This is a genomic window from Aquabacter albus, from assembly GCF_040049275.1.
Taxonomy (GTDB): Bacteria; Pseudomonadota; Alphaproteobacteria; order Rhizobiales; family Xanthobacteraceae; genus Aquabacter.
In genome coordinates this window covers 111,737-167,852 of record NZ_JBDZDT010000011.1, presented here as the reverse complement: position 1 = coordinate 167,852, position 56,116 = coordinate 111,737, and the positions used below count along the sequence as shown (strand labels likewise).

52 protein-coding genes (2 of these 52 cut by a window edge) are annotated in these 56,116 nt (G+C 66.7%); 36 read left to right on the top strand and 16 right to left on the bottom strand.

Features of this window, described 5'->3' with window-relative positions; genetic code table 11:
* Positions 1-1,190: the 5' portion of a 4-hydroxyphenylacetate 3-hydroxylase family protein gene (locus tag ABLE91_RS25130; protein ID WP_348935290.1), read on the bottom strand. 316 nt of this gene lie to the left of the window's left edge; the window shows 1,190 of its 1,506 coding nt (coding positions 1-1,190); its start codon is at positions 1,188-1,190; its stop codon lies off the left edge, out of view.
* A gap of 495 nt (positions 1,191-1,685) precedes the next feature.
* Here ABLE91_RS25130 and ABLE91_RS25125 point away from each other — a divergent pair, with 495 nt between their 5' ends.
* The 5 genes from ABLE91_RS25125 to ABLE91_RS25105 all read left to right on the top strand — a co-directional run bounded on the left by ABLE91_RS25125 (position 1,686) and on the right by ABLE91_RS25105 (position 6,208).
* Complete coding sequence (locus tag ABLE91_RS25125) at positions 1,686-2,873, top strand: ABC transporter substrate-binding protein (protein WP_348935289.1); 1,188 nt, start codon at positions 1,686-1,688, stop codon at positions 2,871-2,873.
* 74 nt (positions 2,874-2,947) lie between these two features.
* Positions 2,948-3,838: a branched-chain amino acid ABC transporter permease gene (locus ABLE91_RS25120; RefSeq protein WP_348935288.1), complete on the top strand. Its 891-nt coding sequence runs from the start codon at positions 2,948-2,950 to the stop codon at positions 3,836-3,838.
* The gene (locus tag ABLE91_RS25115) at positions 3,838-4,674 is read left to right on the top strand and encodes a branched-chain amino acid ABC transporter permease (protein ID WP_348935287.1); all 837 of its coding nucleotides are present in this window, start codon (positions 3,838-3,840) and stop codon (positions 4,672-4,674) included. Before ABLE91_RS25120 ends, ABLE91_RS25115 begins: the two co-directional genes overlap by 1 nt.
* The gene (locus ABLE91_RS25110) at positions 4,671-5,429 is read left to right on the top strand and encodes an ABC transporter ATP-binding protein (protein WP_348935286.1); all 759 of its coding nucleotides are present in this window, start codon (positions 4,671-4,673) and stop codon (positions 5,427-5,429) included. The genes ABLE91_RS25115 and ABLE91_RS25110 overlap by 4 nt, the downstream gene beginning before the upstream one ends.
* Positions 5,426-6,208 (top strand): ABC transporter ATP-binding protein, encoded by a 783-nt coding sequence (locus tag ABLE91_RS25105; protein ID WP_348935285.1) that lies wholly within the window; start codon positions 5,426-5,428, stop codon positions 6,206-6,208. Before ABLE91_RS25110 ends, ABLE91_RS25105 begins: the two co-directional genes overlap by 4 nt.
* Here the strand turns inward: ABLE91_RS25105 and ABLE91_RS25100 are convergent.
* The 3 genes from ABLE91_RS25100 to ABLE91_RS25090 form a co-directional block, all read right to left on the bottom strand.
* Complete coding sequence (locus ABLE91_RS25100; protein WP_348935284.1) at positions 6,169-6,777, bottom strand: MarR family winged helix-turn-helix transcriptional regulator; 609 nt, start codon at positions 6,775-6,777, stop codon at positions 6,169-6,171. The two genes, ABLE91_RS25105 and ABLE91_RS25100, sit on opposite strands and share 40 nt — an antisense overlap.
* A 112-nt stretch (positions 6,778-6,889) precedes the next feature.
* A complete protein-coding gene (locus tag ABLE91_RS25095; protein WP_348935283.1) occupies positions 6,890-8,086 on the bottom strand; it encodes an amidohydrolase family protein in 1,197 nt (398 codons plus the stop codon).
* 10 nt (positions 8,087-8,096) lie between these two features.
* Positions 8,097-8,678, bottom strand: coding sequence for an amino acid synthesis family protein (locus ABLE91_RS25090; protein ID WP_348935282.1), 582 nt, complete (start codon positions 8,676-8,678; stop codon positions 8,097-8,099).
* Positions 8,679-9,106: 428 nt separating this feature from the next.
* Between ABLE91_RS25090 and ABLE91_RS25085 the strand changes: the two genes are divergently transcribed.
* The 5 genes from ABLE91_RS25085 to ABLE91_RS25065 all read left to right on the top strand — a co-directional run bounded on the left by ABLE91_RS25085 (position 9,107) and on the right by ABLE91_RS25065 (position 14,891).
* The gene (locus tag ABLE91_RS25085) at positions 9,107-9,511 is read left to right on the top strand and encodes a DUF5132 domain-containing protein (protein ID WP_348935281.1); all 405 of its coding nucleotides are present in this window, start codon (positions 9,107-9,109) and stop codon (positions 9,509-9,511) included.
* Between the two features lie 239 nt (positions 9,512-9,750).
* Positions 9,751-10,569 carry an HMA2 domain-containing protein gene (locus ABLE91_RS25080; protein ID WP_348935280.1) on the top strand — a complete coding sequence of 273 codons (819 nt, stop codon included), beginning with the start codon at positions 9,751-9,753 and terminating at the stop codon, positions 10,567-10,569.
* A 94-nt stretch (positions 10,570-10,663) separates the two neighbouring features.
* Entirely contained in the window at positions 10,664-12,757 is a 2,094-nt protein-coding gene (locus ABLE91_RS25075) for a heavy metal translocating P-type ATPase (protein ID WP_348935279.1), read from the top strand.
* A complete protein-coding gene (locus ABLE91_RS25070) occupies positions 12,757-13,617 on the top strand; it encodes an EcsC family protein (RefSeq protein WP_348935278.1) in 861 nt (286 codons plus the stop codon). Before ABLE91_RS25075 ends, ABLE91_RS25070 begins: the two co-directional genes overlap by 1 nt.
* Positions 13,614-14,891, top strand: a complete 1,278-nt coding sequence (locus ABLE91_RS25065; RefSeq protein ID WP_348935277.1) for a DUF445 domain-containing protein — start codon at positions 13,614-13,616, stop codon at positions 14,889-14,891. The genes ABLE91_RS25070 and ABLE91_RS25065 overlap by 4 nt, the downstream gene beginning before the upstream one ends.
* A 40-nt stretch (positions 14,892-14,931) precedes the next feature.
* On the opposite strand, the gene ABLE91_RS25060 is transcribed toward ABLE91_RS25065, so the two are convergent.
* The gene (locus tag ABLE91_RS25060; protein WP_510181995.1) at positions 14,932-15,426 is read right to left on the bottom strand and encodes an Lrp/AsnC family transcriptional regulator; all 495 of its coding nucleotides are present in this window, start codon (positions 15,424-15,426) and stop codon (positions 14,932-14,934) included.
* 200 nt (positions 15,427-15,626) lie between these two features.
* Between ABLE91_RS25060 and ABLE91_RS25055 the strand changes: the two genes are divergently transcribed.
* Entirely contained in the window at positions 15,627-16,145 is a 519-nt protein-coding gene (locus ABLE91_RS25055) for a cysteine dioxygenase (RefSeq protein ID WP_348935276.1), read from the top strand.
* A gap of 13 nt (positions 16,146-16,158) precedes the next feature.
* On the opposite strand, the gene ABLE91_RS25050 is transcribed toward ABLE91_RS25055, so the two are convergent.
* On the bottom strand, positions 16,159-16,899 hold the full coding sequence (locus ABLE91_RS25050; RefSeq protein ID WP_348935275.1) for an SDR family oxidoreductase: 741 nt from the start codon (positions 16,897-16,899) through the stop codon (positions 16,159-16,161).
* A gap of 178 nt (positions 16,900-17,077) precedes the next feature.
* Between ABLE91_RS25050 and ABLE91_RS25045 the strand changes: the two genes are divergently transcribed.
* The 10 genes from ABLE91_RS25045 (at position 17,078) to ABLE91_RS25000 (ending at position 28,152) form a co-directional block, all read left to right on the top strand.
* A complete protein-coding gene (locus ABLE91_RS25045) occupies positions 17,078-18,040 on the top strand; it encodes a LysR substrate-binding domain-containing protein (RefSeq protein WP_348935274.1) in 963 nt (320 codons plus the stop codon).
* Positions 18,041-18,147: 107 nt separating this feature from the next.
* Positions 18,148-19,041, top strand: a complete 894-nt coding sequence (locus tag ABLE91_RS25040) for an NAD(P)-dependent oxidoreductase (protein ID WP_348935273.1) — start codon at positions 18,148-18,150, stop codon at positions 19,039-19,041.
* 35 nt (positions 19,042-19,076) lie between these two features.
* On the top strand, positions 19,077-20,498 hold the full coding sequence (locus tag ABLE91_RS25035) for an MmgE/PrpD family protein (RefSeq protein WP_348935272.1): 1,422 nt from the start codon (positions 19,077-19,079) through the stop codon (positions 20,496-20,498).
* Positions 20,499-20,636: 138 nt separating this feature from the next.
* On the top strand, positions 20,637-21,593 hold the full coding sequence (locus ABLE91_RS25030; protein WP_348935271.1) for a branched-chain amino acid ABC transporter permease: 957 nt from the start codon (positions 20,637-20,639) through the stop codon (positions 21,591-21,593).
* The gene (locus ABLE91_RS25025) at positions 21,593-23,365 is read left to right on the top strand and encodes a branched-chain amino acid ABC transporter ATP-binding protein/permease (protein WP_348935270.1); all 1,773 of its coding nucleotides are present in this window, start codon (positions 21,593-21,595) and stop codon (positions 23,363-23,365) included. Before ABLE91_RS25030 ends, ABLE91_RS25025 begins: the two co-directional genes overlap by 1 nt.
* Positions 23,352-24,059 carry an ABC transporter ATP-binding protein gene (locus ABLE91_RS25020; RefSeq protein ID WP_348935269.1) on the top strand — a complete coding sequence of 236 codons (708 nt, stop codon included), beginning with the start codon at positions 23,352-23,354 and terminating at the stop codon, positions 24,057-24,059. Before ABLE91_RS25025 ends, ABLE91_RS25020 begins: the two co-directional genes overlap by 14 nt.
* 57 nt (positions 24,060-24,116) lie before the next feature.
* Positions 24,117-25,361, top strand: a complete 1,245-nt coding sequence (locus ABLE91_RS25015) for an ABC transporter substrate-binding protein (RefSeq protein ID WP_348935268.1) — start codon at positions 24,117-24,119, stop codon at positions 25,359-25,361.
* A gap of 37 nt (positions 25,362-25,398) precedes the next feature.
* On the top strand, positions 25,399-26,634 hold the full coding sequence (locus ABLE91_RS25010) for an ABC transporter substrate-binding protein (protein WP_348935267.1): 1,236 nt from the start codon (positions 25,399-25,401) through the stop codon (positions 26,632-26,634).
* 63 nt (positions 26,635-26,697) lie between these two features.
* Complete coding sequence (locus tag ABLE91_RS25005; RefSeq protein ID WP_348935266.1) at positions 26,698-27,087, top strand: carboxymuconolactone decarboxylase family protein; 390 nt, start codon at positions 26,698-26,700, stop codon at positions 27,085-27,087.
* Positions 27,088-27,156: 69 nt separating this feature from the next.
* Positions 27,157-28,152, top strand: coding sequence for an Ldh family oxidoreductase (locus ABLE91_RS25000; RefSeq protein WP_348935265.1), 996 nt, complete (start codon positions 27,157-27,159; stop codon positions 28,150-28,152).
* Positions 28,153-28,290: 138 nt separating this feature from the next.
* Here the strand turns inward: ABLE91_RS25000 and ABLE91_RS24995 are convergent, their stop codons facing one another.
* The 4 genes from ABLE91_RS24995 to ABLE91_RS24980 are packed head-to-tail and all read right to left on the bottom strand — an operon-like array spanning position 28,291 to position 32,191.
* Positions 28,291-29,634 (bottom strand): MmgE/PrpD family protein, encoded by a 1,344-nt coding sequence (locus ABLE91_RS24995; protein WP_348935264.1) that lies wholly within the window; start codon positions 29,632-29,634, stop codon positions 28,291-28,293.
* 12 nt (positions 29,635-29,646) lie between these two features.
* On the bottom strand, positions 29,647-30,549 hold the full coding sequence (locus ABLE91_RS24990) for an NAD(P)-dependent oxidoreductase (RefSeq protein WP_348935263.1): 903 nt from the start codon (positions 30,547-30,549) through the stop codon (positions 29,647-29,649).
* Between the two features lie 39 nt (positions 30,550-30,588).
* Positions 30,589-31,380 carry an SDR family NAD(P)-dependent oxidoreductase gene (locus ABLE91_RS24985; protein WP_348935262.1) on the bottom strand — a complete coding sequence of 264 codons (792 nt, stop codon included), beginning with the start codon at positions 31,378-31,380 and terminating at the stop codon, positions 30,589-30,591.
* 1 nt (position 31,381) lies between these two features.
* Complete coding sequence (locus ABLE91_RS24980; RefSeq protein ID WP_348935261.1) at positions 31,382-32,191, bottom strand: N-acyl homoserine lactonase family protein; 810 nt, start codon at positions 32,189-32,191, stop codon at positions 31,382-31,384.
* 217 nt (positions 32,192-32,408) lie between these two features.
* On the opposite strand from ABLE91_RS24980, the gene ABLE91_RS24975 reads away from it, so the two are divergent.
* The 6 genes from ABLE91_RS24975 to ABLE91_RS24950 all read left to right on the top strand — a co-directional run bounded on the left by ABLE91_RS24975 (position 32,409) and on the right by ABLE91_RS24950 (position 37,763).
* A complete protein-coding gene (locus tag ABLE91_RS24975) occupies positions 32,409-32,813 on the top strand; it encodes a carboxymuconolactone decarboxylase family protein (protein WP_348935260.1) in 405 nt (134 codons plus the stop codon).
* An 85-nt stretch (positions 32,814-32,898) separates the two neighbouring features.
* Complete coding sequence (locus ABLE91_RS24970) at positions 32,899-33,615, top strand: GntR family transcriptional regulator (protein WP_348935259.1); 717 nt, start codon at positions 32,899-32,901, stop codon at positions 33,613-33,615.
* Positions 33,616-33,856: 241 nt separating this feature from the next.
* Positions 33,857-34,858 (top strand): Bug family tripartite tricarboxylate transporter substrate binding protein, encoded by a 1,002-nt coding sequence (locus ABLE91_RS24965; RefSeq protein WP_348935258.1) that lies wholly within the window; start codon positions 33,857-33,859, stop codon positions 34,856-34,858.
* A gap of 50 nt (positions 34,859-34,908) precedes the next feature.
* On the top strand, positions 34,909-36,336 hold the full coding sequence (gene leuC, locus ABLE91_RS24960) for a 3-isopropylmalate dehydratase large subunit (protein WP_348935257.1): 1,428 nt from the start codon (positions 34,909-34,911) through the stop codon (positions 36,334-36,336).
* A 1-nt stretch (position 36,337) separates the two neighbouring features.
* On the top strand, positions 36,338-36,949 hold the full coding sequence (leuD, locus tag ABLE91_RS24955; protein WP_348935256.1) for a 3-isopropylmalate dehydratase small subunit: 612 nt from the start codon (positions 36,338-36,340) through the stop codon (positions 36,947-36,949).
* A gap of 28 nt (positions 36,950-36,977) precedes the next feature.
* Entirely contained in the window at positions 36,978-37,763 is a 786-nt protein-coding gene (locus ABLE91_RS24950) for an SDR family oxidoreductase (RefSeq protein ID WP_348935255.1), read from the top strand.
* 59 nt (positions 37,764-37,822) lie between these two features.
* Here the strand turns inward: ABLE91_RS24950 and ABLE91_RS24945 are convergent, their stop codons facing one another.
* The 3 genes from ABLE91_RS24945 to ABLE91_RS24935 form a co-directional block, all read right to left on the bottom strand.
* Positions 37,823-38,797, bottom strand: coding sequence for a Bug family tripartite tricarboxylate transporter substrate binding protein (locus tag ABLE91_RS24945; protein WP_348935254.1), 975 nt, complete (start codon positions 38,795-38,797; stop codon positions 37,823-37,825).
* Between the two features lie 420 nt (positions 38,798-39,217).
* On the bottom strand, positions 39,218-40,096 hold the full coding sequence (locus tag ABLE91_RS24940) for an amidohydrolase family protein (RefSeq protein WP_348935328.1): 879 nt from the start codon (positions 40,094-40,096) through the stop codon (positions 39,218-39,220).
* 5 nt (positions 40,097-40,101) lie between these two features.
* A complete protein-coding gene (locus ABLE91_RS24935; protein WP_348935253.1) occupies positions 40,102-41,814 on the bottom strand; it encodes an IlvD/Edd family dehydratase in 1,713 nt (570 codons plus the stop codon).
* 198 nt (positions 41,815-42,012) lie between these two features.
* On the opposite strand from ABLE91_RS24935, the gene ABLE91_RS24930 reads away from it, so the two are divergent.
* From ABLE91_RS24930 to ABLE91_RS24890, 9 genes are all read left to right on the top strand, one after another.
* Entirely contained in the window at positions 42,013-43,302 is a 1,290-nt protein-coding gene (locus tag ABLE91_RS24930) for an ABC transporter substrate-binding protein (RefSeq protein ID WP_348935252.1), read from the top strand.
* Between the two features lie 3 nt (positions 43,303-43,305).
* The gene (locus ABLE91_RS24925) at positions 43,306-44,262 is read left to right on the top strand and encodes a carbohydrate ABC transporter permease (RefSeq protein WP_348935251.1); all 957 of its coding nucleotides are present in this window, start codon (positions 43,306-43,308) and stop codon (positions 44,260-44,262) included.
* Between the two features lie 2 nt (positions 44,263-44,264).
* Positions 44,265-45,125 carry a carbohydrate ABC transporter permease gene (locus ABLE91_RS24920; RefSeq protein ID WP_348935250.1) on the top strand — a complete coding sequence of 287 codons (861 nt, stop codon included), beginning with the start codon at positions 44,265-44,267 and terminating at the stop codon, positions 45,123-45,125.
* Between the two features lie 7 nt (positions 45,126-45,132).
* The gene (locus ABLE91_RS24915; protein WP_348935249.1) at positions 45,133-46,290 is read left to right on the top strand and encodes an ABC transporter ATP-binding protein; all 1,158 of its coding nucleotides are present in this window, start codon (positions 45,133-45,135) and stop codon (positions 46,288-46,290) included.
* A complete protein-coding gene (locus tag ABLE91_RS24910) occupies positions 46,290-47,309 on the top strand; it encodes a Gfo/Idh/MocA family protein (protein ID WP_348935248.1) in 1,020 nt (339 codons plus the stop codon). Before ABLE91_RS24915 ends, ABLE91_RS24910 begins: the two co-directional genes overlap by 1 nt.
* Positions 47,306-48,001, top strand: a complete 696-nt coding sequence (locus ABLE91_RS24905; protein WP_348935247.1) for a GntR family transcriptional regulator — start codon at positions 47,306-47,308, stop codon at positions 47,999-48,001. The genes ABLE91_RS24910 and ABLE91_RS24905 overlap by 4 nt, the downstream gene beginning before the upstream one ends.
* 45 nt (positions 48,002-48,046) lie before the next feature.
* Positions 48,047-48,832, top strand: a complete 786-nt coding sequence (locus ABLE91_RS24900) for an SDR family oxidoreductase (RefSeq protein ID WP_348935246.1) — start codon at positions 48,047-48,049, stop codon at positions 48,830-48,832.
* 11 nt (positions 48,833-48,843) lie between these two features.
* On the top strand, positions 48,844-49,773 hold the full coding sequence (locus ABLE91_RS24895; RefSeq protein WP_348935245.1) for a dihydrodipicolinate synthase family protein: 930 nt from the start codon (positions 48,844-48,846) through the stop codon (positions 49,771-49,773).
* Between the two features lie 305 nt (positions 49,774-50,078).
* Positions 50,079-52,514: a DNA translocase FtsK gene (locus tag ABLE91_RS24890; RefSeq protein WP_348935244.1), complete on the top strand. Its 2,436-nt coding sequence runs from the start codon at positions 50,079-50,081 to the stop codon at positions 52,512-52,514.
* A 163-nt stretch (positions 52,515-52,677) separates the two neighbouring features.
* Here ABLE91_RS24890 and ABLE91_RS24885 read toward each other — a convergent pair whose 3' ends face one another.
* The 3 genes in view from ABLE91_RS24885 to ABLE91_RS24875 are tightly spaced (at most 26 nt apart) and all read right to left on the bottom strand, a layout consistent with a single transcriptional unit that may run on beyond the window.
* On the bottom strand, positions 52,678-53,622 hold the full coding sequence (locus ABLE91_RS24885) for a glycosyltransferase family 2 protein (protein WP_348935243.1): 945 nt from the start codon (positions 53,620-53,622) through the stop codon (positions 52,678-52,680).
* A 26-nt stretch (positions 53,623-53,648) separates the two neighbouring features.
* On the bottom strand, positions 53,649-54,695 hold the full coding sequence (locus ABLE91_RS24880; RefSeq protein ID WP_348935242.1) for a polysaccharide deacetylase family protein: 1,047 nt from the start codon (positions 54,693-54,695) through the stop codon (positions 53,649-53,651).
* A protein-coding gene (locus ABLE91_RS24875; protein ID WP_348935241.1) for a glycosyltransferase crosses the window boundary here: on the bottom strand, positions 54,692-56,116 show its 3' portion. 252 nt of this gene lie beyond the right edge of the window; only the last 1,425 of its 1,677 coding nucleotides appear in the window; the start codon falls outside the window, past its right edge — the gene reads right to left on this strand; it ends in the stop codon at positions 54,692-54,694. Before ABLE91_RS24875 ends, ABLE91_RS24880 begins: the two co-directional genes overlap by 4 nt.

Here is a 56,116-nt window from a genome sequence, read left to right as displayed (position 1 = left end):
GCAAGCTCCCGGATCGCAGCGACGATCTGGGGATACATCTCCTGCGATTGCACCTGCGCGGCATAGAGCATGTGCCGGTTCGGCAGGAAGTAGGCGCCCTGCTGCGTGCCGCTGGCCTCCATGCCGTAGACCATGCCCTCGATGAGCGATGCCTGCGAGGCCAGTTTGCCCAGCACGTCCCTGACCGGCGGAAAGTTGATGGTGCCGATGATCTCCGCGACGTTGCGGGCGAGGCCCACCAGGAAGCGCAGCTTCACCGAGAGGCGCATCTGGGCCTGGTAGTTCTGGTAGACATGCGCGGGCGTATCGTGGAGCTGCGCGCGGCACATGTCGGTGTCGCGATAGACGAAGACCCGGTCCCACGGCACCTTCACGTCGTCGAAGAACACCAGCGCATCGTTCTCGTCATAGCGATAGGCGAGGGGGCTGTCATACTCGGAGATGGCGTGCTCTTCGAACGACTTGCGCGAGAGCAGCTTCATCCCCTTCGCGTTCATGGGCAGGGCGCAGGCGAAGGCGAGGTGCTCCTCGCCGGGCTTCAGCGGCTGCCCCGACCCCACGAAGATCTCGTTGGCCATGATGGCGCTGGTGGCGAAGAGCTTGGCGCCGCGGATGGTAATGCCCGAAGAATCCTCATCGACGATGCGCGCGACCATGTCCTCCGCGCCGTCGCCCTGGTCGCCGAACGCCTTTGAACGGTCGCCCTGCACATTGTTGATGACATAGGTGAGGAACAGGTCGCTGCGGCGCGCATAGTCGAACCAGTCGCGGAAGGCGGCGGCGCGCTTGGGATCATGGCGCTCGAACACCTCGATGCCCATGATCTGGCCTGCCACGGACGACGCCACGTGGTCGGGCGAGCGCCCGATGAAGCCGCATGTCAGTTCCGCCCATTCGACGAGGGCCTTCCGGCGCTCCACGAGATCCCCATAGCTCGCCGGCAGCTGCCACGCACGGTTCACGCGCCGCCCATTGCCGATGTCGAAGGTCATCCGCTCGATGTTCTCCGGCGCGGACTGGTAGTCGTAGAGCATGCCGGAGGAGGCGATGGCGTTACGATAGGCCTTGTGCTGCGACACGTCCGGAACGCGCGCGCCATCGAGATAGACGGCGCGCCCGTCGCGCACGCTGGCGATGTGCTCGGCGCCGGTCTTCACCGATAGTGCGGAGGCAATGTCCAGGGCATTCATGGTCGCTCTTCCTGTTGATCGGCGCCCTGCGAGGTCGCCCCGAAATTGGTTCGCGTGAAGACGTTGGCTCGCACGTCCCCGTCTTCTTGCCTCTCTATCTCCTCCTCATGTTAGCTAATTTTGCAAGTGAAATTACATCTCGTATGTTTCCGCTGAATACGGCGGGGGAGGGGGCGGGGCGCCCCTGCACGTCGGCGATGCGGAATATGGGAGATGGCCCATTTTTTGATCGGATTTTCGCCCGGCCGCGCGCCGATCTGGCTAATTTCGCTTCTTGTCGAAGCTTTTCAACTTTGCTAATTTATTGGCTGTGCACGCGCCGAAGGCAGGGCGGTGGATGCTGGCAAAAGCTTTGCATCAACCAGTCTAGTCGTTGGCTCACACAATCGGTCTGTGAAAATTCAGCCCGCAATTCGATAAAGAGGGGATAAAGCATTGCCTACATTGGTGGAACGAGCTTCAAAATTCGCTCTTTGTGCGCCTCTCCTCTTCGGATTGGGGGTCGCGACAAGTACACTTTCCTTTGCCCAGGACCTTAAGGGGCGGGAAATCGCCATTGGCGCCATCGTGCCGAGCAGCGGCCACTTCGCGGAGTGGGGGCGCGCCAATACGGTGACGCTCAAGATGCTCGAGAAGCAGGTGAATGATGCCGGCGGCGTCAACGGCGCCAAGCTGCGCATCCTCATCTATGACGATGCGGCGCGCCCCGCGCAGGCCACCAACGCGCTGCGCAAGCTCGCGGGCGATGACAAGGTGCTCGCGGTCGCCGGCCCCCTTACGAGCAGCGCTTGCGAAGTGGTCTTCCCGGTCGCCAACCAATTGGGCGTGGTGAGCACCTCGCAGGCATCCTCGAAGCCCGGCGTTGCCAAGGCCAACCGCCCCTGGGCGTTCCGCAACACCATCGACGAGCAGATCCTCGCCCAGACCACGGTGCCGTATTTCAAGCAGACCTACGGCATCAAGACGGTGGCGGTGATCTATGACGCCAAGGACGCCACCGCCGCGACCGTGGGCACAAAGATCATGCCCGACACCATGGTCGCCAACGGGATCGAGGTTCTGAACGCCAAGGACCTCCTGTCCTTCAATACCGGCGATCTCGACGTCAGCGCCCAGGTGACCAAGCTGAAATCCTACAATCCCGACGGGGTCGTGGTGAGCGCGGACTACAGCCAGGCGGTCACCGTGATCCGGGAGATGAAGCGGCAGGGCATGACGAAGCCCATCGTGGGTGCCACCCAGCTCATCTCCTCCGCCATCCTGAAGGCGGCACCGGAGCTTCCCATCGTCGCCCCGACCACCTTCTATGTGGGCATGGACACGGACGCCGCGAAGAAATTCGTCGCGTCCCTGACGCCGCTGCTCAGAGCCGAGTCCAACCTGCCGGCCGAGATCGAGCCCAGCATGTACGATGCGAACATCTATGAGATCGTGAGCATGTACGTGGAGGCCGCCAAGCATGCCGGCGTCACGGCAAAGCCGGAAGACCTGGAGGCGGACCGTGTCAAGATCCGTGACTACATGGCCAAGCTGAAGGACTTCAAGGGCCTCGCCGGCCCCGTGACCTTCAACGCCGACGGCGACGCGGTGAAGCTGTTCTATATCGTCGAGGGAAAGAACGGCGCCTGGGCGGACAAGCTCCACAAGTGCAGCTCTCCCGATCAGGCCGCCTGCGGGCTCTGACGCTCAGTCTTCGTTGCCATTCCGGCCGGCGGTCCGCCGGCCGGCTGCCCCATCGATAAAGCAGCAGGCGAGCCATGAGCGGTGCCTTATTGCTCCAGCAGGTCGTCAACGGCCTGACCCTGGGAGCTGTCTACACACTGATCGCGCTGTCGTTCTCATTGGTCATGGGGATACTCGGCATCCTCAACCTCGCCATCGCCGAACTCTTCATGATCGGCGGCTATGTCGGCTTCACGCTGATCATGGCCGGCGCACCGCTCCCTGTGGCGATCATCGGGGGAATGGTGGTCGCCGCGGCGGTGTCCGTGGTCATCGAGAAGATCGGCTACGAGCCGCTGCGCGACGCCCCCGCCATCACGCCCATGCTGAGCACGCTCGGCTTCTCCATCATCCTGCAGAACATCGCGACGAACCTCTGGGGATCGGACCCCCTCCAATTGCCCGACGATCGCCTCGGCAGCCGCATCGCGCTGGGGGAGGTGAGCATCGGCACCATGCAGCTCCTGGTCATCGGCGCGTCCATTTTCCTGGTGGCGGCGCTCGCCTTCATCATCCAGCGCACGACGCTCGGCCGCGCCTTGAGGGCGGTGGCCGAAAACCGCGATGTGGCGCGCCTGCTTGGCGTGCGCGCGAACCACATCCTCCTCATCGCCTTCATCCTGTCCGGCGTCATGGCGGGCGCGGCGGGTGTCCTCATCAGCCTGCATTATGCGGCCATCACGCCCTATATCGGTGTCGAGACCGGGCTGAAGGCCATCGCCGTCATGGTGGTCGGCGGCGTCACGCGCACCTGGGGCGCGCTGCTCGCCGGGCCGCTGATCGGCCTCGCCGAGGTCGCGACCATCTCCTATGGCGGCTCGCAGATCCGCGACTTCGTCGTCTACGGGCTGATGATCCTCATCCTCCTCGTGCGTCCGCAGGGCCTGCTTGGCGGCGCACGCTCAGACCATGGGCCGCGCGTGTGATGTCGACCTATTATGCCGGCCTCCTGGCCGATACCGGGATCCTCATGCTGGGCGCGTTGAGCGTCTACATCATCCTCGCCACGGGGCAGCTCTCGCTCGGCAATGCGGGCTTCATGGGCATCGGCGCCTATGTGGCCTCGTGGCTGACGGTCGAGGTGGGCCTGCCGCTCACCGCCGCGCTGCTGATCGCGGCGGTCTTCGCCGGGATCGTCGGCGTGGTCATCGGCTTTCCCGCCCTGAGGCTGAAGGGCATCTATCTCGCCATGGCCACCCTCGGCTTCGGCGAGATGGTGCGGAGCTTCTTCCTCAATTTCGAGCCCATGGGCGGCGCCGGGGGCTTTTCGGGCATGGCGCATGTGAGCGTCGGCTATATCTGGCTCTGGGCGGGCGGGGTTCTCATCCTCGTGTCGGTGCTGGAGAGGAGCCGTCTCTGGCTGGAAATCCGTGCTACCCATGATGATGAGACCGCCGCGAGCCTCGTGGGCCTGAACACCACGGCGACGAAGATCGGCGCGTTCGGATTCGGCGCGGCGGTGGCGGCCATCGCTGGCGGGCTGTTCGCCCACCACCAGGTCTATATCGAGCCGGCCAATTTCGGCTTCGAGCGGTCGATCGATCTCGTGCTCGCCGTCATCCTCGGCGGCTCCACGGTGGCCCCCGGCGCGCTGGTGGGCGCGGCGCTGCTGGTCATGCTGCCGGAGACCCTCCGCTTCCTCGCGGACTGGCGGCTCGCCGCCTTCGGCACGCTGCTGATCCTCGTCCTGCTGGTGCGGCGCCAGGGCATATTGGACCGCGGCCTGTTCCGCATGCTCACGCTGCGGAGGCAAGGCACATGAGCAATCCCGGCATCCTGCTGTCGCTGATCGACGTCACGCGCACCTTCGGCGGCGTACAGGCCCTTTCGAACGTGTCGCTCGACGTGCATGCCGGAGGGATCACCGGCATCATCGGCCCCAACGGCGCGGGGAAGACGACCACCTTCAACATCATCACCGGCGCTTATGAGCCGACCGCGGGCGAGATCTATCTCAGCGGCCAGCGCATGACCGGGCTGCGGCCCTATCAGATTGCCCGGGCGGGGATCGCCCGGACCTTCCAGAACATCCGGCTGTTTTCGAGCATGACCGTGTGGGAGCATCTTCTGGTGGCGCAGCGGCCGAAGGGCGCCGCGCTCTCGCGCTTCCTGCCGGCGGGCCTCTCGAAAACCCAGGCGGCCGTGGAGGCCGAGCGGGCACTGACCTTCTTCGGCCTGGAGAAGTTCCGCGACCGGCCGGCGCGCTCCCTGCCATATGGCCTGCAGCGCAAGGTGGAGATGGCGCGCGCGCTCACCGCTAAACCGCATCTTCTCCTCCTCGACGAGCCCATTGCGGGCATGAACCACGAGGAGGCGGAGGAGCTTCGCCTCCTGCTGCTCAAGCTGTGCCAGGACGGCCTGTCCATCCTCCTGATCGAGCACGACATGACCTTTGTGATGAATCTGTGCGAGCGGCTGTATGTCCTTGATTTCGGGCGCCTGATCGCCAAGGGCACGCCGGACGAGGTGCGCACGGACCCCGTCGTTCTCGACGCCTATCTTGGAAGTGAGGCATGATGCTCCAGGTCCGCGACATGCATGTGCGGTACGGTCCCATCCATGCCGTCCACGGCATCGACCTCGACGTCGCCGCCGGCGAGATCGTCGCGCTGATCGGCGCGAACGGCGCCGGCAAGACCACCACCGTCAAGGCCATTGCAGGGCTTCTTCCTTTTAGCGGAAGCGTCATGCTGGACGGGCGGCCGGTGAAGCCCGGTGCGGCGGAGCGGAACCTGCGCGCGGGCATCTCGCTGGTGCCCGAGGGGCGGGGCATCCTCGGCCGGATGACGGTCCAGGAAAACCTTCAGATGGGCATCTATTGCCGGAACGACAAACGCGAGGCGGCCGCCGATCTGGAGGGCATGTACCAGCGCTTTCCCATCCTTGCGGAGCGCAGGTCCGGCCTTGCGAGCCTCCTCTCCGGCGGCGAGCAGCAGATGCTCGCCATCGCCCGCGCTTTGCTTTCGCGCCCGCGCCTCCTCCTGCTGGACGAGCCCTCGCTGGGGCTCGCGCCGAAGATGGCGAGCTTCGTGTTCGACCTCATTTTGTCCCTGCGCGAAACGGGGCTCACGGTCCTCCTCGTGGAGCAGAAGGCGCGGCATACGCTGAAGATCGCCGACCGCGCCTATCTTCTGGAGCTCGGCCGCGTCGTCACGTCCGGGCGTGCGAAGGATCTGGCGAACGACCCGGTCATCTCGCAGACGTTCCTGGGCGGCCGGCCGCTCGCAGGGGAGGAGGTCGGTGCCAGGGCGGACGATCAGGGGGTTGGCGTCTCGGCCGGCTCATCCCTCAGGTAGGATTGAAGCTTCAGCGCCCGGTCCGCGCTGTCCACCAGCCGTTCCACCAAGGGCAGGAGGAGCTGGAAGTCCTCCTTGCTCAGGCAGTCGAACTCCACATCGTTCACCCGTCGCTGCACGGGGGCGAGGCTGGACAGAAGCGCGCGGCCCTTGTCGGTGACCTGGAGCTGCACGCGCCGCCGGTCCTGCGTATCCGGCGTCTTCGTCACCAGCCCGCGCCGCGCCAGCTTGTTGGTGATGGTGGTGACGAAGGCCCCGCTGAGGTGCAGGTGGCTGGCGAGGGCGTTCACGCTGAGGGACGGTTCCTCAACCGCCAGATGGCCGATGGAGATCAGCACCGTGTATTCGATCCCGGCAAGCCCGATGCGCGCGCCGTGCCCGGTGCGGATCGCTTCGTGACGGGCCAGGAAGCCGAACAGCGCGTGGACCAGACGCCGGAAGTGCCGGTCGCTTCCATCCACCAGCATTTCCGGCCGGGTGATGGTCAGCGGCGGGCTCGCCTTGTCAGGCGCTTTGGCGGCGGCCGATGTCTTCCCTTTTCCCCGAGGGCGCGGTTTTGTGTCTGGCACCGGTTTCCTCCAAGGATGCAGAACAAGCTCCAGACCGGCTACCTAACTTTAAAAGCTTCCTTTGTCGCCTCCCGTGAACCACCACCCTGGGGACGGAGCAGTTGGCTACCGCTCAGTGCGGGGCCCCCGAGAAGTCGAATGGAAGCCTGCATTGCGCCACCCGCACCGTGCGCACCGATGCGGGCGTATTGCGGCTCCTGCCGACGAAGCGCGGGACGCCGTCTGTGACCACGGCGGCGACGGCGGGCACGTCGCCATTGCTCAGCGCCGCCAAAGCGTCGTCCTGCGAGCCACCGGCGCAGGCGTCGATGAGAAGCACGTCGCCGTCACGGCCGGCTTCCAGCAGGCCGGAATTCAGGCGGTAGACGCCGGCATTGTTGCCGGTGGCCGCGGCGATGGCCTGCTCCGGCGGCATCCCGCCGAGGCTCGCCAGATGGGAGATGGTGTAGAACATGCCGAGCGGCATAATCCCGCTTCCCGTGGGCGTGTCCGTCGCGATCAGCAGGCGCTCCGGCTGGCCGGCCGCATCGAGGAGCTTCGCGGTCAGCAGCGCGGTGCGCAGGTTGCCGGCCGTGCAGATCTGCAGGGCGATGTCGCTGTCCTCCACCAGCCGCGCGAAGCCCGCTTCCGGCATGGCGACGGGGCCGCCATTGACGTGGAAGGACACGCAGGGATTGGACGCCAGCACATGCTCCGCCCAGATGCCGGACGAGCCGGGAATGGAAGACCCGCCCGTATGCATGGTCGTCACCATGCCGAGGCGCCGCGCGGCCTGCATGAGCGGTGCATAGTCGAAGGGCGTGCCGAAAGCCCCAAAGCCGGCCTTCGCCAGCCAGATTCCGGCGCTCCGGAGATCGGACAGGTCGGCCTCGGTCAGGCCCGGCTCCAGAATGACGGAGCCGGCATGCACCCGCATGCCGCCGGGCCGATAATCCAGGAAGCAGGCCCGCGCCGCCAGCGCCAGGGCCTTGACGCCGGCAGGGTCCTTCGGCCGGCCGGGCACATGCACCTCGGAGGCGGTGATGGCGGTGGTGGTTCCGCCATGCACGTAGCTTTCGAGATAGCCCACCACGCGCTGGCGCGGGGTGTAGTCGCCGAAGGTGATGTGGACATGGCTGTCGATGAGGCCGGGGATGGCGGTGGTTCCGGCGGCATCGATCACGACGTCGGCGGCGTCTATATCGCTAGCCGATGCTGTTCCGACGGCCGTGATCGACCCGTCCTGCATGACGATGGTGTCGCCCGCGGCAAAGGGCGCCTCGATCCGGCCGGTGACGATGCGGCCGATATTGGTGATGACCGTGCGCATGGGTCTCTCCTCAGCGCAGGCCGTCTTTGGCGCTGATCTCGTGGCTGGCGAGGCCGCCCACGCGCGCATTGAGGCGCCCGCGATTGGCGATGCAGACAATGAGCGCCACTTCGTCGGCCTCCGGCGCTTCGTCGGGGAGCCGCAGTGTCATTCCGTCATAATGGGAGCGCACGTAAAGCGCGTCCTTGTGCGCGAGCGGAACGTCGATGGTCGCTCCGGGCGCCGCGCGCTTGGTGAAGGAGGGGATCCAGGCGAGCGCGCCGCCAATGGCATCGCGCAGGGGCGCGGCGAAGGTGGTGGTCAGCATGGCGTTGGCATGCTCCAGCTCCCCGCCAAGACCGACGATGCCGCCCTTGCCATAGCTCTCGATCTTGTAGGATCCCATGGCCGCGACGGCCGCGTCCGCCATAACCCGTCCCAGCGCGGCGCTCGCATCGATCATGGGCGAGAGATCCTCCACATAGCGGCCCGCATAGGGATTCCCCACCAGGGCGATCACCGCGACCTTGCGGATGGGCTCGGCGTGCCGGCGGCCGGCTTCGACGTCCTTGTGGTCAACCAAAGTGAGGATGCGGCGGATCTCGATCTGCATGTGATCTCTTCTCTTCGCAAAATTCCGGACGGAAGGCTCAAAGGCCAGCCATTATGGCTTCATATTCTAGCTTTTAAAAGAAGCAATATGCGCAAGCGACGGCCGAAAATGCTGACGCGCGCACGTTCCCTCGATGCTGTGTCGAAGGAATGTGCCCGCGTCCCCCGCCGGTCCTATCGCAGCGCCTCTTCGGGGCGCCGTGAATCACGCCGAATCGCCGGCGCCAACCAGTTATTGCGTCCGTTTCCTAATCGAACGAGGCTGGTGCAGGAGTTTCAGCAGCGTTGCATCGAATATTATGCAGGATTTGATTGTATATGAATAAATTATGACAAGCTCAGAGCGTTGCAACCCGCTCCCACTTGCGTTACCGAGATGCTGTTGTGTTGCACTGCGGTTTAATGGCGAAAGAGCGGGGGGCGTTTGCCATGTCTAAATACAAGTTGCACGTCGAAGACGACGCTGAGCTGGCCGAGGAGCATGTCGCCAATGGCGAGCAGGCGGAGGCTGCGCCGTCCGACGATATCGTCGGCAAGGCTGCGACCATCGCTGTTGTGGCCGCGGGCGTCGCCCTGTTCGAAGTCGCGCTCATTCCCGGCATGGTGATCGGCGTTGCCGCGACCCTCGCGCCCAATCTTCTGCCGAAGCTCGGCTCGCGCATGAAGCCGCTGCTGCACACCACCGTGCGCGGCGCCTACAAGATCAGCCGCAAGGCCCGGTCGGCCGTGAGCGAAGCGCAGGAGCAGCTCCAGGACATCGCCGCCGAGGTCAAGGCCGAGCAGGTGGCCACGGCGCAGGAAAAGCCCGCCACCGCTGCCGCCAACGCCCACTGAGGCTGCCCCAGGGCCAGGCCATTCGTGCTTGGCCCTGCGGTGTGATCTGCCTTGAGGCCTTTGGCTGCCCGCGAGGCGTGTCGGCGCCCGGTAATCCGGAGCACGCGTTATTGCCTTGTCCGTCAAAGGCTCGCATTTCCGCAGGGATGTGCCGGTTTCGGCAAAGAAACCCTGCTGAATACGGATACGGGAAGACGGCGCGTCTTCCGAGCGCTTCACGCGTGGCATGAGATTGAGTGATGACGAACTCCATTACGCATGACACCACCGGCGTGAAGGACAACGCCGCGGACGCTTCCCCGACGCCGGACGTGAACCTTGCTGTGGAGCAGGCCGTGATCGGCGCTCTGGAGCACGCCATGGACGTCGCCGAGAAGGACATCGCGGCCGTGGAAATCGCCGCCAAGGATGACGTCGCCAGCGGCACCGCCGCCAGGGACGCCGCCGCTGTGGACGGTTCCCCGGCGCAGCCCGCGGCCGGCAAGCCGGCCCGGCCGCGCAAGCACAAGCTCAAGATCGTCCACAAGGTGCCGGGCCGCATTCGCCTCAAGGTGCCCCATGGCAAGTCCCAGCCGGAGCTGCTGACCCTTTATCAGGACATCTTCTCCAAGGTGCCCGGCATCTCCAGCGTGAAGACGAAGCCCGAGAGCGGCAGCGTCATCATCAATTACGATGTCCAGCACGAAGGCCAGTTCGCCGCTCAGTTCGGCCATATCTGCAGTCAGCACCGGGTCGAGCACGCGCCCCGCCCCGGCGATGAGATCCATGTGCTCGCGTCCAAGATCGAGGCGGAAGCCGAGTTCCTGGCGGAGCGCTCCGAATTCGCGAGGAACACGGTCCAGTTCTTCAAGAAGCTGGACTATGAGCTGAAGTCCGTCTCCGGCAATACGGTTGACCTGAAGATCGTTCTGGTCGGCGGCTTGGCTGCCTACACCTTCTTTGAGCTTGGAGCGGGAGCTGCGACCCCCATGTGGGCGACGCTGGCCCTGTTCTCGTTCAACCATCTCGCCGAGTTGCACACACAGCATTCGCCCGCGCCAGCCTACGCGGCGCGCTGATCCACCGAGGACGCGGCCCTCGTGGAACCACGGGGGAATCGAGGCCGATTCCATGTATTTTGATATCCGCCACGCGATTGCGGGCAGGATTCGTTTGCACATCCCCCTGCTGGCCCATCCCTCGCAGCTGGCGGAGGCGACCCTCGCCTGGCTCAAGGGCCAGGCCTGGGTGAAAAGTGCCCGCATCAATTATGACTGCGCCTGCCTGGTGCTGGACTATGATCCGGCCCGCAAGGGAGAGCTGGACGGCATTCTGGGCCTGCTCCGGCACATGAGCATCGGGGATCTCGAAGGCCTTCTCGGACGGCAGGTCGCTGTGCCGGCGCCAGTGCCTGCACCCGCTCCGAAGCCAAAGCCGAGCGCCGAGAAGAGCCTGCGCTGCCCGCTCAGCCTGCCGACCCTGTCGTTCGGGCTGGCGCTCATCCCGCACCCGCTGGCTTTCGCGATCAATGTTCCCCTGACCCTCTACAACGCCATCCCGATCTTCAAGCGCGCCTGGCACGTCTTGAGCAGCGAGCGGCGCCTCAACGTGGACTTCCTCGATACGCTTGCCATCGGCGCCTCCATCGCCCAGGGCAACCTCGTCGCCGCCACCATCGTCGTCTGGCTGATCCGGCTGGGAGACTGGATCCGCGACCTGACGGCGGCGGGCTCGAAGCGCGCCATCCGCGAATTGCTGGAGTTCCAGAGCAAGAATGCCTGGATCGTGAAGGACGGCACGGTGGTGTCGATCCCGGCCGCGGACCTCCAGCCCGACGACCACGTCGTGGTCTATCCCGGCGACATGATCCCGGTGGATGGCGAGATCGTGCGCGGCCATGCGCTGGTCGACCAGAAGACCATCACCGGCGAGGGCCTCGCGGTCTCGCGCTCGGTCGGCGAGCAGGTCTATGCCGCCACCGTCGTGCAGGAAGGCCAGGTCACCATCCGCGCCGACCGGGTCGGGGACAACACCACGGCGGGGCAGATCGCCCGGCTCGTGGAATCCAATCCCGTGGGCGACACCCGCATGCAGAATCATGCGGAGCGCTTCGCCGACCGGCTGGTGCTGCCGACGCTGGGCATGGCGATCGGCACCGCGCTGCTCACGCGCGACTTCAACCGCTTCCTGTCACTGGTGATCGTCGATTACGGCACCGGCATCCGCGTCGCCGCGCCCACCTCCGTTCTGTCCTCCATGACCCATGCCGCGCGCTGCGGCATCATCATCAAGAGCGGCGGGCACATGGAGAAGCTCGCCCATGTGGACACGGTGGTGTTCGACAAGACGGGCACGCTCAGCTTCGGCACGCCGCACGTCACCGGCATCATCGGCTATGAGGACAATATCGCCGACGACCATCTGCTGGCGCTCGCCGGCGCGGCCGAGACCCATTTGCAGCATCCGGTGGCCGAGGCCCTGCGGGAGAAGATCCGCGAGCTCGACCTGCAGATGCCGCCCTGCGACGAGACGCAGTACCACATCGGCCTTGGCGTGGAAGGCAAGGTCAACGGCTATTACATGCATGTGGGCAGCGAGCGCTTCCTCAGGCAGAGCGACATCAGGGTCGATCACATCGCTTCCGACCGCGCCGCCATCGATCATCGCGGCCATTCCTGCCTCTATGTGGCGGTGGACGGCAAGCTCGCCGGCCTCATCTCCTACGAGGACCGCATCCGCCCCGAAGGCCGGCAGGTGATCGAGCGGCTGCATGCCATGGGCGTGCGCGACACCGTCATGCTCACCGGCGACAATGCCGTCGTCGCCGCCGCCGTCGGCCGCCGGCTGGGCCTCACGCGGCAGGTGGCGAACATGATGCCCGCCGACAAGGCGGAGGTGGTCCAGAGCCTTCAGAAGGAAGGCCGGGTGATCGCCATGATCGGAGATGGGATCAACGATTCCCCGGCCCTGAGCTTCGCCGACGTGGGCATCGCCATGAAGCATGGCGCGGACATCGCCCATGAGGCTGCGGACGTGATCCTCATGGAGGATTCTCTCTGGAAGCTGGTGCAGGCGATGGAAATCTCCCGCGATGCGGTCGCCCTCATCAAGCAGAATTACGGCATCGTGGCCGCGCTCAACACGGTCGCACTGGGTCTCGCCTTGCCGGGCACCCTGGTGGGGCCGGAAGTCACGGCCCTCATCAGCAACGGCTCGGCCATCATCGCCAGCCTCAACGGCGTCCGTCCCTTGATGAAACGCCACTGATGACGCAAAGCCACGATCCCGACGCGCCCCTGCGCCCCCAGCATCAGAAAGAGCTTTCACATGCGGTGAAGCTGCTGGAACGGCCGACCTTCGCGGCGCGGCTGGCGGACTATGCGGGCAAGCCGGTGAACGAGATCATCAAGCTGATGCCCGGGCCCATCAACCGGCAGTTCCAGGGCATCGTGCGCATAGCCATCCTGCAATGCCTCGAGACCGCCGTGGAATCGCTCGAGAATGACGAGCCCGCCCCGCCGTCCGATTGGACGGGCAAGGTCATGACGGGCCTGACCGGCGGCGTCGGCGGCTTCTTCGGTCTGGCGGCCCTGCCAATCGAGCTTCCCTTGACCACGACCCTGATGCTGCGCTCCATCGCGGAGATCGCCCGCGATTATGGCGAAGACCTGACCGAGCTCGATGCGCGGCTGGCCTGCGTCGAGGTCTTCGCCCTTGGCGGGCGCTCGACCGCGGACGTTGCCCGCATCGATTATTATGCGGTCCGCGCGGTGCTCTCCCGCCTCATGAGCGACGTCGCCAGGCAGTTTGCCGAGTTCGGCGTCGTCAATGCCTCCTCGCCGGTCATCACCCGTCTGGTGGGCGAGATCATGGGGCGGTTCGGCCTTGCGGTGTCGGACCGGCTGGCGGCCAGCGCGGCGCCCATCCTCGGCGCGGTCGGCGGGGCAACGGTCAATATGGTGTTCATGGACCATTTCCAGCGCATCGCACGGGGCCATTTCGCCATTCGGCGGCTTGAGCGGACCTATGGCGCGCCTCAGATCGAGGCCCTTTATCACCACGCCGCGCGCGAGTTGAACAACCGCACCCGCATGCCCTCTCCACCGCCCCAGGCGGCGCGGAAATGACCGACGCCGGAGAGACCGGCGTAGGATCCGAGCCGGAGAATAGCGACTATGTGGCGGCTGCGGCGCGCCGCCTGTGGTGGACCGCCACCGGCCTGCTCGCCTTGGTCACGGCCACGTTCGTCTTCACCGTCCGCTGGCCCGATCTGTGGTCGGGCATGCCGTATCTGCGGGCCTTCTGCGAGGCGGCGATGGTGGGCGCCTGCGCCGACTGGTTCGCGGTGGTCGCGCTGTTCCGCCATCCGCTCGGGATCCCCATTCCCCACACGGCCATCATTCCGCGCCACAAGCAGCGCGTCGCAGCGGCCATGGGCCGTTTCGTCTCGAACAATTTCCTCGCGCCCGAGCACATCGCCACCCGGCTGGAACGCTTCGACGCTGCCGGCCTTGCCGCGGACTGGCTGAAGCAGCCGCACAACGTGCTTTGGCTGAAGGAGCAATCGCGCAATCTCGTTCCGCCGCTGCTCGATCTCCTGGGAGACAAGCGCCTCCGGAGCTTCGCCGGCGCGGCTTTCCGTCAAGGCGTCGATTCCATCGACGTGGCCTCGCTGTCGGCGCGGACGCTCTCGGTGCTGGTGCGCAACGGCTACCACAACGAAGTCTTTGACCGGATCCTGATGCTGGCCAGCGCCTTCATGCACGACCACCAGGATGGCATCCGCGAGCAGGTCGCGAGCAAGGGCGTGCGCTGGCTGCCCGGCTGGGTGGACAACAAGCTGGCCGATGCCTTCATCGCCGAGGTGCTGCGCGAGCTGGAGGCGGCGCGGGCGCAGGACCATCCGTGGCGACGCCGATTCCAGCAGGAGATTTCTCACTGGATCTCCCTGCTCTCCTCGGACGAGGAGATGCCGGAGCGGATGGAGCGCATCAAGTCCGAGGTGCTGAGCTCGTCCGTGGTGGACGGCTATGTGGACTGGCTCGGCAACGAGATGGAGGAGCGGCTGCGCGCCGACATCGCGAAGCCGGACGGGCTGTTCGCGGCGCGGGTGGAAGACGGGGTGGTGGCGCTCGCCGCGTGGCTCGAAGCCGAGCCGCACATGCGGGAGACCCTCAATCGCGGCCTGCGGCAATGGGTGGTGGACGCCCTCGTTCCGAACCGGGCCGAAGTCGGCCGTTTCATCACGGAGACGGTGGAGCGCTGGGACACGCAGACGCTGGTCGAGAAGATCGAGACCCAGGTGGGCAAGGACCTGCAATATATCCGCGTCAACGGCACGCTGGTGGGCGGCCTGATCGGCCTCGCCATCTTCACGGTCTCGCGCTGGCTGGCGCCTTAGCGCGGGTTGCCACGGGGTCTCGCGCCCGATGCCCTGCAGTTCATGAATGCCCGGTCTCGGCGAACTGCAGCGGTATCTCTGTGGTCGACTTCAATTCCTCCATGGCAAACATGGAGGTCACGTCGGTCAGCTCAACCTTCGAGATCAGTTTCTTATACAAGGCATCATAGCTGCCGATGTCCGGCACATGGGCCTTTAGCAGATAGTCGATCTCTCCGCTCATACGGTAAAAATCGACGATCTCGGGGATATCCCTGACGGCACGGGCGAATTTCTCCAGCCATTCGACCGAGTGCTTGTTCGTCCGGACCGCGATGAACACGGTGACGCCCACATTGAGAGACGCACGGTCCAGGAGAGCGACGCGCTTCCTGATGATCCCGGCCTTCTCCAGCTTCTGGACCCGCCGCCAGCAAGGAGTCTGCGAGATGCCGACCCTCTCCGCCAGATCCGTGAGCGGCAGAGCCGCATCGGACTGAAGTTCCTTGAGGATTCTGAGGTCGATCGCATCCAGTTTCACGGCGGTACGGGACATGGCTCCCCACGGCAGGCGGAATCATGGGCAATGCCCACACGGCGATTTCAACGCTATAGCGAATGGCGCAACAAAATTCTACGAACGGCGAAATTGCGGATAAAGGAATCCCAATCTGGTCAGGAAGTGTGGAAAATTCGCAATCCAATTCCCGATGCGGTCGCCTAGCCTGTCTTCATCCTTTCCATGCGGATGAAGACATGACCTCGCTGCAAGAGCCGAACGATATGAAGCTGCTGCGCCATCTGGGTGCGGCGAGCAAAGGCTCAGCGCAGGACTACCTCGCCGCCGCCCGTGGTGCCCTGGAACATCTCGTGCAACGTCCCGGCCTTCTCGACGGCATGGCGCTGAAGCGCCGGCCGGGCGGCTATGAACGCAACCTGATCTATGGCGATGAGGAGATCAGCGTGTGGGCCATGGTATGGGCGGCGGGGTCGCGGACGTCGATCCACGACCACCATTGCTCCTGCTGCTTCGCGGTGCTGCAGGGCCAGATCGAGGACGCCCATTTCCGGGCCATCGACAGTGAGCAGGCGGTGCTGGTGAAGCGCACCACCCGCAGCCAAGGATACATTGGCTGCATGCTGCCCACGGGGCCGAACCTGCACCAGATGGCGAATGTGGGCGTGGGGGATGCGGTCTCGCTGCACATTTACGGCTTCGACCACAATCTGCACGCCTCCTCCATCGACCGCGAATACCGGCTCGCCGCCCTTTGAGGCCCGATCGTCGCTAGAACCTGTTCACCGGCAGCACCATGATCTCCGCGATCTGCACGTGCGGAGGCTGCTCCAGGGCGTAGAGGATGGTGCGGGCCACGTCCTCGGGCTCAAGCGCCATCTTGAACTGGTCGAAATAGGCCCTCTCCTTCTCCTTGTCTCCGCGATAGCGGGTCAGGATGATGCCCGTGCGGACAAGGCCGGGGAGGATCTCGGTGACGCGCACGGCGGTCTCGGTGAGTTCCCCGCGCAGGGTCTGCGTGAACATGCGCACGCCGGCCTTCGAGGTGGAATAGGCGGTCATATCAGGGATGAGCCGCACCGCATTGATGGACGATATATTGACGATGTGCCCGGAATTGCGCGCCACCATGGCTGGCAGCACGGCGCGGGTCATGCGCATGGTGCCGATCAGGTTGGTCTGGATGATGTTGCTCCAATCATCCGGTGAGCCCTCGGCAAACGGCGTGCGCCCGCCAATGTCGTGGCCCGCATTGTTGATGAGCACCTCCACCGGGGCGAAATCCGCCGGCACGCTGGAAAGGATGCCGTCCACCTTGGCGTGGTCCGTGGTGTCGAGCGTGATGGGGTGGGCGGCCGCGCCCAATTCCCCGGCCAGTTCCGCCAACCCTTCGGGATTGCGGTCCACCAGCACGATGCGGCGGCCGGAGGCGACCACCCCGCGCGCGATAGCGCGGCCGAGCCCGCCTGCCGCGCCCGTCAGAAGCACGGTGCCCTTGTTTTCGTCGGCCATGGTTTCCTCCCTCGCGCACTTTAAATGACGTAGCGGCGCGTTGCGCGAAGACTGGCAGATGGGGGAGACTGTGTCCGCCGCCGCGCGCGTGCTAACTGTTATTCTGGAAATCGCGAGGCCGGACGGGACGGCCTGGGGGTATTGCCAGCCCTTTCAACCGCGCAATACGAATGAAAAAATGGACTTCAAGCAGCTGAAAGCCTTCGCGACACTGGCGGAATTCGGCTCCTTCTCGCGGGCCGCCGCCGTGTTGTCCGTCGCCCAGCCTGTGCTCTCGCGCCAGATCAAGACGCTGGAGCAGGAACTGGGCATCGAGCTCTTCTACCGCAACGGCCGCGGCATCGTGCTGACCGAGGCGGGCAAGCTGCTGCACTCCTATGCGGGCGGCGTACTCGACAGCGTTTCGCGGGCCACCACCGAAGTGATGGCGCTGCGCGCCGAGCCGCGCGGCACCATCGCCATAGGCATGCCTCCCTCCGTGGGCTCCATCCTCACCGTGCCGCTGGTGCAGACCTTCCGCGCCGAATTCCCGCTCATCTCCATGCGGGTGGTGGAGGGCTTTTCCGGCCATCTCCTCGAATGGCTGGCGACGGGCAAGATCGATGTGGCGGTGCTCTACAACGCCCCGCGCACCAGCAATCTGCGCGCCGAACCCTTGTTGCAGGAAGAGATCAACCTCCTCGGCGCCATCGACGATCCTTTGGGGCTGCCCGATGGCCCGGTGCCGGCGCGGCGGCTACCCGAAATCCCCATGATCATCCCCTCGCGCCCCCACGGGCTGCGCCTCGTGGTGGACGCGCTGCTGGGCGAGGCGACCATCGACATGAACGTGATCCTGGAAGTGGACGCCATGCCCTCCACCCTTGCTTTGGTGGAGCGGGGGATGGGCTACACGCTGCTCTCCTACGGCCCGGCGCGACACCTCATCGAGACGGGGCGCATGAAGAGTTGGTCCATTGTCGACCCAGTTCTCACGCGCCAGTTGATCCTTGCCACCTCCAGCCAGGGGCCGACCACGTCCGCGACCCGCGCGCTGGCCGCCATGGTGCGGCGGCAGGTGCAGGATCTTGTGCGGCGCGGCCTGTGGCTGTCGGACAAATCTGCGGAATCTGCTGCATTGCAGCGTGAACATCGCCGATGAGAAAGCTGTTATACTGTAATAGACGATGACGGTCTTGGTTCATCGGGTTTAGCCTCGTTCCCACAATAGATGAGCCGCGAGCCTAACTCTGCGGCAGAGGGAACGTCATGGGTGAGCTTCTCGGTTTCGTTGGCCTTGGCCGCATGGGCGGTGCCATGGCATCCCGCCTCCTCGATGCCGGCTATGAGCTGTGCGTCTACGACACGCAGGCTGCGGCAACCGCCCCGCTGGTGGCACGCGGCGCGCGCCTCGCGTCTTCCCCTGGCGAGGTGGCCACCACCGCCGAGACCATCCTCCTCAGCCTGCCGACGCCGGACATCGTGAAGTCCGTGACCCTCGGCGAGGGCGGGCTCGCGCACGGCAACAAGATCCGCACGGTGATCGACCTCTCCACCTCCGGCCCCGGCGCCTCCGCCATCGTGGCGAAGGGCTTGGGCGAGCGTGAGATTTCGCTGATCGACGCGCCGGTCTCCGGCGGCATCGCCGGCGCCAAGGGCGGCACGCTTGCCATCATGATCTCCGGCCCGAAGGCGGTCTACGAGACCACGGCCGAGCCGATCCTGAAGCATTTCGGCAAGCTCTTTTACACCGGCGAGAAGAACGGCCTCGCCCAGACCGCAAAGCTGGTGAACAACCTCCTGGCGGCGGCCGCCATCGTCATCTCCTCCGAGGGCATGGCCATGGGGGTGAAGGCGGGCCTCGACCCCAAGGTGCTGCTGGACATCATCAACGTCTCCTCCGGCCGCAACAGCGCGACGCAGGACAAGTTCCCGCGCTCCGTGCTGCCCGGCACCTTCGATTTCGGCTTCGCCACCGGCCTTTCCTACAAGGACGTGCGGCTCTGCCTCGACGAGGCGGAGGCCATGGGCATTCCCATGATCATGGGCGCGGTGGTGCGCCAGATCCTGGCGCTGACCCAGGCGAAATACGGCGCGGATTCCGATTTCACCTCCATCGCGAAGCTTTCGGAGGAATGGGCGGGGGTGGAAATCCGGGGGTAGGGGGCACTGGCAGCGCGGGCGAGAGGAGGCACGTCATGGCGAGGGATAATCCCGCAGGCACAGGCGCGCTCTCGGCCGCCCGCGCGGTGGCGCGGCAAGCCCAGGCGGTGCACCTCTCCGACCTTTCGGTCGCGGTGCGTGACAAGCTGAAAATCTGCCTTCTCGACTTCCTGTCCTGCGCCTTCGAGGCGCGTGACCTTCCCTGGAGCCGGCAGGCCATCTCCATTGCGCCGCGCACCAGTTCGGGCGCGACCATCATCGCCACCGGCTTTCTTGCGCCGGCGGGCGATGCGGCTTTCGCCAACGCCACCCTCGGCCATGGCCTTGTGCGCGAGGACATGCATGCGGGCAGCATCGGCCATCATGGCGTGGTGATCTGGCCAGCGCTCCTCGCATTGGCGCAGCGCGAACAGGTCTCCGGCGCGCGGCTGCTGACCGCTGCAGCCATCGGCTATGAGGTGGGCGGCCGGCTCGGCCGAGCACTGTTCAATGCCGATCTGGCGCGGCTCTACCGCCCCACGGGCGTCATCGGCCCCATTGCGGGCGCGGTGGCGGGAAGCTGCCTCCTCGGCCTCGGCGAGGACGAGACGGTGTCCGCTCTCGCGCTCGGCGCCAACTCCTCCTCGGGCCTCAACCAGTGGCCTCACGAGGGCAGCAGCGACATGTATTTCCACCCCGGCTTTGCGGCACGAGGCGCGGTGATCGCCGTCGACCTCGCCAGGGCCGGTGCTTACGGGTCCGAGCAGATCCTGGAAGGGGAGGCGGGCCTGTTCGCCGCCTTCCGCCGGGGCGCGGCGCCGGCCACCATCGCGCTGTTCCCGAACGGGGAGGCGGAGATCCTCGCCGTCTACAACAAGCCCGTCCCGGCCTGCAATTTTGCGCAGACCGCCTGCCAGGCGGCCCTGCGGGTGGCGCAGGAGATCGACGGCGTGGATGCCATCCGCTCCGTCTGCGTGCATCTGCCGGAGGCGGCCATCCGCTATCCCGGGTGCGATTTCGCCGGGCCTTTCGAGCGCGCGCTCCAGGCGAAGATGAGCATCCAGTACGGGGTCGCCGCCGCCTTGGTCCGCAAAGTGGTGGAGGAGGAGAATTACCGGCGGCTGGACGATTTCCAGGTGCTGCGGCTCACCGCCCTCATGAAGCTTGAGCGCGACGCCGCCTTCACCGCCGCCTTCCCGCGCGCCCAGGGCGCCGAGGTGGTGGTGAAGCTGGCGGGCGGCGCCACCATCAGCCGCCGCATCCCGGATGTGATCGCGGCCACCGAAGGCGAGATCCGCCAGCGCTTCCGCGCTGCGGCGACCGAGGTGCTGGGCGCCGATCAGACCGACGCCATCGAGGAAGTCGTCGACCACCTCGAAGAGGCGGACGATGCGGGGCGGATCGCGGCGCTCTGCGCCCCCCGCGCCCCGGAGACGGCGCGTTACGCCGGGATGCGCGCAGCCAAGGGAGGAGCATGACCCACCTCTGGGGATGAGGTCGTCACGACACAATCCGCCACGAACGAGCACAAAAGCTCGAGGGCAACAAAACGGAGGGAATGTGGAAATGGGCACCGTGCCGTTCGGCGCAGGGACAGGCCGTGAGAGGTCGCATCCATGACGTCGCAATTCGTCGAGAACATGTTGCAGGCGCTCGCCGCCGGCATCCTTGCGGGCGCCATCTATGGCCTCATGTGCGTCGGCCTCGGGCTGATCTTCGGGGTCATGCGGGTCATCAACTTCGCCCAGGGCGATTTCATGATGCTCGGCATGTATGCCGCCTATTATTTGTTCCTCTCCTTCGGCATCCAGGCCCTGTTCGGCAACGTGATCGGCCCCTATGTGGCGATCCTGCTGGCGACGCCGCTTTTGTTCCTGTTCGGCTACTTCATCCACAAATTCCTGATCTCGCGCGTCACCGGGCAACGCACCGTGCAGCTTGAAGGGGAGGGGCATTTCGCCCAGCTCATCCTCACGCTCGGCGTCGCTCTGGTGCTCCAGAATGGCGGGCTCATCGTGTTCGGCTCGGTGCTGGCCTCCATCCGCACGCCGCTCTCCTCGAGCGCGTGGGAGCTCGGCCCGTTCTGGGGCGATTACGTTTCCATCTTCGTCAACAAGTCCCGCGGCATCGCGGCTTTGTTCTCGGTGGTGGCCATGGTGGGGCTCTGGCTGCTCATCGCCCGCACGAGGCTCGGCAAGGCGCTGCGCGCCTCCGCCGACAATCCCGTGGCGGCGACCTACATGGGCATCAATATCGACCGCTCCTACCGCATCGCCTTCGGCCTCGGCGCGGCGGTCACCGCCATGGCGGGCGGCCTGCTCGCCACCAACTATCCCTTCCACCCCTATATCGGCATCGAATACGTGATCGTCATGTATGCCGGGGTGGTGCTGGGGGGCATGGGCTCCATCACCGGCGCCTTCTGGGGCGGCATGACCATCGGGCTCGTGCAACAGCTCTCAACCCTCGTGCTGCCGACGCAGCTCCAGAATGCCGCGATCTTCGTCGTCTTCCTTCTCATCATCTTCCTGCGCCCGCAGGGCTTCTTCGGCCGCATGGTGGAGAGGACGTGATGCAGACCCTGCGCTCCCTCGGCCCCATCCTGCTCGCCGCGGCCATCTATGCCGCGATCACGCTGGTGGTAACCAATTCCTACTACCAACTCACCCTCACGCTGGTTCTGGTGTGGGCCATCTTCGGCCTCTCCTGGAACATCCTGTCCGGCTATACCGGGCTGGTCTCGTTCGGCCATGCGGCTTTCTTCGGCCTCGGCGCCTATGCGACCGCCCTCGGCCAGATCTATTTCGACCTGTCGCCCTGGGTGCTGATCCCCATCTCGGTGGTGATCGGCGGGCTGGCGGGCGTGCTCATCGGCCTCCCCACCTTCCGCCTGCGCGGCCATTATTTCGCGCTGGCCATGCTCGCCTATCCCCTGGCGCTGCTCTACGTGTTCGAGTGGCTCGGCTACCAGGAGCTGACCCTCCCCATCAAAAGGGAGACGCCCTTCGCCTACATGCAGTTCTCGGACCCGCGCATGTACACCATGGTGGCGCTGGTGATGCTGCTGGTGGTGGTCCTCATCACTCGGGCGGTGGAGCGCTCGCGCTTCGGAATGGCGCTCCTCGCCATCAAGCAGAACGAGGCGGCGGCGGAAGCGGCGGGCATCAACACACTGTACTGGAAGCTCTGCTCCATCGCCTTGTCCGGCGCCATCGCTGGGGCGGTGGGCGCCTTCTATGCGGTGGTGCTGCTGGTAGTCACGCCGCCTTCCGTGTTCGGCATGCTGGTGTCGGCGCAGGCGCTCACCGTCTCCATGTTCGGCGGCATCGGCACCGTGTGGGGACCGCTCATCGGGGCGGCGGTGCTGATCCCGGTGTCCGAGGTGCTGCATGCGGAGCTGGGGGCGAAGATCCCCGGCATCCAGGGCGTCATCTTCGGCCTCGCCATCATGGCGGTGATCCTTATGGCCCCGGAAGGCGTCTACTGGAAGGTGCGGGACTGGTGGCGCAAGCGCCATGCGCCGGCGCCCGCCATCACGCCCACGCTGCCCGAGCACGTGGTGCCCTTCAGCCCGGCCCCGGCGCGCCAGAGGCGCCCGGTGACGGGGCCGGTGCTGCTCTCCGTGAAGGGTCTCTCCAAGTCCTTCGGCGGGCTCAAGGCGGTGCAGGATGTGAGCTTCGATGTGCATGAGGGCATGATCCTCGGCATCATCGGTCCCAACGGCGCTGGCAAGACCACCTTGTTCAACCTGCTGAACGGCTTCCTGAAGCCGGATGCCGGCGAGGTGATGCTGGACGGCAAGAACATGGTAGGGCGGCGCCCGCACGAATTGTGTGTGGCCGGCGTCGGCCGCACCTTCCAGGTCATGCGCCCGTTCCCGCGCATGTCGGTGCGGGACAATGTGCGGGTCGGCGCCTATGTGCGGGCCGCGTCCGAGGAGGAGGCCCAGCGCCTCGCGGATGATGCGGTGGCCCGCGCCGGCCTCTCCTCCGTGGCGCACAAGGTGGCGGCGGAGCTGACCACCAAGGAACTGCGCCTCATGGAGCTGGCCCGCGCGCTTGCCGGCAAGCCGCGCCTGCTGCTGCTGGACGAGACGCTGGCGGGCCTCGGCCATGGAGAGGCGGACGAGGTGGTGGCCGTGGTCCAGCGCCTCGCCCGCGAGGGCGTCACCATCGTGATCATCGAGCACACCATGCAGGCCATGGTGCGCCTGGTGGACCACTTCCTCGTCCTCGACCACGGCGCCGTCCTCGTGGATGGCGAGCCGGAAGAGGTCACCCGCAACCCGCGCGTGATCGAGGCTTATCTCGGCAAGAAATGGGGGGCCGCCCATGCTCGCGCTTGACGGCGTCTGCGCCGGTTATTCGGTGGTGCCGGTCCTGAAGGACGTGTCGCTGGAGGTGAAGGCGGGGCAGTTCGTCGCCATCGTCGGCCCGAACGGCGCTGGCAAGACCACCCTGTTCAAGACCATATCCGGGATCGTGCGGCCCAGTGCCGGCAAGATCACCTTCGAGGGGCGGGACCTTACGAGCGTCCTGCCCTCCGAGCGGCCGCATCTGGGCATCGCCCATGTGCCGGAGGGGCGACAGGTGTTTCCCTCCCTCTCGGTGATGGAGAACCTGGAAATGGGCGCCTTCACCGAGGCCGGGCAGCGCGCCTTCAAGCGCAATCTCGACCTCATCTTCGCGCTCATGCCGGTGCTCGCGGACAGGCGCGGGCAGTTCGCCGGCACGCTCTCGGGCGGCGAGCAGCAGATGGTGGCGATCGGCCGGGGCATCGCCTCCGCGCCGAAGCTCCTGATGCTGGACGAGCCCTCCATGGGCCTCGCCCCGGCCATCGCCGACTTCATCTTCGAGAAGCTGATCGAGATCCGCCAGCAGACCAACCTCACCATCCTGCTCGTGGAGCAGCGCGTGGCCGAGGCGCTGGAATCCGCCGACCACGGCTACGTGCTCGAAGCCGGGCGGGTGGTGCTGGACGGCAGCAACGCGACCCTTCGGGCCGACGACCGGGTCAGGCAGGCCTATCTCGGCATGTGACGCACAAAACTGAACTGGGAACGAGCCCGCGCATAAGCGGGCCGATGGGAGGAAACCATGAGTGACGTCATCTCGTCCTTGACGCGGCGGACATTTCTCGGCGGCGCCGCAGCCACCGGCATCGCCCTTTCATCCCGCGCGCAGGCGCAGGGCCAGCCGGCCGAAGTGAAGGTCGGCCTCATCGTGCCGCTCTCCGGCCTTTATGCCCGCCCCGGCGCGGTGATGAAGATGGGCGGTGAGATGGGCGTCGCCGACATCAACGCCGCAGGCGGCATCAAGGCTCTGGGCGGTGCGAAGCTGAAGCTGGTGCCGCTGGATTGCGGCGACACCATCGAGAAGGCGAAGAACGCCGCCCAGCGTATGGTGGCGCAGGAGCCCGACCTCGTCGCCGCCACGGGCTCCTATCTCTCCTCCTTCACCCTGGCGGTGAGCGAGGTGACCGAGCGCGCCGGCCTGCCGCTGCTGACGCTGTCCTATTCGGACCTGCTCACCGACCGCGGCTTCAAGCACATCTTCCAGACCGCGGCCACCGCCTCCGCCCAGTCGGAGCAGGGCCTGCCGGAGCTGATGAAGCTGGCGGAGAAGGCCTCCGGCAAAAGGCCGAAGACGGTCGCCATCGCCATGGACAATACCGGCACGTCCATCGCCACGGCCAAGGCGCTGAAGGAGAAGCTGTTCCCGCAGCTCGGCCTGGAACTGGTCGTGGACGAGGTGTGGACCCCGCCGCTCGCGGACGCCACCCCGCTCATCCAGAAGGTCCGCTCGGCCCGGCCGGACCTGTTCCTCTTCATGCCCAACGCCATCTCCGACGCCAAGCTGGGCCTGGAGAAGATGAACGAGTTCGGGCTCGGCCAGGGCAAGATCCCCACGATCTCCTTCTCCATCACCATCGCCGAGCCGGACATGCTCCAGAGCGTCAGTCCGGAAGTGGTGCAGGGCATCATGACCATCGTCGCCAATTGGGGCGTGAAGGGCCAGGAGAAGCTCATGGCCGAGCTGAAGGCCAAGTATAACGAACCCTGGATGACCCAGAACGTGGTCTCCACCTATGGCGACATGTGGCTCATCAAGGATGCGCTGGAGAAGGCCGGAAAGGCCGACCGCGCGGCGGTTTCCGACGCGCTCCACACGCTCGATGCCGGCCCGTCCAAATACTATCCTGGCGGCATTCTGAAGTTCGACGAGAAGGGCCGGCGCGTCGGCGCGGGCGTGGTGGTCGTCCAGTGGCAGAACGGAGTGCCCGTGACGGTCTTCCCGGAAAACCTCGCCGTCGCTCCGCCCTTCTGGCCGAAGCGTGGCTGACCGAAATCACAAAGCAACAAACGAGATGGAGGGAAACATGACTAGGACAGGACATTTGACGCGGCGCACATTGTTGGCGGCCACTGCGTTGAGCGTGATGGCCACAGGCGCGTTCGCGCAAGGCGCGCAGCCCCAGGAGGTGAAAGTCGGCCTCCTGGTCCCGCTGTCAGGGCTTTATGCGCGGCCGGGCACGGTGATGAAGATGGGCGCCGAGATGGCGGTGGACCACATCAACGCGGCCGGCGGCATCAAGGCGCTGAACGGGGCGAAGCTCAAGCTGGTGGTGCTGGATTCCGGCGACACCACGGAGAAGGCGAAGAACGCCGCCCAGCGCATGGTGGCGCAGGAGACCGACCTCGTCGCGGCGACCGGCGCCTACCTCTCCTCCTTCACGCTGGCGGCCACCGAGGTGACCGAGCGCGCGCAGCTTCCCATGCTGACGCTCTCTTATTCCGACCTCATCACCGACCGCGGCTTCCACTATGTCTTCCAGACCTCGGCGACCGCGGCCTCCCAGGCCCGCCAGGCGCTGCCGCTCATCATGAAGCTCGCCGAGGACGCCTCCGGAAAAAGGCCGAAGACGGTGGCGATCATCACCGACAATACCGGCGCCTCCATCGCCTCGGTGAAGCCCATGCGCGAGGGGCTTTTGAAGGAGCTGGGCCTGGAACTCGTCATGGACGAGACCTTCACGCCGCCGCTCTCGGACGCGACGCCTTTGGTGCAGAAGGTCCGCTCCACGCGCCCGGACCTCCTGTTCTTCCTGCCGACCGTCATCTCCGACGCGAAGCTGGTGCTTGAGAAGATGAACGAGTTCGGCCTCGGGCAGGGCAAGATCCCCACCATCTCCTTCGGCATCGCCATCGCCGAGCCGGACATCCTCCAGACCATCAGCCCCGAGCTGCTGCAGGGCGTGCTCACCTGCGTCGGGAGCTGGGCCACCAAGGGCCATGAGGCGCTCATCAAGGAGCTGAACGTCCGCTACAAGGAGCCCTGGATGACCCAGAACGCCATCTCCACCTATGGCGACATGTGGGTGATCAAGGACGCCCTGGAGAAGGCCGGCAAGGCCGACAAGGTGGCGGTGGCGGACGCCCTGCGCACCATGGATGCCGGGCCCTCCAAATATTATCCCGGCGGCATCATCAAGTTCGACGAGAAGGGCCGCCGTGTGAATGCGGAGATGACCGTGGTGCAGTGGCAGAGCGGCATCCCCGTCACCGTCTTCCCGAAAAGCCTCGCGGTCGCCGAGCCGTTCTGGCCCAAGCGCTGAAGATCCACCCGCCCGGACATGCGGCGGATGGCGGTTTCCTGACCAAACCTAGGAAGGACAGTCATGAGCAAAGAGGATTTTGATCGCGGTCTCGCCATCCGCAAGGACGTGCTCGGCAAGGAGTTCGTGGAGAAGTCGCTCGCCTCGGCGACCGACTTCAACCGCCCCATGCAGGAGCTCACCACGGAGTATTGCTGGGGCTGGCTGTGGGGACGCGAGGAAGAGCTGCCGCGCAAGACGCGCTCCATGCTCAACCTCGCCATCCTGGGCGCGATCAACCGCAACCACGAGCTCAAGATGCACGTGAAGGGCGCGCTGAAGAACGGTGTCACGAAGGCGGAGATCCGCGAGGTGCTGCTCCAGGTCGCCATCTATTGCGGCATCCCGGCCGGCGTCGATTCCTTCCGCACCGCGCAGGAAGCGTTCAACGAGGTCGAAAACCAGGGCCGCTGAGGTGGCTCCACTCCCGCCGCCGGTCAGGGCCGGCGGCGGCCTTTTCACGCCCGAGACGGGGATAGTCCCATGCGCCTGACTTGCGCCGAGGCGCGCCGGCTCGCCGAGCGCGTGATGGAAGCTCTCGGCCATGACGCGGCCGACGCCGCGCTGATCGCCGACCATCTGATGGATTGCGAGCTGCGTGGCCTCGCCTATGGCGGGCTCGCCCGCGCCATCTCCATCGCCGAGCGCATCGCGCGCACCGGCGACCGGCGTACCCCCATCCGCATCACCCACGAGACGCCGGTTTCCGCGCATCTCGATGGCGGCGACCATATCGGCTACCTCGTCGCCCACCGCGCGACGCGCCTTGTGATCGAGAAGGCGGAGGCGTCCGGCATCGCCATCGTGGGCGCCAGGAACACCTGGTACACGGGCATGCTGTCTTATTTCGCCGAGATGGCGGCGGCGCGCGGGCTGGTGAGCATCATCGCATCGAACACCTCGCCCTGGGTCGCGCCTTATGGCGGCACGGAAGGACGCCTCGGCACCAATCCCATCTGCTTCGCTTTTCCCGGCATCGGGGACCCTGTGATCTGGGACATCGGCACCTCGGCCATCATCCATGCGGAGGCGACTTTGGCCAAGCGGCTCGGCCAGGAGCTTCCGCCCGGCGTCGCTTATGATCCTGAGGGCCGCCCGACGCGCGATCCTGCCGCGGCGTTGGCAGGGGCTTTCGCCACCTGGGGCGGGCCGAAAGGCTCGGGGCTTGCCCTCGTGGTGCAGCTTCTGGGGACGCTGGCGGGATCGCCGGCGCAGCCGCCCGAGCTGGAGGATTTCGGCTTCCTCATCATCGCCTTGCGTCCGGATCTGATGGGGCCGGAGGCGGATTTCCGGGCCAACGTCTCGGCCTATGCGGAGGCGGTGCGCGGCACACGGCCGGTGGAGGGCGGTGGACCCGTGCGCATGCCGTTCGACCGTTCCCGCGCGCTGCGCGAGGAGCGCCGCCGCGGGGACGTGATCGAGGTGCCGGATGTGCTGGTGGCGCAGCTTGAGACGGTGGCGGCGCGTGTGCCGGCCTGACCGTTCGCCATTCAGAAATAAACGGCTTCCCGTTTCCATCGTCATCCCCGGACTTGATCCGGGGATCTCCCACCATCCTTGGTGCCGCGTCGGTCCTGAGGGAGATGCCCGGGTCGAGCCCGGGCATGACAGCTCCGGCTAGGGCCGCACATGCCGCATGACGGCGCCCGCATCAGTGGCCGTGTCCAGCGACCAGACGGCGCCAATCAGCCCATCCACGTCGATCCCGGCCACGGGTGCGGCGAGCATGCGCAGCTTGGCCTCGATGTCGGCATCGCTCAGCGGGTTCTTCTCGCTGCCGAGGGCGTGCTCCACGAGCGTCTCCAGCACGCGCCCGTCATCGAGGGTGATGGCAAGCTTGGCACCTTCCACCGGCATCATGGGATCGTCCGCCACCGACACCTTGGCGCTGAGCGCCCGCACGGCGGGATCGTTCACCCTGGCGTCGGAATATTGCGCAAGGCCCGCCGCCCCGTCGATGAGCGCTGCCGCAACCGTATGCTGAAGGCTCACCTGCGCCTCCCGGCCGGTGCGCACGTTCGGCCGGTCGGTGCGCTGGCGCAGCAGCGGGTGGCCGCTCGCCACGATGGACACGATGCGGGCCACATCGAAGCCCGGCTCCCGGCGCAGCATCAGGCAGGCGTCGGTGACCGGATGCAGCACCACGCCGGAGGGGTAGGGCTTGTAGGTGTTGCGGGCCAGTTCCCAGGTGGTGCCGAGCCCATCTGCGATCTTTCCGAAATTGGGCTTCTCCGCCGTGACATTGGCGAAGCCGCGCACGCCTTCCAGCGGCCGGTCCGGTCCGCCGATGCCGTTCGCAGCCCCGAGAGCCGCGATCATCCCGCCCCGCGCCGAATTGCCGACGCCGAGGCTCTTGGCGCCCGTGCCGAGGGCCTCAACCAGCCCGCAGGCCTGGGACGCCGCATTGCCCAAAGCATCGAGCGTACGCCGGGCGTCGAGCTTGAGGATCTTCGCGATGGCCGCCGCGGAGCCGAACACCCCGCAGGTGGAGGTGATGTGCCAGCCCCGCGCATAATGCCCCGGCGAGATGGCATTGCCGATCCGGCATTCTGCCTCGACCCCCAGCACGAAGGCGTGGATGAGGTCCGCGCCGCTCATGGGGCGGGTCTCGGCAAAGGCGAAGAGGGCAGGGGCCACCGGCGCGGTGGGGTGGATCACCGTGCCGGGATGGGTGTCGTCATAGTCGAACACATTGGCGCCCGCCGCATTGAGGAATGCGGCGCCCAGCGCATCGGTGCGCGCGCTCCGGCCGACCACGGTGGAGGTGGCCGGCCCTGCGAAGGGGGCGAGGGTCGCGAGGGCGGAATCGAGCACGGGATCGTGCGCTCCGGCCAGGGCCACGGCGAAGAAGTTCAGCAGCGAGCGCTTGGCTTCGTGCCGCACGCGCTCCGGCACATCCTCCGGGCGCGCGGCGGCGATGAAATCGGCGAGCGCACGGCTCGCGCCGACCTCGTTCGTCATGGCAGTCCTCCCTCAGACGGTTTTGGCCGCCTTGCCGCGCACTTCGACGCCCGCCCACTGCTCCACCACGCGGATCATGTTGGTCATGTCCGCATCCGGCCCGTACAGTTCGCGGGTGATAGCGAGCATCTGGCGCACCGCGCTGCCCACCACCATGGGCACGCCCATGGCTTCCGCCTCTTCCAGGCACAGGCGGGAATCCTTGGCGGAAAGCCCAACGGCGAAGCCGAAATCGAAGGTGCGGGGCAGGACGAAGTTCGGGATCTTGTCCACAGTGGCGCTGTTGCGGCCGCTGCCGGCGTTGAACACCTCGATCATCACGTCCGCATCGAGCCCGGCCTTGGCGCCGAGCACCATGGCTTCGGAGGAGATGGCGAGGGCCGCCACCGAGACCATGTTGTTGATGAGCTTCATGGTCTGGGCGAGGCCGGGCTTCTCGCCCACATAGGTGACGCGGCCGAGATGGGCGAACACCTCCTTCAGCGCCTCGAACACCGCCGGCTTGCCTGCCGCCATCATGCCGAGCTTGCCCGCCTTGGCGCCGGCGACGCCGCCGCTCACCGGGCAGTCGACGGTGTCAATGCCCTTTTCCGCGAGGCTCGCCGCCACATCCGCCTCGACCCGCGGGCCGGTGGTGGAGAGGTCCACGAACACCTTCACCGCCGAGCCGTCCTTCACCCCCTGGGCGACCAGCTTCACCACGTCAGGCGTCGGCAGGGAGGCGAGCACCCATTCGCCCTTGTCGGCCACTTCCTTGGGCGAGCTTGCCGCCTTCGCGCCCTTCGCCACTAGCTCCGCCACCGCGGCCGCATTGGTGTCGAACACCGTCACGTCATAGCCGGCCTCCACGAGACGCCCCGCCATGGGAGCACCCATCCGGCCGAGGCCGACGAAGCCGATCGTTGTCTTGGTCATCATGTCTTCCTCAGATGGTCGCGCCGGTCGGCGCGCGGTTCAGCTCACCGTCCAGGCGGCATCGATGGGCAGGGCCGCGCCGTTCACGTCGCGGGCCTCGGGGCTGCACAGATAGACGAGCAGGCTCGTCACGGCGTCGTAGGAGATGAAGCGCCCGCCCGGCTGGCGGTCGGAGAGGTATTCCCGCGTCGCCTCCTCCTGGGAGACGCCCTTGCGGGCCGCGATGGCGTCGATGCGCGAGGCGATGGCGGGGGTGGGCAGGGTGCCGGGGCACAGCGCGTTGCAGGTGATGTCCGTGCCGGAGAATTCCAGCGCGATGCCCCGCGTCATGCCGATGATGGCGGTCTTGCTGGTGATGTAGTCCACCCGGTTCGGCGCACCGAAGAAGCTGTGCACGGAGCCGAGATTGACGATGCGTCCCCAGCCCTTGGCGCGCATTCCGGGCACGGCGAGGCGGATGAGGTGGAAGGGCGCGGAGATGTTCACCGCCAGCGCTTCGTCCCAGCGCTCCACGGGATAATTCTCCACCGGCGAGAAGTGCCGCACCACCGCATTGTTCACCAGGATGTCGATGGTGCCGAGCCGTGCCTGCGCGCTCGCCATCAGGGCCTCGATGGCGGAAACGTCCCGCAGGTCCGCGCGGTGGTAGAAAATGCTGCCGGGGCCGGCGGAGATCCCGGCGAGCGTCTCCGCCACCTCGCTGTCCTCCACGATGCCTGTGATGACCACATGGCATCCCTCGGCCACGAGGCGCTCGGCGATGGCGAGGCCGAGGCCGCCGGTGGCGCCGGTGACGAGCGCGGTGCGCCCTGCAATGCTGTTGGACGCCATCTTACGATCTCACGCGTTCTGGGTTCGGGGCCTCATCGAGCCGCACCGCAATGCCTGCGAGTTCCGCCGAGACGGGCGGATAGAGCTTCATGACGAGGGGATCATGGCCGGGCACCACATGATCGGGCGAATCGGCGAGGCGGAACACCAGATTGTGCCCCTCCAGCATGTCCGCGACGGAATGCACCACCGGGAAGGGCAGGCGGTTGTCCATGTTGACGTAAAGGTGGGAGGCGTCGGACGCCACCACGACCCATCCGCGCTTGGTGAAGACCCGCACCACCTGCAGTCCGGCGGTGTGACCCCCTGTGCGATGCACGGTGAGGCCGGGAGCCAGTTCCTCGACCCCGTCATGAAAGCTGATCCGCCCCGCATAGAGGCAGCGGACGAAGGAGACCACGTCTTCCACCGCGAAAGCGTGGCGCATGTGCGCGTGGCACATGCAGCGGCCGGTCGCGAACGCGGCCTCACCATCCTGCACATGGAAGCGGGCGCGGGGAAAATCGTTCATCGTGCCGGCGTGGTCATAATGCAGATGGGTCAGGATCACCCGGTCCACCTGCGCGGCATCGATGCCGAGGAGGGCGAGGCCCTGGGCCGGCAGGCGCAGAAGGTCGCGCTTGCGGATGCGGGCCTGCTCCGTGCCGAAGCCCGTATCGATCACGAACAGGGCGTCGGAACGGCGGGCGACCCAGATGAAATAATCGAGGTCGGAGCCCGCCTCGTGGGGGTCGCCGCCGATGTAATTGTCAGCTTCCAGCCGGCCGGAGAGGTTGGCGTAGCGTATGGCGAAGAGCTCGAACGGTTCCATGCCGGTGGCGCCCTTCCCTCGCATCTTCTTGATGATTTCACGGGCGATAGCGCATCGCCGTATTACAATATGACTATCATACAATTTTGTTGACCGTCAACGCTATGCGTTGCTATCAAGTGCCTGCAGGCTCGGCGCTTCGCGCGGGCCGACCCATGCGGCAGCTCCTACGCGACGCATGCGGCAGCGCCACCTTCATCCGACATGAGAGGCCATCATGGCAACGCGCCCCGAATTTGAGACCGAGCTTTTCGAGAAGGGCGTTGCCATGCGGCGTGACGTTCTGGGAAGCGCCCATGTGGACCGCTCCATCGCCGCGGTGGACGACTACAATGTGCCGCTGCAGAAGCTCGTCACCGAATGGTGCTGGGGCGAGGTGTGGAACCGGCCGGGCCTGGACCGCCGCACCCGCTCCTTCCTCAACCTTGCCATGCTGATCGCGCTCAACCGCCCGCACGAGTTCCGCCTGCATGTGCGCGGCGCGCTCAATAACGGCCTCACCCCCGAAGAGATCCGCGAAGTGGTGCTTCAGGCTGCCATCTATTGCGGCGTTCCCGCCTCGCTCGATGCCATGCGGAACGTGACGGAAATCCTCAAGGAAGAGGGTGCCATCCCGAAATGAGGGAGCCATGACGCGACCTGGGGAGCGTGCTAACCTGCGGCCTGAGCCGCACGAATCTGCGCGGCCTGGAGGCACTGCTTCGGGTATGGACGAGCGGGTTGTGAAGGCGAACGTGGCGGTGGAGCACGATTTCAGGGTTTCGCGCCTCGCCGCCCCCTTGCGCCACAGCGTCGTCGACAGCATCCGAAGCGCCATCGCGGTCGGCCGGTTCAAGGTGGGCGAGCGCCTTCCGGAGCGCGGCCTCTGCGAGATGACCGGGGTGAGCCGCACTTTGGTGCGCGAGGCGCTGCGGCAGCTCGAATCCGAGGGCCTCATCCACGTCCTGCCTCATCGCGGGCCGGTGGTCGCTGCCGTCACGCCCGAGCAGGCGGAGGGCATCTATCAGGTGCGCGCCCAGCTTGAGGGGCTCGCCTGCGAGCTGTTCATCGCCAAGGCGAATGACGCGACGCGCAAGGCCCTGAAGGAGGCGTTCAAGCAGCTCAAGTCGGCGATGAGCTCGAACGACCCCAGCATCCGGGTGAATGCCAAGAACCGCTTCTACCAGTGCCTGATTGAGGGCGCGGGGAACGAGGCGCTCGGGCAGACACTCCATCTGCTGAATTCGCGCATCACCGTGCTGCGCGCCACCTCGCTCCAGGTGCCCGGCCGCGCGAAGGAATCCATCCGGGAACTGAACGACCTGATGGAGGCGCTGTTGGCGGGGGACGCCGCTGCCGCCCGCGCCGCCGCGGTCCGTCACGTGGCCATGGCCGCCGAAGCGGCCATCGACATCCTTCGCCGCGAGCATCCCGCCGACAAGTGAAGCCTGGCCCGCGCCATCCTGGCGGCCGCAGTTAGCAGACGCATTCTATCCCTGTGCCTTTTGAGCCGCCGGTACGCCCGAGCGGGGCCGTCCTGTGTGCCTTGAATCCGGCCGGTCCGGCGGCGTGGCGCGCCTTGATCTTCCCATAGGATTGTATGATAGTATTATCGTCCGTCGGCGCATGACGCCGCGTGTTCCATGTCCGGCGAAGAACGTCGGCGGTCTTGAAACGGGGAGGCCCATGAACGCCAGCAACATGTCATTCCGGAAAGGCGCCCGCCTCGCCGCGCTCGCAGCAGCTCTGACGATCTTCGGCGCCGCTGCCCCGGCCATGGCGCAGACCTATCCCGACCGGACGGTCACCATCGTTGTGGGTTCGCCTCCCGGCGGGGGCTCGGACCTTGCCGCGCGGCTGGTCGCGAGCGGCCTCCAGAAGGCGCTGGGCCAGACCTTCGTGGTGGAGAACAAGGGCGGCGCCAGCGGCAACATCGCCAACAGCCAGGTGGCCCGCGTCACGCCCGACGGCTACACGCTGCTGCTCGCCTATTCCGGCTATCAGGTGGTGAATCCTTCGCTGTTCCCCAAGACCCTGCAATGGGATGCGGTGAAGAGCTTCGCGCCCATCGCCATGGTGATGAAGGCGCCGCACATCATCGTCGTGAAGAACGCCCTTCCGGTGAAGTCGCTGTCCGAGCTGATCGCCTATGCGAAGGCCAATCCCGGCAAGCTGAACTACGCCTCCGTCGGCCAGGGCTCGCTGAGCCATATCGGCGGTGAGATGTTCGACGAGCAGACCGGCGTGAAGATGATGCATGTGCCTTACCGGGGCTCTGGCCCGGCGGTGACGGACCTCGTGGGCGGGAATGTGGACGTCTTCATCAACACGCCGCAGTCGCTGGTGGGCTTCCTCCAGAGCGGCGCCATCCGCGGCCTTGCGGTGACGAGTTCTTCGCGCCTCCCCATGGTGAAGGACCTGCCGACCGTGGGTGAAGCGGGCCTTCCCGGCTTCGACCTCGAGGCCTGGTATGCCCTCTATGCCCCTGCCGGGACGCCCCAGCCCATCATCGACAAGCTCGCCGCCGCGGTGAAGACGCTGGTGGAATCGCCCGACTTCAAGGCGACCGCCGAGCAGAACGGCGCCTATGCGGTCTATATGGGCCCGAAGGAGTTGGCGACCTATCAGACCGAGGAGCTGAAGTTCTGGTCGGATGTGGTGAAGAAGGCCAACATCACGCTGGAATGACACGCGGCGCGGCGGCCCTCCGCGGCTGCAGCACGCCATAGGAAGGCATCATGCCCGAGACCCGCGCCGCGTCCCCCCGGACGCTCTTCGAGAAGATCTGGAACCGGCACGTCATCCGCCGCTACGAAGACGGCGCGTGCCTCATCTATATCGACCGCCATTTCGTGTTCGAGGTGACGAGCCCGCAGGCCTTCGAGGCGCTGCGCGAGGCCGGGCGGACGGTGCGCCGGCCGGAGGCGACCTTCGCGGTCGCCGACCACAACATCCCCACCACCGGCGGGCGCACCGACATGTCCGGCGAGGAGGACGGCCGCGCGCAGCTCAAGCTGCTGCGCGAGAACACCTCGGCCGCGGGCATCAGCTATTTCGACATGCGCGATCCCCGCCAGGGCATCGTCCATGTGATCGGCCCGGAGCAGGGGCTCACCCAGCCGGGCCTCACCATCGCCTGCGGTGACAGCCACACGCCCACCCACGGCGCCTTCGGGGCCTACGCGGTTGGGGTGGGCACATCAGAGGTGGAACATATTCTCGCCACCCAAACCCTTCTTCAGCGCCCGCCCCGCACCATGCGCATCTCCGCGGACGGGACGCTGCCGCTGGGTGTGACGGCGAAGGATCTGATCCTCGCCATCATCGGCAAGATCGGCATGGCGGGCGCCACCGGGTGCGCCGCGGAGTTCGCCGGCTCGACGGTCCGGGGCCTCTCCATGGAAGGCCGCATGACGGTCGCCAGCATGGCCATCGAGGCGGGGGCGCGCGCCGGCCTGATCGCGCCGGACGACACCACCGCCGCCTATCTGAAGGGCCGCCCCTTCTCCCCCGCCGGGGCCGACTGGGACCGCGCGCGGGAGTATTGGGGCACGCTGTTCTCGGATCGGGACGCAGCCTTCGACATCGAGGTTTCAGTCTCCGCCGAAGAGGTGGAGCCCATGGTCACATGGGGCACCAGCCCTGACGACGTGGTGCCCGTGACCGGCCGCGTGCCTGACCCCGCCGGCATCTTAGATGCCGAGCGTGCGGCGGGCATGCGGAGGGCTCTGGACTATATGCAGCTTATGCCGGGCACGCTCATGTCCGACATCCGGCTGGACAAGGTGTTTATCGGCTCGTGCACCAACGGGCGCATCGAGGATCTGCGCAGCGTCGCCCAATTGGTGCAGGGCAAGCGCGTGGCCGACCACATCACCGCCCTCGTGGTGCCGGGCTCCACCCAGGTGAAGGCGCAGGCGGAGCAGGAAGGCATTGCCGATATCCTGAAGGCCGCCGGCTTTGAGTGGCGCGAGGCGGGCTGCTCCATGTGCATCGGCCTCAATGCCGACCGGCTCAATCCCGGCGAGCGCTGCGCCTCCACCTCGAACCGCAATTTCGAGGGGCGCCAGGGGGCAGGGGGGCTCACGCACCTCGTCTCGCCGCCCATGGCGGCTGCGGCGGCGATCACCGGGCATTTCGTGGACGTGCGCAGGATGGCAGGCTGACATGGGCGCCTTCGTCAATGTGAAGGGCATCGCAGCGCCGATCCCGCTCGCCAACGTCAATACCGACGTGATCGCCCCGAAGGAGCTGATGCGCGCCGTCACCCGCAAGGGCCTCGGCTGGGGCCTGTTCCGGCCCTACCGCTTCGAGGCGGACGGGACGCCGAAGCCGGACTTCGTGCTGAACCGGGCGCCCTGGAATGCGGCGAAGATCATGGTCGCCTATGAGAATTTCGGCTGCGGCTCCTCCCGCGAGCATGCCGCCTGGGCGCTAGCCGATTTCGGCATCGAATGCGTGATCGCGCTCTCCTATGCCGAGATCTTCAACAACAATTGCATCAAGAACCGCATCCTGCCCGTGGTGCTGGAGCGCGATGGCGTCGAGGCGGTGATGGCGTCCGCACAGGCGTGCGAGGAGGTCGAGGTGGACCTGCCGAGCCAGAGCGTCCGACTTCAGGACGGCCGCACCTTCGGCTTCAATATCAGCCCACTCCTGAAGCACCGGCTCCTCAACGGCATCGACGACGTGGCCGACACGCTGGCGTTCGAGGCCGATATCCTCGCCTTCGAGGAGCGGCATCTTGCCGAGCTGCCCTGGCTGCGCAAGAGCTTGTAGTTCGCACAGCGTAGAGGAAGAAACGACCATGGATCTGGGACTTTCAGGCAAGGGGGCCGTGGTCACCGGCGGCAGTCGCGGGCTCGGCGCCGCCATAGCGGATGTGCTGGCCCGCGAGGGCATGGACATCGTCCTCATGGCGCGGGACGCGGACAAGCTCGCGGGCTTCGCGGCCGAGCTGTCGCAGAAGCATGGCGTAAAGGTCACCCCCGTGAGTGCGGACCTCAGTCGCGCCGAGGATGTGGAGCGCTCCGCAGCGGCGGCGGTGGCCGCGCTCGGTTCGGTGGATGTGCTGGTGAACAGCGCCGGCGCCACCAAGCGCGGCGACTTCTTCTCCCTCACGGAGGCGGACTGGGAGAGTGGCTACGCGCTGAAGTTCTTCTCCGCCGTTCGCATGAGCCGGGCCCTATGGCCGAGCCTCAAGGCCAGCGCGGGGGCGATCATCAACATCGTGGGGATCGGCGGGCGCATGCCGGCTTCGGACTTCACCATCGGCGGCTCGGTGAATGCGGCGCTGCTCAATTTCACCAAGGCGCTCGCGGAAGTGGGCACGCGGGATGGGGTTCGGGTGAACGCGGTCAATCCCGGCTTCTTCCGCACCGACCGCCTTGCCCATTCGCTGCGCTCGCTCCGGGAGCAGACCGGCTGCTCAGCGGACGAGGCCGAGGCGACGCTGCTTGCGAAGCTGGGCGTGCGGCGCTTCGGCGAGGCGGAAGAGGTGGGCGATCTCATCGCCTTCATGGTCTCGCGCCATGCCAGCTACATGAACGGCTCCGCCATCGAGCTGGACGGCGGCACGCGCCGCGGCATCTAAAGCTCAAAGAAAAAGGGCGGGCTTTCGCCCGCCCTTTCAACTCATTCGACCACGACGTTTCATTCAACGACGACGTTCGCTTCCTTGGCGATGGCCGACCACTTGGCGATGTCGTCCTTGATGAAGGTTTCGAACTGCTGCGGCGTGTCGCCCACCGCCTCGGTGGCCTGAGCCGCGAGCAGCGCCTTGGTTTCGGGGTCCGCCAGCACCTTCACGATGGCCGCGTTGAGCTTGTTGACGATGGCGGGCGAGGTGCCGGCGGGGGCGAGAATGCCGTGCCAGCCCACGGCGTCGAAGCCGGGATAGCCGCTCTCGGCGACGGTGGGCACTTCCGGCGCGACCGGGGAACGGTCCTTGCCCGTCACCGCCAGCGCCCGCAGCTTGCCGGAGCGCACGTTGGGCAGAGCGGAGAAGGGATCGCTGAACACCAGGTTGAGCTGGCCGCCGATGAGGTCCGTCACAGCCGGCGCCGTGCCGCGATACGGCACGTGCAGCATCTTGATGCCTGCGGCCTTCTCGAACATCAGGGCGACGAGATGGTTGGCGCCGCCGATGCCGTAGCTGCCATAGGTCACGGCGCCGGGCTTGGCCTTTGCCTGCGCCACCAGCTCCTGCACGTTCTTCGCCGGGAAGTCGTTGTTGGTCACCATGATGTAGGGATAGTTGGTGAGGCGCGTGATCGGCGCGAAGTCCTTGATGGGATCGTACTTCAGATCCTTATAGACCGCAGGATTGATGGAGATCGGCCCCGACTGGCCGAGCAGAAGCGTGTAGCCATCGGGCTCCGCCTTCGCCACTGCCAGCGTGCCGATGATGGCGGCCGCGCCGGTGCGGTTTTCCACCACCACGGGCTGGCCGAGGGGCTCGCTGACCCGCTGCGCGACGATGCGCGCCACCGCATCTGCGCCGCCGCCCGGGGCGAACGGGACGATCAGCTTGATGGGCCGGGTGGGGTATTCCTGCGCCATCGCTGCCCCGGAGAGGAGCAGGCCCGCTGACAACAGGATGCTGACGGCCGCCACCTTGAAGCGCATATATAGTCCTCCGCGTATCGTCCCAAGATTGCTGGGATGACCCATAATGATCATATCGTATGTCAATCATACAATCCCCCGTTCAGCAACCCGCCTGCGACCATAGGGAAGTGCGCGACCGCTCTCGCGGCCCCGCGAGGATGATGGAGATGAAAGGGGAGGAATTGAGCGGCCGGGCGGGTCGGCATCCGCGAGCAGAAACCTGGCACGGCTCAATTTCGGCCGGGCAGGGACCTCGGCTGGATCGACATCCAGAGCAGTTCCAGTCGATTTCTCCCTCCCCCCTTGCGGGGGGAGGGCGGGGAGGGGGGATACGTCTCCGCCAGAGCAACGCGGGGATGTTGTTCCAGGCCGAGGCCGTGTCACCCCCTCCCCAACCCTCCCCTGCAGGGGGGAGGGGATTACGGTGCTCGAACCGCCCTAGCGGGCGGGGAGGGCGAAGCCGTAGAGGCGCGCGGGGTTTTCAACGAGAATGAGCGAGCGCACCGGCGCGGGCAGCGCCTCCGGGATCGTCCTGTCCGCCGGGTCCATGTCGTCGGGCATATCGGCCCACAGTTCCGTGTGCGGCCAGTCGGTGGCCCACAGGAGGCGATCCGGCCGGCAGCTTATCAGCGCCGCGACGAAGGGGGCGAGATCCGCATAGGGACGGCCGCTCAAGCTGACCCTGTAAGGCGCTGACAGCTTCACCCAGAGGTTCCCGCCCTCAAGCAATCGGAGCACCTGCGCGAAAGGACCGCCCCTTAGGGATTGGCGAGGATCCAGGAAGCCGAAATGGTCGATGACCACGGGCACGGGGCAGCGCTCCACCATGCCCACCAGATCGGGCGCCTTCGCGATCTCGATCTGCAACTGGATATGCCAGCCGAGCGGTGCGATCCGGCTGCCGAGGCGGGCCACATGTTCGAGCGAGAGCCCGCCGGGATTGCGCCGGTTCACGCGAATGCCGCGCACGCCGGCGCGGTGGAGATCCTGGAGGTCGGCGTCCGGCAAATCCGGGGGCACGACCACCACCCCGCGCAGCGCATCGGGCGCCGCACCGAGGGCCTCCAGCAATGCGGAATTTTCGGTGCCGTATACGCTCGGCTGGACCAGCACGGCGCGGTCGATGCCCAGCGCGGCCATGACCGGCCGATAGTCGGCGAAGGTCACGGGATGGGGCGTGTAGTTGCGCGCCGGGACGAGGGGATAGCGCTCCGCCGGCCCGAACACGTGCATGTGCGTGTCGCACGTGCCGGGCAGGAAGACGCGCACGCCCGTCCCGTTGCCCACCGGCCGTGGCGGCAGGCAGAGCGGCGCCACTTCGTTCAAGAGGTGGCGTCCGGGTTCCGGACCAGGAAGTCGAAGTCGCAGCCCTCGTCCGCCTGGAGCACGCTCTGCTGGAACAGGCGGGCATAGCCGCGCTTCGGCATCGGGGCGGTGGAGCCGGCGGGCAGCGCCGCCTGCCGGCGGGCGAACTCAGCCTCGTCGATCAGGAGGTCGATGCGCCGGCCGGCTACGTCCAGGCGGATCATGTCGCCGCTCTGCACCAGAGCCAGCGGGCCGCCCATGGCGGATTCGGGCGTGATATGGAGCACGATGGTGCCAAAAGCGGTGCCGCTCATGCGGGCATCGGAGATGCGCACCATGTCCTTCACCCCCTGGCGCCCCAGCTTCTTGGGGATGGGGAGATAGCCCGCCTCCGGCATGCCTGGCGCGCCCTTGGGGCCGGTATTGCGCAGCACCAGAACGTCGTCGGCGGTCACGTCGAGGTCGGGATCATCGATGCGGGCGGCCATGTCGCCGACGGATTCGAACACCAGCGCGCGCCCGGTGTGCTGGAGCAGCCGCCCGGTGGCGGCGGCCTGCTTCAGGATGGCGCCGCCGGGCGCCAGATTGCCGGTGAGCACCACCATGGAGCCCTCGGCCTTGATGGGGTTCGAGCGCGGCCGGATGACATCCTGCCCCGGCACGTCCTCGGCCGCGGCGACCACGTCGCGCAGCGTGCCGCCGGCCACTGTGGGCGCGTCCAGATCAACGAGGTCGCCGAGCTGGGCCAGCAGCTTCGGCACGCCGCCGGCATGATGGAAGTGCTCCATGTAATGGGCGCCGGAGGGCTTCAGGTCCACGAGCACGGGCACTTCGCGGCCGATCTCGTCCAGGGTGTCGAGGGCGAAGCGGTGCTCGGTGCGGTTGGCGATGGCGGTGAGATGGATGATGCCGTTGGTGGAGCCGCCAATGGCCTGCATGACCACCATGGCATTGCGGAACGCAGCCGGGGTCAGCAGTTCGCTGGGCCGGGGGCCGCCGTCCACCGCGAGGCGCGCCGCCACCTTTCCGCTCTCCTCGGCGAGGCGCACGCGCTCGGCATGGGGGGCGGGGATGGTCGCGCTCATGGGCAGCGAGAGGCCCATGGCTTCGGTGATGCAGGCCATGGTGCTGGCGGTGCCCATGACCATGCAGGTGCCGACGGAGGGCGCGAGGCGGCCATTGACGGTCTCGATCTCCACTTCGTCGATCTCGCCCGCCCGGTGCGCGCTCCAGAGGCGCCGGCAATCGGTGCAGGCGCCGAGCACCTCGCCGCGATGATGGCCCACCACCATGGGGCCCACCGGCACGACGATGGTCGGCAGGTCGACGCTGGCGGCAGCCATGATCTGGGCGGGAAGGGTCTTGTCGCAGCCGCCGATGACCACCACCGCGTCCATGGGCTGGGCGCGGATCATCTCCTCCGTGTCCATGGCCATGAGGTTGCGCAGGAACATGGAGGTGGGGTGGGCGAAGCTCTCATGGATGGAGATGGTTGGGAACACCATGGGCATGGCGCCCGCCAGCATGACGCCCCGCTTCACCGCCTCGATGAGGACCGGCGCGTTGCCGTGGCAGGGATTGTAGTCGCTGTAGGTGTTGGTGATGCCGACGATGGGGCGGTCGAGCGCGTCGTCGGAATAGCCCATGGCCTTGATGAACGCCTTGCGCAGGAACAGCGCGAAGCCGTCGTCACCATAGCTCGTCAGTCCTTTTCGAAGTCCGCGCGCCATCCTCAGCCTTCCTCATGTCGATCATCGCCGACCTGCGCCGGACAATCCCCGGCGGCAGATTGATTGTCAATAATATGATTGTTTGCGCTGCGGTATTCGCGGAAATAAATGCCGAATGGCGTTTCATTATTGACAATGAGAAACCTCGCCCTCACTCTCCCGCCAAAACCAGAACATTTATCCAAGGGAGTAGCGCCAATGAGGAGCATTCGGGGGATCGGGGCCGCGGCCATTCTGGCAGCAGCAGCGATCGGGGGCGCCGGCCATGCGGCCGCGCAGGAGCCCACACAGATCACCATGTGGAGCAACTGGCCGGACGAGCCGGCCAAGAAGGATTGGGTGACCGCGCGGGTCAAGGACTTCGAGGCGGCCAACAAGCAGTGCTCGGTGAAGCTGAGCTTCATCCCCAAGGCGGACATCTACACCCAGGCGAAGTCCGCCGTGCGCACCGGCCAGGCACCGGACATCTTCTACATGGAGCCCGACCAGCCGGAATTTCTGGCCGGCGGCTTCCTTGAGCCGCTCGACGGCTATATCGACCTCAATGGCCTGGAAGACTGGGCCAAGCCCGCCTGGACCTCCAAGGGCAAGGTCTATGGCGTGCCGGTCGAGGCCTATACGGTCGAACTCTATTACAACAAGGATCTGGTGAAGAAGGTCGGGGTCGAGGTTCCCGCCTCCTTCCAGCTCACCCAGGCCCAGTTCGCCGACCTCGTGAAGAAGGGCGTCGCCGCCGGCATCACCCCGGTCTCTCAGGGCGTGGGCGACCGGCCGTTCCCGGGCGGCCTGCTCCTGTTCGAATCCCTGCTGCGCAAGCTCGGCAAGGATGATTACGCCAAGCTCCTCAACGGCGAACTGTCCTTCAAGGACCCGCGCGTCGCCGAGGTGATGACCTGGTTCAAGGGCCTCGTGGATGCGGGCGCCTATCCCAAGAGCTTCTCCACCCTGAAGCTCGGCGAGAGCCACTTCTACTTCTACAACACCCCCGGCGCGCTCACCTTCCCGGACCCCAGCTGGTTCACGGGCCGCGCCTTCGCCTCGCCGGAGAAGGGCGGCATGCCGGAGAATTTCCCCCTCGGCATCATGCAGTTCCCCGCCATGGACAAGGGCGACTGCCCCGACTGCAAGACCCTCGCGGTGGCCGGCAGCTTCGTGATGTATTCGAAGAGCAAGAACAAGGACTGCGCGGGCGCGCTCCTGAAATCCATGGCGACTGCGGAGAACGGCACGAAGTGGATGAGCGAAGTCTCGCTCCAGAGCGGCCTCAAGTCCGATCCGGCCAAGATCGTGAGCCCGCATAAGGACTATTTCGCCGAGCTGAACGCCCGCAACAAGGACGTGAAGTACTTCTTCGGCACCCCGCTCCTTTATTACCGGGCGAAGTGCGCGGACACCTATGTGCAGGTCATGAACAACGCCTTCCCCGCCGGCCTGATCAGCGTCCAGGAGGCGGCCGACAAGATGGACGCCGCCTGCCTGAAGAAGTGATCCATGCAGGATACTGTCGCCTTGCAGGCCAAGTCACGGAGCGGGGAGGCGAAAGCCTCCTCCTCCACCCTCGCCGATCCGCGCCGCGCCACCCGTCTGGTGCTGGCCATCTTCCTGGGGCCGGGCCTTCTGGTCTATTGCGGCCTCACCGCCTATCCGGCCTTCCGCACCATCTATGACAGCTTCTTCACCATCGAAGGCATGGATGCCACCTTCGTCGGTCTCGCGAACTATCGCGACCTGATCTCCGACGAGACCTTCTGGATCGCGGTGCGCAACACCTTCATCTGGTCCTTCGTGGCGCCGGTCCTCGATGTGGCCACCGGGCTCCTGCTGGCGCTCGCGCTCTATGCCGGCGTGCCGTTCGCGCGCTTCCTGCGCGTCGCCTGGTTCACGCCCGTTCTGCTCTCCTATGTGGTCGTCGCGATCCTGTGGATGTGGATCTACAATTACGACTGGGGCGTCCTCAACGTCATGCTGCGCGCCGTGGGGCTCGATGCGCTGGCGTCCTCCTGGCTCGGCGACCCTAATCTTGCGCTTGCCTCCGTCATCGTCACCCATGCCTGGAAATGGGCCGGGTTCAACATGGTGGTGTGCCTCGCGGCCATCCATTCTTTGCCGAAGGAAGTGCTGGAGGCGGCCGATCTCGACAATTGCGGCTGGGGCGCGAAGCTGCGCTACATCATCATCCCCATGCTGCGGCCGACGCTGCTCTCGCTCTACATCCTCGCCTTCATCGGCAAGATGAAGATCTTCGATCTCGTCTGGATCATGACGCAGGGCGGCCCGCTCTGGGCCACCGAGACGGTCTCCACCTACGTCTATAAGCGCGCCTTCAACTGGAACACCTTCGACCTCGGATACCCCTCTGCCATTGCGACAGTGTGGTTCCTGGTGGTGTGCGCGTCCGTCATCATCCTCAACCGCGTGCTCGGCTCGCGCGAGCGGCTGGAGTACTAGAGATGACCGCCTCCGCCGCCGCCCGCGAGGGCGCAGCGCCCCTGCCGCGCCTGTTCAGCCGGGGTATCCTGGCCTTGGTGCTGGGCGTGTACACCATCTACACGCTCGGCCCCTTTTTGTGGCTTGCCACCATGTCGGTGCGCACCACCGCCGAGATCAGCGCCGACCATTACGCTTGGCCGAAACCCTTCCACTGGGAGCAGTTCCGCACCGCCTGGGTGGATTCCGACTTCGCCACCTATTTCTGGAACTCCACCTTGGTGGTGGTGGGCGCGGTGGCGGTGGTGACCCTCATCGGCGCAGCCGCCGCCCATGCGCTGGCGCGCTATCGCTTCCGGGGCAACCGGCTGATCTACGGCATCCTGTTCTCGTCCATCATCTTCCCGCCGCAGATCACCCTGATCTCGCTCTACCAGATCCTGGTGGACTACAATCTCTACAACAGCCTGCTGGGGCTCTCGCTGGTCTACATCTCCCTCCAGCTTCCCCTGACGGTCTATCTGCTGGAGGGCTTCTTCGCCCGCATCCCGCAGGACCTGTTCGACGCCGCCAAGATCGACGGCTATGGCGATCTTGAAATCTTCTGGCGCATCGTGCTGCCCGTGGGCATGCCGGCCATCGCCACCACCCTGATCCTGAACTTCATCCAGCTCTGGAACGAGTTCCTGTTCGCCGTGGTGCTCATCACCGACCCGGACAAGCGCACGCTGCCCATCGGCATCCGGGCCTTCATGGGCGACCATTTCCAGGACATCGGCATGATCGCCACCGGCGTGATGATCTCGGTCATCCCGGTCATCATCGCCTACGTCTTCTTCTCCGAAAAACTCATCCGCGGCATGACCGCCGGCGCGATCAAGTGAGGCAGCCATGGCCGTCGTGAAACTCGACAAGATCGTCAAGCGCTATGGCAATTCCGGCCCCACCGTTGTGGAGAATGTGGACCTCACCGTGGGCGATGGCGAGTTCATGGTGCTGCTCGGCCCCTCCGGCTGCGGGAAGTCCACCACGCTGCGCATGATCGCCGGGCTTGAGACCATATCCGGCGGCACACTCTCCATCGACGGGCGGGTGGTGAACGACGTGCCGGCCAAGGACCGGGACATCGCCATGGTGTTCCAGTCCTACGCGCTCTACCCGCACATGAGCGTTGCGGAAAACCTCGCCTTCGGCCTGCGCCGGCGCAGCTTCTCCAACGCCGAGATCGACCGCCGGGTGTCGGATGTCGCCGGCATCCTGGGCTTAGCGCCGCTGCTCGCGCGCAAGCCGAGCGCGCTTTCCGGCGGCCAGCGCCAGCGCGTCGCCCTCGGCCGCGCCATGGTGCGCGAGCCGCAGGTGTTCCTGTTCGACGAGCCGCTCTCGAATCTCGACGCCGCCCTGCGCGTCAACACCCGTAGCGAGATCATCAAGCAGCACAACCGGCTCGGTTCCACCATGATCTACGTCACCCACGACCAGGTGGAGGCGATGACCATGGGCACGCGCATCTGCGTGATGAATGCCGGGAAGGTGGCGCAGATCGGCGCGCCGCTCGATGTCTATTGGCAGCCCGCCAACACCTTCGTCGCCCGCTTCCTCGGCTCCCCGCCCATGAACCTCATGGAGGCCACGCTGACGTCGGGCGACAACCGCGCCCGCAGCGCGGCCGTGGATGCCCCCCTTAGCCGCTGGACCGACACGACGCTCCAATCCTATACCGGCCGCAAGGTCACGCTGGGGGTGCGGGCGGAGGACATGATGATCGATCCGGCGGCCATGGAGGGCCAGCCCTTCGGCACCGTGAAGGGCCGCACCGTGGCCGTGGAGCCGCTGGGCGCCGAGACGCTTCTTTTGGTGGAACTGGAGGGCGGAAGCGAGATCACCGCCCGCCTGCCGCGCCATGTCATCGCCGCGCCCGAGCAGGCGGTGGAGCTGTTCTTCCGCGCGGACGCCGCCTACCTGTTCGACGCTGATACGGGCGAGGCCGTGGCCCCGAAGGGGACCGGCTCGGCCGCGGTGCGCGCCGCCGTGCAGAGGAGGGCGCACTGATGGCCGCCACCCTGAAGGTCGGGCTCATCGGCGCCGGCTGGGTCACCCAGCACCATCTGAAGGGCTGGCAGGCATTGGGCGAGAAGGCGAAGGTCGTCGCCATCGCCGATCCCTCGCGCGAGCGTGCCGCCGAGCGGGCAGGGGCGTTCGGCATTCCCGCCGTGTTCGAGAGCGCTGAAGCCATGCTGGCGGCGGGCGGCCTCGATGCGGTGGATATCGCCGCGCCCCGCGCCGTCCATACGGAGCTGGCGCGGCTGGCGGCGGGCCACGGCCTGCCTATCCTCTGCCAGAAGCCCCTCGCGCCCACCTTGGCGGAGGCCGAGCAATTGGTGGCCGATATCGGTGGGCGGGTGCGCCTGATGGTGCACGAGAACTGGCGCTTCCGGGCCTATTACCGGCAGGCGGCCGCCTGGATCCGCGAAGGCCGCATCGGGGCGGTGAAGGCCGTCTCCCTCACCCTCGTCACGTCAGGCACGGTGCCGGATGCGGACGGCCATCTCTGGGCGCTGGAGCGCCAGCCCTTCATGCGCACGGAGGCGCGCATGCTGGTGGCGGAAGTGCTGATCCATCATCTCGACACGCTCCGCATGCTGCTCGGCCCGCTGAAGGTGGAGGCGGCCGCTTTGAGCCGGACATGCCAGGACATGCGCGGCGAGGACGGCGCGGTGATCCATCTCTCCACTGTGGACGGCGCAGGCGTCTCGGTATTCGCGAGCTTCGCTGCTTATGGTGCACCGGCCCAGCAGATGGACCGGCTCACCGTGCTCGGCGACAAGGGCACGCTGCGCCTCGACGGCCCCGACCTCTCCGTGTCCGGCTGCCGGGAGGAGCATGCGACGTTCGACGCGGACGCCACCTATCTCGGCTCCTATGCGGCCACCATCGCCCATTTCGTGGAAGCCTTGCGCACCGGCGCGCCGTTCGAGACCTCGCCCGAGGACAATCTGGAAACCCTGAGGCTGGTGGAGGATTGCTACCGGCTGTCGGGTTTCGAGACACGGCACAGGGATGCGGCATGAGCGAATTGTCACTTCCCGCCACACGGGCCGACGAGCAGGCCGAGATCCTGCGGCGCCTGGAGGAGGACATCATCTTCGGCCGCCTCGCACCGGGCTCGCGGCTGGTGGAAGACACGCTCATGGCCCGCTACGGCGCCTCCCGGCACTATATCCGCCAGGCGCTGGTGCAGCTTGAGCGCAATGGGGTCGTGCGCCGCGAGAAGAATGTGGGCGCGACCGTGTGCTCCTATTCCGCGGAAGAGGTGCGCCAGATCTACGAGGTGCGCGAGATGCTCACCCGGCAGGCGGCGCTGAAGATCCCGCTGCCGGCGGCACCTGAGCTGATCGGCAGGCTCAAGGAGATCCAGGCGGAATATTGCCGCCACGCGGATGCCGGCGATCTGCGCGGCATCCACGAGACCAATGATGCCTTCCACATCATGCTGTTCTCGGGCTGCGGCAATGCCTATCTGGTGCGCACGCTCCAGGATTATATGGGCCTGACGCTGCCTATGCGCGCGAAGAACCTCGCCGATCGCGAGGGCCTGCTTTTGTCGCGCCGCCAGCACGACACCATGATCGAGCTGCTGCAGGGCACGGACAGCTGGGCGCTGGCGCAGCTCTGCGTCGATCACATGCAGTACAGCAAGGCCGATTATCTGGAGCGCACCGCGAGCGGCGCGCTGAAGGGCCATCTCGGTCTCGCCGACTAATCCCCGCCTGTGCCGGTGCACGGCAGCCATCACAAAGGACATCCCATGGATCTCGGATTGAACGGCAAGGTCGCGCTTGTGCTGGGCGCGGGGGGCGGGCTCGGGACGGCGATCGCCACCACCCTGGCGCGCGAGGGCATGAAGGTCGCGCTCGGCGACATCGACGCCGCCGCCTTGGAGCGCACCGCCGCCGCCATCACCGCCTCAGGCGGCACGGCGCTGGCGCTGCCGTGGGACCTCGCCGACCTTTCCGTCATCGAGGACCGCTTCGCCGCCATCGAGGCCAGGCTCGGCCCGGTGGACGTGCTCGTGAACAATACCGGCGGGCCGCCCCCCACCCCGGCCTCCGGCCAGTCGCCGGAGTTGTGGTCCAAGAGCTTCCAGCAGATGGTGCTCTCGGTCATCGCCGTCACCGACCGCGCCTTGCCCGGCATGCGCGCCCGCAAATGGGGCCGCATCGTCACCTCCACCTCCTCCGGCGTGGTGGCGCCGATCCCCAATCTCGGCATCTCCAACGCGCTGCGCCTCTCCCTCGTGGGCTGGTCCAAGACGCTCGCCCGCGAAGTGGCGCGCGACGGCGTCACCGCCAACATCATCCTCCCCGGCCGCATCGCCACCGACCGCATCAAGTTCCTCGACGAGCAGAAGGCCAAGCGCGAGGGCCGCACGGTGGAAGAGGTCTCCGCCGAGAGCACCGGCTCCATCCCGGTCGGCCGCTATGGCGAGCCCCAGGAATATGCCGACACGGTCGCTTTCCTCGCGTCCGCCCGCGCCTCCTATCTCACCGGCTCGGTCATCCGCGTGGATGGCGGGCTCATCGCCAGCATCTGAAGGGGACCATCATGGCTCTCGACATCACCGCCAGCGGCCTCTTCCCCATCGCCCCCACCCCGTTTTTGCCGGACGGGCGCATCGATGAGGCCTCCATGGGCACCCTCATGGAGCGCTATCTCCAGGCCGGCGCCACCGGCGTCACCGTGCTCGGCATCATGGGCGAGGCGCCCAAGCTGGAGCCCGAGGAATCCCTCGACATCGCCGCGCGCTTCGTGAAGGGCATGGCGGGGCTTCCGGTCATCGTCGGGGTGTCCGCGCCGGGCTTTGCCGCCATGCGCTCGCTCGCCCGCGCGGTGATGGACAAGGGCGCGGCGGGGGTGATGATCGCGCCCGTCCCCAGCCTGCGCACCGACGACCAGATCCTCACTTATTACCGCCAGGCCATCGAGGCCATCGGCGACGACATCCCGTTCGTGATCCAGGACTATCCCCTCACCCTCACGGTGCAGATGACGCCGAAGGTGATCCGGCAGATCGTCCAGGACCACCCCTCCTGCGTGATGCTGAAGCACGAGGACTGGCCGGGGCTGGACAAGATCTCGGCGCTGCGCGGCTTCCAAAAGGACGGGTCCATGCGGCCCATCTCCATCCTGACCGGCAATGGCGGGCTGTTCCTCGACTTCGAGATGGAGCGCGGGGCGGACGGGGCCATGACGGGCTATGCCTTCCCCGAAATGCTGGCGGACGTGGTGCACCTGCAGAAGGCGGGCGAGCGCGATGCGGCCCACGATCTGTTCGACGCGCATTTGCCGCTCTTGCGCTACGAGCAGCAGCAGGGGGTGGGGCTTGCCGTGCGCAAATATGTGCTGATGCGCCGCGGCTTCATCGGCTCCGACGCCCAGCGCAAGCCCGGTGGCGCGCTCAACCCCGCCGCCCGCGCCGAGGTGGACTATCTCCTCGCAAGGCTTGCAAGGACAGACCCCCGCGCAAAGGTCTGAGGAAGGCCGGGCCTGGACCGCGCCATTGGTGCGATCCGGGCCCGATTTTTCTGCGGCGTGTCGCCGCCGCCTGTCCGAGTGGCGGCGGCACGGCTGACGTTTCATTTCTCGTTTTGATGCCTGTGCGCCGGGTGTGGTCAACGCGCGGTGGTGTGGATGACGCGGCGTCTCCAAACCTCCCGTTAACGCCGCCCTCGTTATCCCTGATCCCATGCGACCGGCCCGCCGGCCGGCCCTCCGGGTCATGGACGAGCATGCCTTCTTCGAACCGCCCTCCGAAATCGTTCGAGCCTCCATTTCCTCCCATGGCCAAGGCCGGTGGTGCCGCGATGCGCCTCCCGCTGCCGTCCGCGCGCCTTTCTGCGCCGCCCCATGATTCGGCGGGGCGCGCAGACGAGGTGGTGCCGCCCTGGGCACGGATGGACCTCGCCCCAAGCTGGCTCCAGCCTTTCATTCTGGGCCAGAATGCCCGCTTCACCCGCACGCCGGACCATATGCTGCGTCGGAAGCCCGATTCGGAGGCGCCGCAGCCTGTGGAGGCGACCGCGACCTGGCGCTTCGTGGTTGAGGGGCTTGATCTGGCCGAGGAACTGGAAACGGCCCTGCCGGACGCGGCCGGTGAAAGTACTGTGGGTGAAACGCAGCTTCTGAGCGAAGAGGCGCAGCCTCAGGATGAGGGCGTGCCTCACGTGGAGGTCCCGGACCAGATAGAGGTTGAGACGGTCTCATTCTCCGAGCCCAGCCTTGAGGAGCCGGTAGAGATCCCGGTTGCGATCGAGCCGGTGCTCGCGCCTGAACCCGAAGCCGAGCCCGAGCCGGTCGTCGCCGTGCAGGCTGAAACCGCATCGGCCTTGCCGGCGCGCATTCGGCAGCTCTCCCGGATGATCGTGGTGGGGGAGGGTCTTCTTCCGCCCACGGCACAGGAGCAGGACCTGATGCCGGCGCCGCCGGCTACGGAAATGCCTCCGGCCGCCGATCCGGTGCCCGAACTCCATGAGGAGCGTCCTGCGGAGGCATTTGCAGGCGTTGCGGCATCGTTCGCATGGCCGCTCTACCAGCAGACGATTCGCCATTCCATCACCCCGGCGGCGCCGGAGGTTCCCGCGCCGCCGGAGAGCCCGGCACCCGCCATCGAGGCTGCGCCAGAGGCCGTCCTCGAGGAGGAGGCTGAGGCACCGGTCGCCGCACCCGCATTGGACGAGGTGGATATCGGGCAGGACGGGTACGAACTGCCGCCCCTCGATCTGCTGTCCGAGCCGCCGCTCCTGGAGCCCGATTTCGAGCTGTCCGAGGAGTTCCTTGACCAGAGCTCGGCGGTGCTCCAGCAGACGCTGCGCGACTTCGGCGTGCGCGGCGAGGTCATCGACGCCAATCCCGGCCCCGTAGTGACGCTCTATGAGTTCGAGCCCGCGCCCGGCACCAAGTCGAGCCGCGTGATCGGCCTTGCGGCGGATATCGCCCGCTCCATGAGCGCAGCCTCCGTGCGCGTCGCGGTGGTGGAGGGGCGCAACGTCATCGGCATCGAACTGCCCAACAGGCGGCGCGACACCGTCTGGCTGCGCGAGATGATCGCCAGCCCGGAATTCGCCGCGGCGCCGGCGAAGCTTGCCATCGCGCTCGGCAAGACCATCGGCGGCGAGCCCGTCATCGCCGATCTCGCCCGCATGCCCCATCTGTTGGTGGCCGGCACCACGGGCTCCGGCAAGTCGGTGGCCATCAACACCATGATCCTGAGCCTGCTCTACCGGCACACGCCGGAAGCCTGCCGGCTCATCATGATCGATCCGAAGATGCTGGAGCTGTCGGTGTATGAGGGCATTCCTCATCTCCTCACCCCTGTCGTCACGGACCCGAAGAAGGCCATCGTCGCCCTGAAATGGGCGGTGCGCGAGATGGAGGATCGCTACCGCAAGATGTCGCGCCTCGCCGTGCGCAACATCGATGGCTTCAACGCCCGCATGGCGGAGGCGCGGGCCAAGGGCGAAACCATCCTGCGGCAGGTGGAGGTGGGCTTCGACAAAGAGAGCGGTGAAACGCTCTATGAGGAGCAGGCCATGGACCTGTCTCCGTTGCCTTACATCGTCATCATCGTGGATGAGATGGCCGATCTCATGATGGTGGCGGGCAAGGAGATAGAAGGCGCCATCCAGCGCCTCGCCCAGATGGCCCGCGCCGCCGGCATCCATCTGGTGATGGCGACGCAGCGCCCTTCGGTGGATGTGATCACCGGCACCATCAAGGCCAATTTCCCCACCCGCGTCTCCTTCCAGGTGACCTCCAAGATCGACAGCCGCACCATCCTCGGCGAGATGGGCGCGGAGCAACTGCTCGGCCAGGGCGACATGCTCTACATGGCCGGTGGCGGGCGCATCACCCGCGTGCACGGCCCGTTCGTCTCGGACGGGGAAGTGGAGCAGGTGGTCGCCCATCTCAAGCTGCAGGGCCAGCCGGACTATCTCGATGCGGTGACCAGCATCGAGGAGGCGGACGACGGCGTGGACGATGACGAGGCCGTCTTCGACAAAAGCGCGCTCGGGGACGCCGGCGGCGATCTTTACGAGCAGGCCGTCGCCATCGTGCAGCGGGACCGCAAGGCATCCACCTCCTACATCCAGCGCCGCCTCCAGGTCGGCTACAACAAGGCCGCCAGCCTGATGGAGCGGATGGAGAATGAGGGGATCGTCGGCCCGGCGAACCATGCCGGCAAGCGCGAGATCCTCAGCGTTTCGCGGCCGGGCTGAGGGGGCGGTTTGATCCTTGCGTCATGCCCGGGCTTGGCCCGGGCATCCACGCCTCTCCCTTAAGCGCGCACCTAGCGGAGCCCCGTGGATGGCCGGGACAAGCCCGGCCATGACGATGGTTCTGCTGGGCGAGGGAATGGCGGCACGCTTGGTCCGAACGCCCTCAGCCAGCCGGCTCTTCCCGCGCGCCGGCCTCCCGTCCGCCGATGAATTCGCGCAGCCAGCCCACGTCGTACCAGAAGCGCAGCGCCGTATCGCTGCCGCTGAAGGGCAGGACGGAGAGGGGGCCGAGGATCACGGCGCCGCAAGCCACCTTGAGGGCCTTCAACACACCCGGCCGCGTGCCCATGAGACGCAGGATGATGACGTCGCTGATCCCCTCCCAATAGGCCCGCGTCGCGATCCATCGCCATTGCAGCCGGTCCGGGGCGATCATGTGCTGCACCCTGAGGCGGTCGGAATACCAGAGCCGCGCACCCAGGGTAATGAGGCGGCGCTCGACGAATTTCTCTTCCCCGCTCAAAAGGCGTAGTCCCTGGCGGCCGAGGCGCTCAGGAAAGCCGCCCACCTCGAGGAGATGGCTTTTGCGCAGGATGATGTTGGCGCCGCACACGGCCGGGGCATGGGTGCGATCGCCTTCCCCTTTCTCCTCGATGATGGACAGGAGCTGAAGCCATCTTGAGGGAAGCGCCGGCATGCCGGCGGGATGGAGGGGATGGACCGCACCGCCGATGATGGAGCAGGCGGGGGGAACCTCGGCGATCAGCGTGCAGGCGCGGGCGAGCCAGTCGGGCGCGGGCACCGTGTCATCATCGAGGAAGGCGATCCATTCGCCGGAGCTGAGCGCCATGCCCGTATTGCGCGCACGGGAGAGGCCCGGCTGATCGAGCCGGTGGAGGACGATGCGGGGAAAGGGCGCCAGCATGTCCTCCATGGCGCGCCGCGTCTCCGTGTTCGAAGCGCTGTCCACCACAATGAATTCGCAGCCCGGCTCCTCCGGCGCGGCCATCAAGGCGGCGATGCATTGCCGGAGGGCGTCCGGCCTGTTGTGGGTGCATATGACCACCGAAAGGCGCGTCGGCGCGGGGGGCGGCGTGTCTGGCGTCATCTGGATTGTCCCCGCTGCTGCCGGCCCTAGGCGATGAATTCCTGGGAGAGCCGCCGCTCGAACTCTTCCCCGTCCCAGTCGTCCGCCTGGATGCGCGGCAGGCACAGCGGGTCGGTGTGCCGGCGCACATGGGTCTCGCCGGTGATGCAGGCGCATGCAAAGCCCGCTTGACGCACGCTGGCGATGCTCGCCGCGTCGTGCTCGCCGTGGGGATAGGAGAAGGCGCGCACTTCGTGCCCGAGACGTGCCTCCAGGCTCGCCTTGGAGCCGGCCACCTCGCGATCACGCAGCGCCGCGCCCAGCCGGGGCAGCGGCGCGTGGGTGGCGGTGTGCGCGCCGATCTCCACGAGCCCGCCCTCGGCGAGGCGGACAAGCTCCTCCCCGGTCAGCGGCCGGGGCGAGGCGGCCGGGCGGGCGCCGTCCCCCGCCCAGGCGCGCAGCGCGTCGAGGCTTTCAAGGCGCTGCGTGTCCGGGCGTTCGCGCAGCCACCGCCAGAGGCTGAGGAACAGCGCATGGCGCGGCGTCGGCGGGGGCTGCCATCCGCGCCAGTCCCGGCACGCCTCGGCGTCTGCGGCCGTGAGATGGGCGGCCGCGCCGAGATCCCAGCCTTGGGTGGTCCCGCCGGTCTCCAGTCGCAATGTCGGGGGAAGCGCGCCGGGCCGCAGCAGGATGGCGGCAAGCTCGTCCCACCAGAACCCCGTTGGACGGCCGATGGCCGAGGCGACGGCGAACACCGTGGCCGGCACGTCGTGCGTCTCCAGGAGGGGCTTTGCCGCATGGAGATTGTCGGCATAGCCGTCGTCGAAGGTGACCACCACGCCATTGTGCGGCAGCGTGCCGGCCGCAAGGCGGGCGGCGAGCTGGCGCAGGCTGAGCACCACCCGGCGGCGGCGCAGGATGTCCAGGTGCTGGGCGAAGCGGGCCGGGGACACCGCGCTGCCCCAGGGGTCACTGGACGCCTCGCCCGCCGTGTCACCGATGCGGTGATACATGAGGATGATGGGAAGGCCCGCGCGCCGCTTCCGGCGCAGGAAGCGCCGCATGGGTGCAAGGCTCGCGGGCACCGGGATCATGCCGCCTCCGCTTTGCGGGCCCGCACCGTCACCACCATGGGATATTGAGGGTCCTGATGGGCGATTTCGTCGGGGCGCAGCTCGCTCGCCGCAAGGCCGTGGAGCGCACCGATGCTGGTGAGCACGTTGCCGTGGCTCTCCACCTCCACCTGATCTTGCGGGAACACGTCCCCGAACAGCCGCTTGGCGCAGCGCGGGGTCAGGGACCAGAACCAGGTGTGCCCCCAGTCATGATGGTCGATCTGGCTGATGCCGGGAACAGTGGCGAGCACGACACCCCCCGGCTTCAGGATGCGATGCACCGTGTCGAGCGCCGCCTTCAGGTCGTAGATCAGGTGGAGGGTCTGCGTGAGGATGATACAGTCGAAGGCGTCGGAAGGGAGGTTCTTGCCGTCGGCGAGGTCGCCGACGAACGTGGTTCCGGGAACGTCCGGATTGATGTTCAGCACCGCGCTGGCGGTCACGCGGGCGCCGCCGAACCTCTGCGTATAGGTGCGGTCGCCGATTTCCAGCACGTGGCCGCGCACGTCGCCCGCCTGGCGCTCCAGGAAGCCCTCGATATAGACCCGGTCGATGGGCTGGCCCCGGTCATAGCCGAAATGTCGGCTGATGGGATGAAGGCGCCGCAGGCTGCCGAAGCGCACGAAGCCCAGAGGGGGCTTCAGGCGAACGGCCTCCCGCATCGCCTCCACGCGCGTACGGGCGCCCGGCGGCAGGGCCGGCAGGAGCGCCGCATAGGCGGAGCGTGCGAATTGCCGTGTGGAAAGCCTCACGAAAGAGAGGCGCGACATGCGGATCGCCGACATGATGCCCTTCACTCCTTCCCATCCGCCCTTCGAGAGCGAGCGGCGGAGCATTTCGCTCCCTTCGCGTTCGCGGTGGAACCGGACGCCGCTTTCAAAGGCGGCCCGCCGAGAATTGTCGTTGGCGAGATACGGCTTCTGTCGGTTCAGCACCTCGAGGGCGCAGCTCAGCATGAGGTCGGGATTGCGCGACATGTTGCTGTCGTGGCGCCGATAGCAGGCCACGACATTGGGATGAAAGCCGATGGTGGATTCCCGTGCGATGCGCAGATACAGGTCGTAGTCCTCGCAGGACAAAAGGGAGATGTCGAAGCCGCCGAAGCGGTCTAGGGCATCCCGGCGGTAGAGCACGGTCGCGTGCATGGCGATGTAGTTGCGGCTCAGCAGCAGATCATAGTGCCGCGACGCCACGCCGGGCACTGAGGGCTCGCCCAAGGCGAGGCCGCGGGAGTCCACCATGCGGTAGCCACCCCATACGAACGCCCAGTCGGGGTGCTTCTCAAGGGCTTCCATCCCCGCGGCGAGCGCATTGGGCAGGAGCAGGTCGTCCGCATCGAGGAAGGTGACGAACGCGCCCCGGCTGGCATTGAGCCCGGTATTGCGGGCCGCCGAGAGTCC

Bases quoted from the DNA above. Each gene is read 5' to 3' on its own strand.
- ABLE91_RS25120 (WP_348935288.1), top strand. From the start codon at position 2,948: ATGAGCGGTGCCTTATTGCTCCAGCAGGTCGTCAACGGCCTGACCCTG.
- ABLE91_RS25115 (WP_348935287.1), top strand. From the start codon at position 3,838: ATGTCGACCTATTATGCCGGCCTCCTGGCCGATACCGGGATCCTCATG.
- ABLE91_RS25110 (WP_348935286.1), top strand. From the start codon at position 4,671: ATGAGCAATCCCGGCATCCTGCTGTCGCTGATCGACGTCACGCGCACC.
- ABLE91_RS25105 (WP_348935285.1), top strand. From the start codon at position 5,426: ATGATGCTCCAGGTCCGCGACATGCATGTGCGGTACGGTCCCATCCAT.
- ABLE91_RS25095 (WP_348935283.1), bottom strand. From the start codon at position 8,086: ATGCGCACGGTCATCACCAATATCGGCCGCATCGTCACCGGCCGGATC.
- ABLE91_RS25090 (WP_348935282.1), bottom strand. From the start codon at position 8,678: ATGCAGATCGAGATCCGCCGCATCCTCACTTTGGTTGACCACAAGGAC.
- ABLE91_RS25085 (WP_348935281.1), top strand. From the start codon at position 9,107: ATGTCTAAATACAAGTTGCACGTCGAAGACGACGCTGAGCTGGCCGAG.
- ABLE91_RS25080 (WP_348935280.1), top strand. From the start codon at position 9,751: ATGACGAACTCCATTACGCATGACACCACCGGCGTGAAGGACAACGCC.
- ABLE91_RS25070 (WP_348935278.1), top strand. From the start codon at position 12,757: ATGACGCAAAGCCACGATCCCGACGCGCCCCTGCGCCCCCAGCATCAG.
- ABLE91_RS25065 (WP_348935277.1), top strand. From the start codon at position 13,614: ATGACCGACGCCGGAGAGACCGGCGTAGGATCCGAGCCGGAGAATAGC.
- ABLE91_RS25060 (WP_510181995.1), bottom strand. From the start codon at position 15,426: ATGTCCCGTACCGCCGTGAAACTGGATGCGATCGACCTCAGAATCCTC.
- ABLE91_RS25055 (WP_348935276.1), top strand. From the start codon at position 15,627: ATGACCTCGCTGCAAGAGCCGAACGATATGAAGCTGCTGCGCCATCTG.
- ABLE91_RS25050 (WP_348935275.1), bottom strand. From the start codon at position 16,899: ATGGCCGACGAAAACAAGGGCACCGTGCTTCTGACGGGCGCGGCAGGC.
- ABLE91_RS25045 (WP_348935274.1), top strand. From the start codon at position 17,078: ATGGACTTCAAGCAGCTGAAAGCCTTCGCGACACTGGCGGAATTCGGC.
- ABLE91_RS25040 (WP_348935273.1), top strand. From the start codon at position 18,148: ATGGGTGAGCTTCTCGGTTTCGTTGGCCTTGGCCGCATGGGCGGTGCC.
- ABLE91_RS25035 (WP_348935272.1), top strand. From the start codon at position 19,077: ATGGCGAGGGATAATCCCGCAGGCACAGGCGCGCTCTCGGCCGCCCGC.
- ABLE91_RS25030 (WP_348935271.1), top strand. From the start codon at position 20,637: ATGACGTCGCAATTCGTCGAGAACATGTTGCAGGCGCTCGCCGCCGGC.
- ABLE91_RS25025 (WP_348935270.1), top strand. From the start codon at position 21,593: ATGCAGACCCTGCGCTCCCTCGGCCCCATCCTGCTCGCCGCGGCCATC.
- ABLE91_RS25020 (WP_348935269.1), top strand. From the start codon at position 23,352: ATGCTCGCGCTTGACGGCGTCTGCGCCGGTTATTCGGTGGTGCCGGTC.
- ABLE91_RS25015 (WP_348935268.1), top strand. From the start codon at position 24,117: ATGAGTGACGTCATCTCGTCCTTGACGCGGCGGACATTTCTCGGCGGC.
- ABLE91_RS25010 (WP_348935267.1), top strand. From the start codon at position 25,399: ATGACTAGGACAGGACATTTGACGCGGCGCACATTGTTGGCGGCCACT.
- ABLE91_RS25005 (WP_348935266.1), top strand. From the start codon at position 26,698: ATGAGCAAAGAGGATTTTGATCGCGGTCTCGCCATCCGCAAGGACGTG.
- ABLE91_RS25000 (WP_348935265.1), top strand. From the start codon at position 27,157: ATGCGCCTGACTTGCGCCGAGGCGCGCCGGCTCGCCGAGCGCGTGATG.
- ABLE91_RS24995 (WP_348935264.1), bottom strand. From the start codon at position 29,634: ATGACGAACGAGGTCGGCGCGAGCCGTGCGCTCGCCGATTTCATCGCC.
- ABLE91_RS24990 (WP_348935263.1), bottom strand. From the start codon at position 30,549: ATGACCAAGACAACGATCGGCTTCGTCGGCCTCGGCCGGATGGGTGCT.
- ABLE91_RS24985 (WP_348935262.1), bottom strand. From the start codon at position 31,380: ATGGCGTCCAACAGCATTGCAGGGCGCACCGCGCTCGTCACCGGCGCC.
- ABLE91_RS24980 (WP_348935261.1), bottom strand. From the start codon at position 32,191: ATGGAACCGTTCGAGCTCTTCGCCATACGCTACGCCAACCTCTCCGGC.
- ABLE91_RS24975 (WP_348935260.1), top strand. From the start codon at position 32,409: ATGGCAACGCGCCCCGAATTTGAGACCGAGCTTTTCGAGAAGGGCGTT.
- ABLE91_RS24970 (WP_348935259.1), top strand. From the start codon at position 32,899: ATGGACGAGCGGGTTGTGAAGGCGAACGTGGCGGTGGAGCACGATTTC.
- ABLE91_RS24965 (WP_348935258.1), top strand. From the start codon at position 33,857: ATGAACGCCAGCAACATGTCATTCCGGAAAGGCGCCCGCCTCGCCGCG.
- leuC (WP_348935257.1), top strand. From the start codon at position 34,909: ATGCCCGAGACCCGCGCCGCGTCCCCCCGGACGCTCTTCGAGAAGATC.
- leuD (WP_348935256.1), top strand. From the start codon at position 36,338: ATGGGCGCCTTCGTCAATGTGAAGGGCATCGCAGCGCCGATCCCGCTC.
- ABLE91_RS24950 (WP_348935255.1), top strand. From the start codon at position 36,978: ATGGATCTGGGACTTTCAGGCAAGGGGGCCGTGGTCACCGGCGGCAGT.
- ABLE91_RS24945 (WP_348935254.1), bottom strand. From the start codon at position 38,797: ATGCGCTTCAAGGTGGCGGCCGTCAGCATCCTGTTGTCAGCGGGCCTG.
- ABLE91_RS24935 (WP_348935253.1), bottom strand. From the start codon at position 41,814: ATGGCGCGCGGACTTCGAAAAGGACTGACGAGCTATGGTGACGACGGC.
- ABLE91_RS24930 (WP_348935252.1), top strand. From the start codon at position 42,013: ATGAGGAGCATTCGGGGGATCGGGGCCGCGGCCATTCTGGCAGCAGCA.
- ABLE91_RS24925 (WP_348935251.1), top strand. From the start codon at position 43,306: ATGCAGGATACTGTCGCCTTGCAGGCCAAGTCACGGAGCGGGGAGGCG.
- ABLE91_RS24920 (WP_348935250.1), top strand. From the start codon at position 44,265: ATGACCGCCTCCGCCGCCGCCCGCGAGGGCGCAGCGCCCCTGCCGCGC.
- ABLE91_RS24915 (WP_348935249.1), top strand. From the start codon at position 45,133: ATGGCCGTCGTGAAACTCGACAAGATCGTCAAGCGCTATGGCAATTCC.
- ABLE91_RS24910 (WP_348935248.1), top strand. From the start codon at position 46,290: ATGGCCGCCACCCTGAAGGTCGGGCTCATCGGCGCCGGCTGGGTCACC.
- ABLE91_RS24905 (WP_348935247.1), top strand. From the start codon at position 47,306: ATGAGCGAATTGTCACTTCCCGCCACACGGGCCGACGAGCAGGCCGAG.
- ABLE91_RS24900 (WP_348935246.1), top strand. From the start codon at position 48,047: ATGGATCTCGGATTGAACGGCAAGGTCGCGCTTGTGCTGGGCGCGGGG.
- ABLE91_RS24895 (WP_348935245.1), top strand. From the start codon at position 48,844: ATGGCTCTCGACATCACCGCCAGCGGCCTCTTCCCCATCGCCCCCACC.
- ABLE91_RS24890 (WP_348935244.1), top strand. From the start codon at position 50,079: ATGGCCAAGGCCGGTGGTGCCGCGATGCGCCTCCCGCTGCCGTCCGCG.
- ABLE91_RS24885 (WP_348935243.1), bottom strand. From the start codon at position 53,622: ATGACGCCAGACACGCCGCCCCCCGCGCCGACGCGCCTTTCGGTGGTC.
- ABLE91_RS24880 (WP_348935242.1), bottom strand. From the start codon at position 54,695: ATGATCCCGGTGCCCGCGAGCCTTGCACCCATGCGGCGCTTCCTGCGC.